At 37.8% G+C, this 42452-nt stretch carries 46 protein-coding genes and 1 tRNA gene; 31 read left to right on the top strand and 16 right to left on the bottom strand.

Going from position 1 to position 42452, the window contains the following annotated elements; genetic code table 11:
- The 7 genes from DKG80_RS20720 to DKG80_RS20685 form a co-directional block, all read left to right on the top strand.
- Window positions 1-1131: RHS repeat-associated core domain-containing protein (locus DKG80_RS20720; protein WP_162556039.1), on the top strand; the 1131-nt coding region annotated here is incomplete at its 5' end.
- Window positions 1128-1499: a hypothetical protein gene (locus DKG80_RS20715; RefSeq protein WP_109833304.1), complete on the top strand. Its 372-nt coding sequence runs from the start codon at window positions 1128-1130 to the stop codon at window positions 1497-1499. The genes DKG80_RS20720 and DKG80_RS20715, both read left to right, overlap by 4 nt.
- 229 nt (window positions 1500-1728) lie before the next feature.
- Window positions 1729-2100, top strand: a complete 372-nt coding sequence (locus tag DKG80_RS20710; RefSeq protein WP_109833303.1) for a hypothetical protein — start codon at window positions 1729-1731, stop codon at window positions 2098-2100.
- Window positions 2090-2779, top strand: a complete 690-nt coding sequence (locus DKG80_RS20705; protein ID WP_162556038.1) for a tetratricopeptide repeat protein — start codon at window positions 2090-2092, stop codon at window positions 2777-2779. The genes DKG80_RS20710 and DKG80_RS20705 overlap by 11 nt, the downstream gene beginning before the upstream one ends.
- Window positions 2780-3234: 455 nt before the next feature.
- Window positions 3235-3696, top strand: coding sequence for a hypothetical protein (locus DKG80_RS20695; RefSeq protein WP_109833300.1), 462 nt, complete (start codon window positions 3235-3237; stop codon window positions 3694-3696).
- A gap of 768 nt (window positions 3697-4464) precedes the next feature.
- On the top strand, window positions 4465-4686 hold the full coding sequence (locus tag DKG80_RS20690; protein WP_109833299.1) for a hypothetical protein: 222 nt from the start codon (window positions 4465-4467) through the stop codon (window positions 4684-4686).
- A gap of 210 nt (window positions 4687-4896) precedes the next feature.
- On the top strand, window positions 4897-5373 hold the full coding sequence (locus DKG80_RS20685) for a hypothetical protein (RefSeq protein WP_162556036.1): 477 nt from the start codon (window positions 4897-4899) through the stop codon (window positions 5371-5373).
- A 129-nt stretch (window positions 5374-5502) separates the two neighbouring features.
- On the opposite strand, the gene DKG80_RS20680 is transcribed toward DKG80_RS20685, so the two are convergent.
- From DKG80_RS20680 to radA, 4 genes are all read right to left on the bottom strand, one after another.
- A tRNA-Pro gene (locus DKG80_RS20680) sits at window positions 5503-5577 on the bottom strand.
- A gap of 123 nt (window positions 5578-5700) precedes the next feature.
- Entirely contained in the window at window positions 5701-6846 is a 1146-nt protein-coding gene (locus DKG80_RS20675) for a THUMP domain-containing class I SAM-dependent RNA methyltransferase (RefSeq protein WP_109833297.1), read from the bottom strand.
- A 131-nt stretch (window positions 6847-6977) separates the two neighbouring features.
- Entirely contained in the window at window positions 6978-8345 is a 1368-nt protein-coding gene (locus DKG80_RS20670; RefSeq protein WP_109833296.1) for a dipeptidase, read from the bottom strand.
- Between the two features lie 559 nt (window positions 8346-8904).
- Complete coding sequence (gene radA, locus DKG80_RS20665; protein WP_109833295.1) at window positions 8905-10284, bottom strand: DNA repair protein RadA; 1380 nt, start codon at window positions 10282-10284, stop codon at window positions 8905-8907.
- Window positions 10285-10455: 171 nt separating this feature from the next.
- Between radA and DKG80_RS20660 the strand changes: the two genes are divergently transcribed.
- The 15 genes from DKG80_RS20660 (at window position 10456) to DKG80_RS20590 (ending at window position 24729) form a co-directional block, all read left to right on the top strand.
- Window positions 10456-10680 (top strand): FeoA family protein, encoded by a 225-nt coding sequence (locus DKG80_RS20660; protein WP_109833294.1) that lies wholly within the window; start codon window positions 10456-10458, stop codon window positions 10678-10680.
- Window positions 10677-12788: a ferrous iron transport protein B gene (gene feoB / locus DKG80_RS20655; protein WP_109833293.1), complete on the top strand. Its 2112-nt coding sequence runs from the start codon at window positions 10677-10679 to the stop codon at window positions 12786-12788. Before DKG80_RS20660 ends, feoB begins: the two co-directional genes overlap by 4 nt.
- Before the next feature lie 139 nt (window positions 12789-12927).
- Window positions 12928-13506, top strand: coding sequence for a 30S ribosomal protein S16 (locus tag DKG80_RS20650; protein WP_109833292.1), 579 nt, complete (start codon window positions 12928-12930; stop codon window positions 13504-13506).
- 7 nt (window positions 13507-13513) lie between these two features.
- Window positions 13514-14047, top strand: a complete 534-nt coding sequence (gene rimM, locus DKG80_RS20645; protein WP_109833291.1) for a ribosome maturation factor RimM — start codon at window positions 13514-13516, stop codon at window positions 14045-14047.
- Window positions 14037-14717, top strand: a complete 681-nt coding sequence (gene trmD, locus DKG80_RS20640) for a tRNA (guanosine(37)-N1)-methyltransferase TrmD (protein ID WP_109833290.1) — start codon at window positions 14037-14039, stop codon at window positions 14715-14717. Before rimM ends, trmD begins: the two co-directional genes overlap by 11 nt.
- 9 nt (window positions 14718-14726) lie before the next feature.
- A complete protein-coding gene (locus DKG80_RS20635; RefSeq protein WP_109833289.1) occupies window positions 14727-15686 on the top strand; it encodes an L-threonylcarbamoyladenylate synthase in 960 nt (319 codons plus the stop codon).
- Between the two features lie 149 nt (window positions 15687-15835).
- On the top strand, window positions 15836-16189 hold the full coding sequence (gene rplS, locus DKG80_RS20630; protein ID WP_109833288.1) for a 50S ribosomal protein L19: 354 nt from the start codon (window positions 15836-15838) through the stop codon (window positions 16187-16189).
- Window positions 16190-16337: 148 nt separating this feature from the next.
- Window positions 16338-17108, top strand: coding sequence for a diaminopimelate epimerase (dapF, locus tag DKG80_RS20625; RefSeq protein WP_109833287.1), 771 nt, complete (start codon window positions 16338-16340; stop codon window positions 17106-17108).
- A 124-nt stretch (window positions 17109-17232) separates the two neighbouring features.
- The gene (locus DKG80_RS20620; RefSeq protein ID WP_109833286.1) at window positions 17233-17631 is read left to right on the top strand and encodes a hypothetical protein; all 399 of its coding nucleotides are present in this window, start codon (window positions 17233-17235) and stop codon (window positions 17629-17631) included.
- A 211-nt stretch (window positions 17632-17842) separates the two neighbouring features.
- Window positions 17843-21193, top strand: coding sequence for a preprotein translocase subunit SecA (gene secA / locus DKG80_RS20615; protein WP_109833285.1), 3351 nt, complete (start codon window positions 17843-17845; stop codon window positions 21191-21193).
- A 25-nt stretch (window positions 21194-21218) separates the two neighbouring features.
- A complete protein-coding gene (locus DKG80_RS20610) occupies window positions 21219-21773 on the top strand; it encodes an SPOR domain-containing protein (RefSeq protein ID WP_162556034.1) in 555 nt (184 codons plus the stop codon).
- Window positions 21774-21794: 21 nt separating this feature from the next.
- Window positions 21795-22988: a M20 metallopeptidase family protein gene (locus DKG80_RS20605; RefSeq protein ID WP_109833283.1), complete on the top strand. Its 1194-nt coding sequence runs from the start codon at window positions 21795-21797 to the stop codon at window positions 22986-22988.
- A 301-nt stretch (window positions 22989-23289) separates the two neighbouring features.
- Entirely contained in the window at window positions 23290-23649 is a 360-nt protein-coding gene (locus tag DKG80_RS20600; RefSeq protein ID WP_109833282.1) for a phage holin family protein, read from the top strand.
- Entirely contained in the window at window positions 23633-23974 is a 342-nt protein-coding gene (locus DKG80_RS20595; RefSeq protein WP_109833281.1) for a hypothetical protein, read from the top strand. The genes DKG80_RS20600 and DKG80_RS20595 overlap by 17 nt, the downstream gene beginning before the upstream one ends.
- Window positions 23971-24729: a geranylgeranylglyceryl/heptaprenylglyceryl phosphate synthase gene (locus DKG80_RS20590; RefSeq protein WP_109833280.1), complete on the top strand. Its 759-nt coding sequence runs from the start codon at window positions 23971-23973 to the stop codon at window positions 24727-24729. The genes DKG80_RS20595 and DKG80_RS20590 overlap by 4 nt, the downstream gene beginning before the upstream one ends.
- Here DKG80_RS20590 and DKG80_RS20585 read toward each other — a convergent pair.
- The 5 genes from DKG80_RS20585 to panC all read right to left on the bottom strand — a co-directional run bounded on the left by DKG80_RS20585 (window position 24715) and on the right by panC (window position 29578).
- A complete protein-coding gene (locus DKG80_RS20585) occupies window positions 24715-25635 on the bottom strand; it encodes a helix-turn-helix domain-containing protein (RefSeq protein WP_109833279.1) in 921 nt (306 codons plus the stop codon). The two genes, DKG80_RS20590 and DKG80_RS20585, sit on opposite strands and share 15 nt — an antisense overlap.
- Window positions 25636-25759: 124 nt before the next feature.
- On the bottom strand, window positions 25760-26899 hold the full coding sequence (locus DKG80_RS20580) for an acyl-CoA dehydrogenase (RefSeq protein ID WP_109833278.1): 1140 nt from the start codon (window positions 26897-26899) through the stop codon (window positions 25760-25762).
- Between the two features lie 99 nt (window positions 26900-26998).
- A complete protein-coding gene (locus DKG80_RS20575; protein WP_109833277.1) occupies window positions 26999-27688 on the bottom strand; it encodes a zinc metallopeptidase in 690 nt (229 codons plus the stop codon).
- Window positions 27689-27733: 45 nt separating this feature from the next.
- A complete protein-coding gene (locus DKG80_RS20570) occupies window positions 27734-28729 on the bottom strand; it encodes a lysylphosphatidylglycerol synthase transmembrane domain-containing protein (protein ID WP_109833276.1) in 996 nt (331 codons plus the stop codon).
- 3 nt (window positions 28730-28732) lie between these two features.
- Window positions 28733-29578: a pantoate--beta-alanine ligase gene (gene panC, locus DKG80_RS20565; protein WP_109833275.1), complete on the bottom strand. Its 846-nt coding sequence runs from the start codon at window positions 29576-29578 to the stop codon at window positions 28733-28735.
- A 120-nt stretch (window positions 29579-29698) separates the two neighbouring features.
- Between panC and DKG80_RS20560 the strand changes: the two genes are divergently transcribed.
- From DKG80_RS20560 to accD, 7 genes are all read left to right on the top strand, one after another.
- Window positions 29699-30511, top strand: a complete 813-nt coding sequence (locus DKG80_RS20560; RefSeq protein WP_109833274.1) for a glycogen/starch synthase — start codon at window positions 29699-29701, stop codon at window positions 30509-30511.
- Window positions 30495-31916, top strand: coding sequence for a DUF4270 family protein (locus DKG80_RS20555; RefSeq protein WP_109833273.1), 1422 nt, complete (start codon window positions 30495-30497; stop codon window positions 31914-31916). The genes DKG80_RS20560 and DKG80_RS20555 overlap by 17 nt, the downstream gene beginning before the upstream one ends.
- Before the next feature lie 11 nt (window positions 31917-31927).
- The gene (glmS, locus tag DKG80_RS20550) at window positions 31928-33763 is read left to right on the top strand and encodes a glutamine--fructose-6-phosphate transaminase (isomerizing) (protein WP_109833272.1); all 1836 of its coding nucleotides are present in this window, start codon (window positions 31928-31930) and stop codon (window positions 33761-33763) included.
- Window positions 33760-34140, top strand: a complete 381-nt coding sequence (locus DKG80_RS20545; protein ID WP_109833271.1) for a RidA family protein — start codon at window positions 33760-33762, stop codon at window positions 34138-34140. Before glmS ends, DKG80_RS20545 begins: the two co-directional genes overlap by 4 nt.
- A 159-nt stretch (window positions 34141-34299) precedes the next feature.
- Window positions 34300-35838 carry a glutamate--tRNA ligase gene (gltX, locus tag DKG80_RS20540; protein ID WP_109833270.1) on the top strand — a complete coding sequence of 513 codons (1539 nt, stop codon included), beginning with the start codon at window positions 34300-34302 and terminating at the stop codon, window positions 35836-35838.
- Complete coding sequence (locus DKG80_RS20535; protein WP_109833269.1) at window positions 35831-36016, top strand: hypothetical protein; 186 nt, start codon at window positions 35831-35833, stop codon at window positions 36014-36016. Before gltX ends, DKG80_RS20535 begins: the two co-directional genes overlap by 8 nt.
- Window positions 36017-36077: 61 nt before the next feature.
- Window positions 36078-36920 (top strand): acetyl-CoA carboxylase, carboxyltransferase subunit beta, encoded by an 843-nt coding sequence (gene accD, locus DKG80_RS20530; protein ID WP_109833268.1) that lies wholly within the window; start codon window positions 36078-36080, stop codon window positions 36918-36920.
- A 66-nt stretch (window positions 36921-36986) separates the two neighbouring features.
- Here accD and DKG80_RS20525 read toward each other — a convergent pair whose 3' ends face one another.
- Window positions 36987-37205, bottom strand: coding sequence for a hypothetical protein (locus DKG80_RS20525; protein WP_109833267.1), 219 nt, complete (start codon window positions 37203-37205; stop codon window positions 36987-36989).
- Window positions 37206-37470: 265 nt separating this feature from the next.
- Here DKG80_RS20525 and DKG80_RS21225 point away from each other — a divergent pair, with 265 nt between their 5' ends.
- Together DKG80_RS21225 and DKG80_RS20520 are read left to right on the top strand one after the other, a co-directional pair.
- A complete protein-coding gene (locus DKG80_RS21225; protein WP_162556032.1) occupies window positions 37471-37608 on the top strand; it encodes a hypothetical protein in 138 nt (45 codons plus the stop codon).
- A gap of 25 nt (window positions 37609-37633) precedes the next feature.
- Complete coding sequence (locus DKG80_RS20520) at window positions 37634-38074, top strand: hypothetical protein (protein WP_109833266.1); 441 nt, start codon at window positions 37634-37636, stop codon at window positions 38072-38074.
- Between the two features lie 193 nt (window positions 38075-38267).
- Here the strand turns inward: DKG80_RS20520 and DKG80_RS21385 are convergent, their stop codons facing one another.
- The 6 genes from DKG80_RS21385 to DKG80_RS20495 form a co-directional block, all read right to left on the bottom strand.
- Window positions 38268-38741 carry a group II intron maturase-specific domain-containing protein gene (locus DKG80_RS21385; RefSeq protein ID WP_245907055.1) on the bottom strand — a complete coding sequence of 158 codons (474 nt, stop codon included), beginning with the start codon at window positions 38739-38741 and terminating at the stop codon, window positions 38268-38270.
- Window positions 38738-39154 carry a reverse transcriptase domain-containing protein gene (locus DKG80_RS21380; RefSeq protein WP_245907054.1) on the bottom strand — a complete coding sequence of 139 codons (417 nt, stop codon included), beginning with the start codon at window positions 39152-39154 and terminating at the stop codon, window positions 38738-38740. Before DKG80_RS21380 ends, DKG80_RS21385 begins: the two co-directional genes overlap by 4 nt.
- A gap of 550 nt (window positions 39155-39704) precedes the next feature.
- The gene (locus DKG80_RS20510) at window positions 39705-40184 is read right to left on the bottom strand and encodes a hypothetical protein (RefSeq protein ID WP_109833265.1); all 480 of its coding nucleotides are present in this window, start codon (window positions 40182-40184) and stop codon (window positions 39705-39707) included.
- 12 nt (window positions 40185-40196) lie between these two features.
- Window positions 40197-40655 carry a hypothetical protein gene (locus tag DKG80_RS20505; protein WP_109833264.1) on the bottom strand — a complete coding sequence of 153 codons (459 nt, stop codon included), beginning with the start codon at window positions 40653-40655 and terminating at the stop codon, window positions 40197-40199.
- 338 nt (window positions 40656-40993) lie between these two features.
- Window positions 40994-41287 (bottom strand): hypothetical protein, encoded by a 294-nt coding sequence (locus tag DKG80_RS20500; RefSeq protein ID WP_109833263.1) that lies wholly within the window; start codon window positions 41285-41287, stop codon window positions 40994-40996.
- Between the two features lies 1 nt (window position 41288).
- On the bottom strand, window positions 41289-42452 hold a 1164-nt coding region (locus tag DKG80_RS20495; RefSeq protein ID WP_162556031.1), incomplete at its 5' end, for an RHS repeat-associated core domain-containing protein.

Genomic DNA, 42452 nt, shown 5'->3' with positions numbered 1-42452 from the left:
ATCATATCCTATGAAGAGTACCATCCTTTTGGTACAACATCGTACAGAGCTGGACGCAACGAAACCGAAACCTCACTCAAACGATATCGATATGTCGGTAAAGAAAGGGATGAGGAAACAGGACTCTATTATTATGGCGCAAGGATGTATATACCTTGGCTTGGTAGATTCTCGTCCGTAGATAGCTTAAAAGACGATTATCCTCATTTGTCTTCGTACAATTATGCGGATAATAATCCGATTAGTGATTTGGATATTGATGGAAGGCAGAATACAAGGACTCCTAAACGAAATCAAAGGAGGTTTGCTTCAAGACAAAGAGATCTTAATGGAAGTGCTCCAAACAAACTGAATCACCCTATAATAAAGGGGATTGATCAGGCAATGAGGGAAATTGGACAAGAGACTGAGCAGTTTTTCTTTGAAGATATTTTCAAGGCCGAAACGTATAAGACTCTTGGTAAAGTTGCTTATGAAGGCCTTATATCAAATGTCAATGTATTTGCTCTTCCTGGAAATGACATTGTAGAAACGCCAACTCTTAATGCTATTTCCGATTCTATAAATGAAACTATAGATAAGGATATTATTAATGGAGATACTCAATCAAGAACAAAAGCTATTACCAAATTAACAGTTGGTGCCGCTTCATCAATAGCAGGAGACAAAGGGCTATCTAAGATTAAAAGTGTTAGAAAATTATCAAAAATTGATGATGGTATTAAGATTAAGAATCCTGACATTAAGATTGGCAAGGATAATGTTACTGCAAAAACGGTATTCTCTATCAAAGATGTTACAGTAACAGAGAGAGGGATTGCCCAAGTAAAAAAACATTTATCACGACCTGAATTTGATTATGATGCTGGAAATGATGTCATGATTGCTAGATTAGAAAAAATATTAAGCGGAGATATAGAGGCAACTGATATAGATTTGAATTTTTATACTCATGAATTAAGAGAGTTAGAATTGATGTCAGAAGGTTTGCCATATAGACAAGCTCATATACAATCTTTAGAAGATTATGGCTTTGAATATAAGAGAGGGGTTGAAGAACAAAACTTGTATACTCCAGAGGCTAACAAAGCAAGTGTAGATTACCAGATAAGGGAAGCTAACAGAAGATGAAAAAAATAACTAAATATTGGAAATGGAATTCTGAAAAAGAAACCATTGATGGGATTAGTCTAGGAATGAATATCCAAGAGGCAATAGACTTGGGTCTTGTTAAATATATTGGAGATGGAAATTACGAAGTTAAAGGAGATAGAATTTATTCTATAGATGTAAATGATGATAAGATTACAAGTCTATATTTCACTTATCCATTTTTTGATTTCCTAAACAATGATGTTTGGGAAATGGAATTTGAGGAGTTCGATAAAAAAGTAACCTCAATCTTGAATCCTGCGAAAAAAGAAGACAAGGGTATCATTCTCTATGTGAACTTTAGAAACTATTTTGTCCATATAGTTGGATTACAACAAAATGAATAACTCTCTAGAATACTTTGGAGCTTAATGATAGTAATGCAGGGCTATCAATGGTGGGCTAGAAAAAATATCGGAGATGAAAAGTGGGAACTATACATATTGCTGAAGTTCTATCTCAGGCATTTCATTATAGGTTCTTCCCCCTGCTGGTGCGAGCGGAAAAGATAATCGCTAGTTCGAGCTTGTAGCTCGGACTTTACGATCTGCAAGACAACCGACTATCCTTTACTTCATGAATGACTATGATACGAGCTACAAGCTCGCACCAACAAGGGATGTAGTTAATGCGTCTCCATTAGGTCCAGTTGTTGAATATCAAGAGGCACAAACTAATGAAATCATGTTTGATGCTGCCTTCAATGAACTTCAAAGTATAATAGAACAAGGGCCTTTAGCTACCGAAGAGTTTTTACTAGATCATCCTGAATTGAACATGGAACTCATTTTCACCACAGCTGATGAAACTTCTAAGATCAATAGCGGAGATATTAACAATCTTAGTCAAATCAACGATCCGTTTAATCCAGAATTAGAAGACGCTCATATTATAACACGAAATGAAGACCGAACGTTTACCAAAAATTACAGTTTCAATGGAAATTAAATTATCCTTATTGGTGTTGAGTATTTTAACAATGAATATTCATGTTTGTTTTGGGCAGAAATATGGCGTTTCTTCATTTACACCAGATCAAAACAGGTTATACAGAAACGCTTATAGAACTTACAGCAAAAAGCAATACTCGAAAGCCATAACCTTATTTGATAGTCTATTGAAAGATCATCCTGACCATTGTGAGGTAATTTCATTAAAGAGTGCATCACTCAAAGGTTTAAAATCATTTGATGCCGCAATTAAGGGGTTTAATAATGCTTTATCATGTTACTATGACGACCCATTTTCACATGAGCAATTAGGTCATATTTATTCGGTACTAGAGAAATACGACAGTGCGGAACATTACTATAGCGAAGCATTAAAATCCGATAAAAGTAAGCTGCATTATGAGCATTTTGCCAATCTCGCAATAACTAAACGAGCCCAAAAAGATTACTCAGCTTCTATTGAATACTTGAATAAATGGATAACTGACTGTAAGCAAAGTACAACTCCTGAAAGCTCATGTGGAAATGCTTGGTATCTAAGGGCAGATTCCTATCATATTTTAGAAAAGTATAATCTAGCCCTCACAGACATCAATAAACATCTAGAAAATTACCCCGACGATACGTTGGCTCTCAAGCTCAAAAAAGAGGTCGAGATATGCCTAGCAGAAAAGTGATATGTTATGAAGCGAAAGCCTGCTTAGCCTTCACGTTTTGTAATAGACCATCGAGCGTATAAAGGATATGCTCTTTGTCCGCTGCAGGTAACTGGCTCAGCTCTTTGAGTCTCTGTAGCATGCCCTGATCTTTAAATAACTGATCATCTTCAGTCCCCCGTTGGTGCGAGCGGAAAAGATAATCGCTAGTTCGAGCTTGTAGCTCGGACTTTACGATCTGCAAGACAACCGACTATCCTTTACTTCATGAATGACTATGATACGAGCTAAAAGCTCGCACCAGCAAGGGGGATATTGCTGATTTAGCAGTTGGAACAGCAGCAATCGGTGTTACACTGGCAGGGTTAGCGGGAATAACAGTAGCCGCACCAGTTGCAATAGGCATAGGTATTGCTTCTGGGGTATATTTTGGAGCAAGATTGGGATATGATATTTACGACTCATATATTAAATAAATGAGTCTTTATTCAAAAATGTGGGCGCAAGCTTTAGGAACTAAAAATGCAGCTCCGGGGGGATATTCAAAAAAAGAAGCAGTTTTAGCTGTATATATTTATCTATCTGCCTTCATAGGTGGTAATATAATTTTACTATTTGGGTACATAAGATATTTTACTGGATTTAGCGTAAACGAAGCTTTAGGTGATTTACAATCGACTACAAAAAACATTATCATAGTGGCAATCACAATCGGATCAACTACCGTATTGAACTATTTTTATCTTATAAAAAACGACCGGTATTTGAAGATAATGGACGATTTTCACTACAAAGATTATGTCTCAGGCCCTAAAAGCTTCAGAGAAGTTATCGAAAGGCTGGGGCTAGTAATTTTTGTAATAGTATCAACATTAATTTCTGCATTTGTCACTGGCTGGCTTGGTAAAAAAGCCCCATTATTTGACCTATTTCCGTAGCCTACCCCCGCTAGTCCGAGGTGTGCCGAGAAGTGAAAGCTCGAAAAAATAATAATAACAGTTCTTTCACATGCTGTAATTGAGATGGAGGTATGGCCCTCCGAAGGCGGTTTTCAGGAACAGTCTTCAAACCACCCTACGGTGCTTGGTGAGTAATTGTCAGGTATTGAGCGGAATAGGGAAAAAGTATCTATAAAGTATCAGGTAGGTATAAAAGAGATGAACGCAAGTGAACCAACCGAAGACGTGTCGAGAAAGCGGAACTTATCGTCAAAACAAGACCCAGCTCCCCCGCTAGTCCAAACGTAGATAAAAAGTAATGGCTAGTTCGAGTTTGCAACTCGGACTTTACGTGCTGTAAGATGTGCGGTTAAGAAGAAATAAGACCAGTTTTCAGTCTGAGACTTGAATCCAACAACGATCAGTATTCTTTCTGACAAGACACTATTAATACTTACAACAAACACATATCAGTGAATCTCTCGTTGTTCACAAATGTGAAGAGGAGCCATAGAATATATGATAAGAAACATGTAAAAAGGGAGATTTAGCGATCAGAAAAAAGAAACATGATAGATTGTCTTATCGTTAGTTATTTCACAAAAAACCAGCCATATAAGACTTGATTCTAACCTATGAAATTGGTACTTTTGAACAAATTAGGCATATGAAACTTACAGGGTTAACAGTATTATTGGGCTATCAATGGCATGAATGTATTAATCATGTGGGGTTCTGTGCGGGAGATAAAGGGCAAAACCTATTTAAATGAAAAAAACAGAGCCATTATCACTGAGAGTAGCTAATGCTATGGTAGACATGCTAGACAATAGTACTTCTAGTATCAGTATAGATACGATCAGTCGCAGATTACACGCTTCATCAGATGACATACGCAGAGTAGTATATAGATTGTCTCACCTTGGAATGGCCAGAATAGACAAGGATCAGGTTTTTATTACTGAAGAAGGCCTTTCAGAAGTAGCCTAGTTTATTTGAATTATCTATTGATTTGACCACATCACTTTGGCGGATTACTTCCCCTTATTAATAGCTTGGGCATTTGCCTATTTGATATCCATGCTTGAATATGGATACAGGAAGTTTCGAAACAATTACTTTCTCCTTTTCCGCTTTTCTATACCCTTTCACGTTTTTGGATTCTTACACGGTGCATTGGCCGCTCTTATTTATTGGGCCATGAAAACCAATCATGTTCTTCCTACTGGACAAGTAGCTTCGGTACTGAGTCCCATCAGTATTGGCCTAGGTATCAAAGGACTTACCAACCTGAATTTTTACAGCATCAGTTCTAAACCATCTTCCAAAAGCTCAAGCAATGAAGATATTCAGTTTATACCGGTAGGTCCTAAGTTGATCATTGACGCGCTGGAGAGGTATTGCGAAACACTGATAGAAAATAGTCATGATCAGTACATCGATAAGCATGTCTATCGATCTATAGATATCATCAAGACAGTTGACAAAGGAATAATCTTACAGCATATGCAGCGATGCTTGCCACATAAGCTCAAGAAGATACAGCGGATGGCTTTTATGCAAGAAATCGAACAGACTTTGAAAGAGAATAATTTCGACCTTTATTATGGGATGAGATTATTTGTCAATCAATATGGTCTTCACCGTTACAAGAGACTAATCGATACACTCAGTTGATGAGTCTCTATTTTACTAACAGTTTCAAACTGCCATGAGGGAAATTGCTTCCTTGAAAAAGGTCTCAAACGAACTTTATATAAAAAAGAAAAGCCTAGCAACTGCTAAGCTTTTCTGTCTCTATCAGAGTCGGAGTGACTGGATTCGAACCAGCGACCCCCACGTCCCTAACGTGGTGCGCTAACCGGGCTGCGCTACACCCCGAAACCTTGAAGGTCTGCAAATGTAGAAAACCAGTTGAAATTATCAATGGTTGACTGACAATTGTCAAATATCTATATGCTTTGAAAAAGGTCTTTACTATTTGCTCAGACGATTATGGTAAGGCTATTTTTTTCTGCTTCCTTCGTACAGTTCGTATTCCAGTAGCCTACAGTCTATCTTGGCATTCATAAACTCAATTCTGCGCTTTGGACGTAAACCTATTTTCTTAGCTAGAGATAAGTTACCAGTGAAAATATAACCCACTTTCCCTTTGCAAGACTGCTTGAAAAAGTCACCAATCTCAGAATATACTTGCTGAAGGGGACCTTCATCCCCAAGACGTTCACCGTACTCAGGGTTTAGCATCACGACTCCCTTACCTGAGGGAACAAAAGTCTTTTCGAATGAGCATCGTTCAAAGTTGATGATATGATTTACACCAGCGAGCTTAGCATTTGCTTCTGCTGCTTTGAGTGCATCACCATTCCAATCACTAGCGATGATGGTGGATTTAATCTTTAGATTCGGTTCTACTTTAGCCACTTCTTCTTTCCAAAGCGATGGGTCGTAGCCATTGATATGCATGAAACCGAAGTTTTTACGCTTCCATCCTGGAGGAATACCAGCTGCCATAAGTGCGGCTTCGATCGCTAAAGTCCCACTACCACACATAGGATTGATGAAAGTTCCTTTCTGATCATTCCAGTCGGCGGCAGTCAGACAGGCTGAAGCTAGAGACTCTAGCATCGGAGCTTTAAAAGGAATCTTTCGGTAGCCGTGCTTAGAAATAGTTTCACCAGAAGTATCGAAATAGACATAGACTTTATTGAGATACCAATAGAGATATAATACCGTGCGATCGCGTTCCTTACCAGAGTCTGGACGAAAACCGTTCTCTTCTTGCATCTTATCTACAATCGCATCTTTCAATTTTAGATTAGCAAATCGCGTATCCAGAATATGGTCATTCTTTACGAAAGATTGAATAGAGATAAATCCATCTTTTGGGATAAGCTTATGCCAAGGAATTTTCTTTGCTTCTTTGTAGAGCGCATCTGGACTATTTGCTTCAAAAGATTTGATCAGCCAAAGTACTTTTGAGGCAGAGCGAAGGTTCATATTGAGGTGCATGACTTCCTTCCAGCCACCCTCTACAGTGAGACCTGTTCTATCCTTTCTCAATATTCTGTAACCCAAATCTTCCACTTCCTTTTGGAGGTGAGGGATGATTAAGGGTTGACAATTGACTACTAATTTACTTCTGCGCATTTTGTCTCCATTGAAGCTTTATAAAATCTAAAAAGAATATAAAGCATTGATTGATCTACTAATGAGTCTCATCGACTGAGCGATAGCTCATTGGGTTGAATTCCCCGACCGCTAAGTCGGGGGGCTTCGTCTTATTTTGTTTCTGCGAAATATTGGTGAAACCAAGATATCGTTTCGATACCCTTCATGTAGTTTTCTACACCATAGCTTTCGTTTGGGGAGTGAATAGCATCTTCGTCTAGTCCCATTCCAAGCAGTACGGAGTCAACTTTAAGTTCTTCGTTGAACAGTGCGACGATAGGAATACTTCCTCCATCTCTTGTAGGGATTGGCTTTTTGCCCCATGCTTTTTCCACCGCTTGGGCTGCTGCCAAGTATCCTTTGGAATCAGTAGGTGTGACAGCAGGATCACCACCGTGGTGAGGAGTGACTTTTACTTTCACGTAATCAGGAGCTATGTTTTCTATATGCTTTACCAATAGCTCCGTGATTTCGTCACTAGACTGGTTCGGTACGAGTCTAGTCGAAATCTTAGCGTATGCTTTTGATGGGAGTACAGTTTTGGCTCCCTCACCGATGTAGCCACCCCAGATACCATTGACGTCTAGAGTAGGTCTGATACCAACTCTTTCAAGAGTGGTATATCCATCTTCGCCTTTTACCGCAGCGATGTCAAGATCTTTTTTGTAATCTTCTTCGTCGAATGGAGCAGCGTTTAAGTCAGCTCTCTCTTGAGCAGTGAGCTCTACTACTTTGTCATAAAATCCAGGAATAGTCACACGGCCTTTGTCATCCATCAAGGATGAAATCATGTCGCATAGGGTGTTGATTGGATTAGCTACTCCACCACCATACACTCCAGAGTGAAGGTCACGATTCGGGCCAGTTACCTCTACTTCTAGATAGCTAAGCCCTTTAAGACCTACGGTGATTGAGGGACAGTCATTGCTAATCATACTGGTATCCGAGATCACGATGATATCAGACTTTAGTTTTTCCTTGTTGGCCTTCACAAAATCACCCAGGTTGTCCGATCCGACTTCCTCTTCACCTTCGATCATGAACTTTACATTACAAGTCAATTCGTCGTTGGCGACCATTGCTTCAAAGGCTTTTACGTGCATATAGAATTGACCTTTATCATCACAGGCTCCTCTTGCGTAAATTCTTCCGTCTTTGATTACAGGTTCGAATGGAGGTGAATCCCATAGATCCAATGGATCTGCTGGCTGAACATCATAGTGTCCGTAGACAAGAATGGTAGGTAGACTTTCGTCAATAATTTTTTCGCCATAGACGATAGGGTGTCCAGGAGTCTCACAGATTTCGGCTTTGTCACAGCCCGCCTCCTTAAGTTTGGCCTGTACAAAGTCAGCCGTCGCTCTTACTTCATCCTTATATTGTGAATCAGCACTGATTGATGGGATTCTAAGAAGTTTAAATAGTTCGTCTAAAAACTTCTCTTGATGATTTTTGATGTATTCTACACTTGCGTTCATATCTCTTTGTTTTATACTGGACAGGCGGAAAAACTCAATTGGCAGCAAAGATAAGAAGCTACACCATAGATGACATATTTTATTGAGCACACCTAGGTCATATGGTAAATGATAGTGTGACTATTCCAGACTAAATACCTATTGCAGTGATTCATAATCATGAAGCTTCTTAATATTATAGTCTCTGGTTCAATGGAGGCAAAAACTGAGTAGTGATACTTGAATTAGCTATTGCGGATGATAAGAGTCTAGTTATGGTATTAGAAAAGTAGATTATGATATCCAATCTATATGTTATGATATTTGATCAGGCTGTTATGGAAGTGTAGTTCTACGTTATGGGATATAATCTGTCTATTATTAAGATTAAGATATACATTATGATAGTTGAGAAGGATATTATGAATATCTGGGAGATAATTATGGCAATAGAGAAGTAGATTATGGCATCATAGTGATCAATTATGAAACAATAGTTGTGTAGCTAGGCTTTCATAATTGAACTCCGGTTGACTATATATGTCTACTGAAAATGTACAAAGCAAAGCTTCTTGATTCATCAAGAAGCCAGTTCTTTGAACACTTCAGCAATATTGCTGACAAATGTCACTTTGATATTACGATCCATTTTCTCCAGACCTTTTTGACTTGATGAAGAAACATAGATTTCTTCAAATCCGAGTTTTTCTGCCTCTAGGACTCTATTGTCTATCCTATTTACTGCTCTTACTTCTCCGCCAAGACCAACTTCTCCGACAAAGCAGATTTTAGAAGATATGGCACGATCCTCATATGAGGAGACGATCGACACGCATACACTTAAGTCCAACGCTGGGTCATCAATCTTCAATCCACCAGCTATATTCAGAAAGACATCTTGATTGCCAAGGCGTAATCCACCGCGTTTTTCCAAAACGGCAAGCATCATATTCAGGCGCTTGGCATCATAGCCCGTAGTACTTCTCTGAGGGGTACCATAGGCAGAGGCACTTACCAAAGCTTGCGTTTCGATCAACAATGGTCTATTGCCTTCAATAGTAGCACCGATTGTTACACCACTAAGTTCATCCGCTTTATCTGATATCAAGATTTCTGATGGATTAGAAACTTGTCGCATACCGTCGCCGAGCATTTCATATATGCCGATCTCTGATGTACTTCCAAATCTGTTTTTGACTGTTCTTAGAATACGATAGCTCAGATGCCTGTCTCCCTCAAACTGCAAAACAGTATCAACCATATGTTCTAAAACCTTTGGTCCGGCTATGGTACCTTCTTTCGTTATGTGTCCGATCAAGAAAACGGGGATATTAGATGTCTTGGCAAACTGAAGAAGTTCTGCAGTACACTCTCTGACTTGGCTGACACTACCTGCGCTACTTTCTACTTTAGGAGAATGCATCGTTTGGATAGAATCAATGATTAGAATGTCAGGGTCTAGCTGTTTGATTTGTTGGAAAATGTTAGTCAGTGAAGTCTCGGTCAGTAGGTAGCAATGCTCCCTTTCGCCTTTGTTCATCCTGTCCGCTCGCATTTTTATTTGCTGAGAGCTTTCCTCTCCAGATACATAGAGCACTTTCCTTGAAGATAAGCTTAATGCCAATTGCAAAAACAAGGTAGACTTACCGATTCCCGGTTCACCGCCTATCAAGACAAGAGACCCAGCAACAATTCCCCCACCTAACACTCTGTCAAGTTCCAAGTCACCAGTCAGCATTCGGTCACTTTCCTCTGCTTTGACTTCTGTTAGTTTTACAGGTTTATTGGGTAATCCAGAGGGCTTTTCTTCGCTACTCCATATTCGAGTATTCTTATCTTCCTTAGAAACTACCTCTTCCACATAAGTATTCCACTCTCCACATGAGCTACACTTACCCGTCCACTTCGGAGACTGAGCACCACAGTTTTGACAGATATAAATGGTTTTTGCTTTTGCCATGCCCAAAATGAATGATTCTATCCCAAGAATAGAAAAAAAGGATACTGAAAAGTTTCTCAATATTTAATGAGTGACTGTAATCATGTCATCTATTATGCATTAGATCATTATTATCTATTCATTATTAAATGAATATCCTATGTTTGCGCTTATTTTTATCAAATCTAAATAATGGTTTCTGTAGCTGATCTCAAGCCTGGTCAAAAAGGCATCGTGAAGGATTTCAATGATGAATACATCTCACTCAAGCTTCTTGAGATGGGAGTTCTTCCAGGAACGGAAATCGAAATGAAGTTTGCTGCTCCTCTCGGTGATCCTATTTGTATTCGAGTGACAGGATACGATTTGTCCTTGAGATTAGAAGAAGCACGCACCATCAGTTTGTCCGAAGCATGAGTCAAGACACCATCAATATAGCACTAGTCGGTAATCCTAATGCCGGCAAAACGTCCATGTTTAATCAACTGACTGGGTTGAACCAAAAGGTAGGGAACTTCCCTGGTGTCACGATGGACAAAGTTTCAGGAGCATTTACCTACAAAGGCAAAGAAATCAATGTCGTTGATTTACCAGGTACCTACAGTATTTATCCACGTACGATGGATGAGCGTGTAGTATTTGATGTCTTAAGTGATCCAGAAGCTTCTGATTTTCCAGATGTGATAGTGGCTATATTAGATGCTTCTAACCTTGAAAGAAACCTTTTGCTTTTCTCTCAAGTCAAAGACCTTGGAATCCCGACTATTCTAGCCTTAAATATGTTGGATGCCGCCAATAAGGCTGGTTTAAACATAGATATATCAGCCCTTGAAAAGGAATTTGACACTAAAGTCGTGACCATCAACGGACGTACAGGTGAAGGCTTAGATCGATTAAAAAAACAGATTGTATCTGTTAAAAAACAAAAATCCGAGTGCTTCTATGATATCAACTCTTTTTGTCCCGGTCTGATTCCAATCATTAAGGATAGGTTCAATATTGACAATGATTACGTAGCCTACCAATATGCTCAGCAGACAGAAAGTAAATCATATCTTTCTGTAGAAGAAATGCAGTTCATAGCAGATGCTAAAGTGGAGCACAACTTCTGTGATAGACAATATCAAACCAAAGAGACAGTTGATAGATACAATCTGATCAGAGAGAAATTAGCGAAAGTTGTCACTAAATCAGATGAGGAGCTAGGCAGGAGTTTTGCTAATAAACTGGACAAAGTACTTACTCATAAGGTCTATGGTTATGCTATTTTCCTTTTGGTTTTGTTTCTGCTGTTTCAGGCCATCTTCAGCTGGGCAGAACCTTTTATGGATTTGATTGATACTACTTTCGCTAAGTTGAGCTCTGGCGTGAGTCAGTTCTTACCAGAAGGAATCTTAACTAATCTTATTGTCGAAGGTATTATTCCTGGTTTGGGAGGCGTAGTGATTTTTATCCCACAGATCGCTTTGCTATTCTGTTTTATCGCGATTTTGGAAGAGTCTGGATATATGGCTCGTGCCGTATTTCTGACCGACAAAATAATGCGCAAGTTCGGCCTGAATGGTAAGTCCATAGTTCCGTTGATATCAGGAGTCGCCTGTGCTATACCTGCCGTGATGGCTACCAGAAACATTGAAAGTTGGAAAGATCGAATCATAACCATATTTGTGACACCATTTATGAGTTGCTCGGCAAGACTACCTGTCTATGCTATTTTAATTGCCCTAGTTGTTCCAAATGAATATGTGTTTGGGTTCTTGCACCTTCAAGGTCTAGCCCTCATGGCTCTATACTTGGTTGGGTTCTTAGGAGCTATACTATCGGCATTAGCCATGCAAAAGATTTTGAAAGTAAATGAAAGAAGTTACTTCATCATGGAGCTTCCTGTCTACCGATGGCCAAAGTGGAATAATGTAGGAACTACTATCTATTCAAAAAGTAAGACATTCGTTTTTGAGGCTGGTAAAGTAATTCTTGGGATTAGCGTTATTCTTTGGTTTTTGGCTTCTTATGGAGTTGGCGATGAGTTCAACAATCCCGATAAATACGTACAGCAAGAAAATCCAGAGTTGGTAGTAGGGTCTAAGGAGTATGAAGACGTATTAGTCTCCTATAAATTGGAGCATTCTTTTGCAGGAGTCATGGGAAAAGCTATCGAACCAGCCATTAGGCCTTTAGGCTATGATTGGAAAATTGGTATTGCCTTGATCACTTCATTCGCAGCACGTGAAGTTTTCGTAGGAACAATTGCTACCATATATAGTGTAGGAGCGGATGCGGAGGATGAAGCTACGATTAAGGAAAAACTTAGAGCTGAAATCAATCCATACACAGGTCAACCGATGTATTCATTGGCTCTTGGAGTATCACTTATGATCTTTTATGCTTTTGCGATGCAGTGTATGAGTACATTGGCAGTGGTCAAGCGAGAGACCAAGTCTTGGAAATGGCCAATATTACAACTGTTCTATATGTCTGGAGCAGCATATGTCTTTGCCTTTATTTCTTATCAGTTGTTGAAGTGATGTTATCTGCAGTGAATCAAATAAAACAATGTTTATTGACTCATAGCTAATCATTTCACTTTCAATAATTTTCTATTTACATTTGCGCTCATTTTACTAAAACTGCGGACGTGTTCCGCGACTTTAATTTAAAAGCTAAATGGCAGTTAAAATTAGATTGGCTCGTAGAGGCCGAAAAAAGAGAGCGATTTACGATGTAGTCGTAGCAGACGCTCGAGCACCACGTGATGGTAAATTTATCGAGAAGTTAGGTTCGTTCAATCCAAACCATGATCCAGCGATCATCAACATCGATGTTGATAAAGCTTTCAAATGGGTAATGGATGGTGCACAACCAACTGAGACAGCAAAAAAACTTCTTTCTACTAAGGGAGTTTTATTGAAGAAACACCTGCAAGTAGGTGTGAATAAAGGAGCAATCACTCAGGAAGATGCTGATAAGAAGTACGAAGCATGGATTGCTGAGAAAGAAGGATTGATCCAAAAGGAGGTTGATTCTGTAAATGCAGCTAAAGAAGCTGATAAGAAAGCTAAACTAGATGCAGAAGCAAAAGTGAATGCAGCTAGAGCTGAAGAGTTAGCTAAAAAGCAAAATGAGTTGATCGCAGCCGAAGAGGCAGCTAAGGCAGAAGCCGAAGCAACAGCAGAAAGTGCTGAAGAGCCTGCAGCGGAAGCAAGTGAAGAAACTCCAGCAGAAGAAGAAAAAGCTGCTGAATAATTAGATTATGAAGGTTGAAGATTGCTACCAACTCGGTTATGTGATCAAAACCCATGGTTTGAAGGGTGAGGTTCAGCTAATGTTGGACGTTGATGACCCATCAGCATATCAAGAATTGGAATCAGTACTCATCCTTCAGGGTGGAGCGCTGGTTCCATTTTTTTTAGAGTATATTCAGGTCAGTGGGAAGAAAGCACTAGCTAAATTCGAGGAAACCGAAAGTATCGAAGAAGCATCACCCATGGTTTCTTGTGAATTGTTTCTTCCTTTGGAAATATTACCTGAGTTGCCTGCTGGTGATTACTACTACCATCAATTAATAGGTTTGGATTTATATAATGACGACCAACTCTTAGGTAAGGTCGATCAAGTGTATGAAATTCCACCACAAAATTTGATTTCATTGATATATAATGGTGTCGAAGTCATGATTCCAATCAATGATGAAATTATCAAAAGGGTAGATATCAAAGAAGGAAAGATAGAGGCACAACTGCCGGAAGGTCTCTTAGAGGTGTATTTGGAAGACAATGAGAATTGATATCGTCACATGCTTGCCTACAATGTTCAATGGTTTTATAGACCAAAGCATTCTTAAACGAGCCAATGATAAAGGCATCGCGGAAATTCATGTTCATAATCTCCGAGATTATTCCACCAGTAAACAAAAGAATGTAGATGATTATGCTTTTGGTGGTGGCGCTGGTATGGTTCTGATGATAGAGCCAATAGATCGATGCATTGAACATTTAAAATCTCAAAGAAGTTACGACGAAGTTCTTTATATGAGTCCTGATGGGGAGCGTTTAAGTCAAACTATTTCTAATGGTCTTAGTCTTTGTGAAAACATAATTATTCTTTGCGGTCATTATAAAGGTGTTGATGAACGGGTACGAGAGCATTTAATTACTCGTGAGATTAGCATTGGAGACTATGTTTTATCAGGGGGAGAATTAGCGGCGGCCGTAGTTTCGGATTCAATTATTAGATTGATTCCAGGAGTGTTGTCTGATGAGACATCAGCATTAACAGACTCTTTTCAGGATGATTTAGTAGCTCCGCCAGTATACACAAGACCAGCCGAATATAAAGGATGGAAAGCACCAGAGATTCTACTATCAGGTCATAATGCTAAAATTGAAGAGTGGAGATTTGATCAAGCTGTGAAACGAACTCAGCAAAAACGACCTGATCTGCTGAAAGAAGAATAATATTCTGCAATGAGCATCATTTCCAGTGATATTGATATGGCCGTTTCCATTTTGAATAGAAACGAATTAGTAGGCATTCCCACAGAGACTGTTTATGGATTAGCTGGAAATATTTTTAGCGAAAGCGCCATTCATAAAATATTTGAAACCAAACAGCGACCTCTTTTTAATCCACTCATCGTTCACGTTCATTCCTTAGATCAACTGCTGGGTTTAACAGAGGAATTGCCTGACAAAGCCAAACAGCTTGCGGATCATTTTTGGCCCGGCTCTTTGACATTGATTCTTAAAAAGAAAGCCATCATACCGGACTTGATTAGTGCAGGAAAAGATACAGTAGCAGTTCGAATGCCTAATCATCCGGTGACCATTCAATTATTAAAGAGATTGGACTTTCCTTTAGCAGCACCAAGTGCAAATCCATTTGGGTGTATTAGCCCTACTTCAGCTTCACATGTGGATGGTTATTTCAAAGACAGCATTGAAATGGTACTTGAAGGAGGAGATTGTCAAAATGGAATCGAATCAACTATTATAGGTTTTGAACAAGGTGAACCGATCTTATATAGATTAGGTGCCATTTCGCGAGAGGAAATAGAAAATGTTGTTGGGTCCATTCAGTTGAAAAATAAAGATGACAAGGCACCTGAGGCTCCAGGTATGCTTTCAAGACATTATGCTCCAAGGACAAAAACTTATTTAGTACGAGACGTTTCAAAGGCTCTTGAAGAGTTTTCTGACAAAAAGGTAGGTGTCATTTTATTCAAAAGAGTTTCTAATATAAATGCAGATAAGGTTATTATTCTTTCTCCGAATGGAAATTTGAAAGAAGCCGCTTCAAAACTCTACAATACTATGCATTATTTAGATACGTTAGAATTAGATGCTATAGTAGCAGAAGAATTTCCCAATGAAGGTTTAGGGCTTTCTATTAATGATAGACTTAGGAGAGCAACAAAAGATGCTTGATACTAATAATAGAGAAAGCTAAGTCTGTGACTTACAATGTATTTATCGGCAAGAAAAATATTTGATATTTGTAATAATCATTAGTTTAAAACAATTAATCCTCTATATTTGCACTCCAATTTTCAGAAGAGGGCATAAAAGCTAATAAGATGAGCGAGCTAATAAAATTAATAGAAGACGAAAGCAAAGAGAGAAGAGCAGAGCTTCCTTCTTTCGCAGCTGGCGATACAGTTAACATCCACGTTAAGATCAAAGAGGGTAACAAGGAGAGAATCCAGCAGTTCCAAGGAACTGTTATGCAAATAAAAAACCCTAACTCAAACGGTGAAACTTTCACTGTAAGAAAGATTTCAAGTGGTATCGCTGTTGAGAGAATTTTCCCTCTACTTTCTCCAAACATCGAGAAAATCGAAGTATTGAGAAAAGGTAAAGTGAGAAGAGCAAGACTTTATTACTTGAGAGGTAGAAAAGGTAAAGCGGCTAGAATTAAAGAGAAACTTTAATATTAAGCTTTTGAAAAAATTTAAGCCACTTCGCTATTGCGAGTGGCTTTTTTTTCGCCCATTCATATATTTGCCTTGTATCAATTCACAATTCTTCAATCCTTTTTGGCATCAGAATTGATACACCGTAGCCACCTAATATATTAATATGACTATTGAATTTTACAAATATCAAGGTACTGGGAACGACTTCGTAATGATTGATAACCGAAGCGAAGCCTTTCCTCATGACGAGAAGCTTGTACAAAAACTCTGTGATCGTAGATATGGAATTGGAGGTGATGGTTTGATTTTAATTCAAAACTTCGATGGTGTAGATTTTGAAATGGTTTATTTCAACGCTGACGGTAGTCAAAGCCTTTGTGGAAATGGTAGCCGATGTGCAGTTAGTTTCAGTAAGTTCCTAGGAATTATTGATTCAGAAACGAGATTCCAAACTATAGATGGGCCACTAGAAGCCAAGATTAATGGAGATATAGTAGAATTGAAACTTAATGATCAAGAATACCCTGTAAAAAATGAAGACCATTATTTTCTAAACAATGGTTCACCACATCACATCATTTTTGTTGAAAGAGCAGAAGAGGCTCCTGTCGTAAAACAAGGAAGGACAATTCGTAATTCAGTTAAGTATAGCCCAGAAGGCACGAATGTCAATTTTGTTGAAGTAAAGGATCAACATTCTGTGTATGTTCGTACTTATGAAAGAGGAGTTGAAGACGAAACATTATCCTGTGGCACAGGAATTACGGCTTCTTGTCTTGCAGCAGCGGACAAAGGGCTAATGAGTCCCATCAAAGTGACTGCTCCTGGAGGTGATTTAGAGGTAAAATTTAAAAATACACAGAATGGTTCATTCACTGATATTTGGTTGATTGGACCAGCACTACAGGTTTTTGAAGGTAGAGTAGTACTATAAGTCAGACTGAAAAAACGTATCTTACCGATTAATTGGCGGAAAAGAAGAGCCAATTAAGACATAATCCACCCCCGTCATGAGGAAAGTGCTACTCGCTCGCCCTAGCCATTTGATTATTTCTGATATGAAGAAACTCATATCCAGTGCAAATTGTGATCCAATTCCTTTAAGCTCAATAAATCAATTATCTGAATTTGAAACGGAGAGTATTGCTGGAATTGTTATTTCTACGGCTTTATCATCTCCAGTAAAAAACAAGTACTGGGAAGTATTACAAAACTCTATTGAACAATTTCCAGGCAAACCTATTTTCCTTGCCTCTTTTGCTTCGGTTAGAAGCTCCAAGGTTACAATTTCTGCAGCATTAAAAAAGAACAATATAGATTTTGATGTTTTGTCCTGTGAAGAAGTATCACATGGATTTGATACCAATAAAGAGATAGTATTGCTTACTCAAGGGGAAATCTCAGACGCCGAAAAGTTTCATCGCGTATCAGAACTAGTGAAAGCGGTTCTTAGATGAATAGTAATAGAATCGAAATAACTTTCTACAAGCCTTCAAATCATAATCCTTTCTATAATCTAGCCTAATACCAAAAAGCCACTAAATTTACCGTCCATTTTGGCGGGGCATGCGTAGTATGTTTCGGACTTATTTTTAAGTTATTATAGTTTTAGATATACCAGTAGCATTCCGACCGCACATGCGAGATCGGAAATAATCATAGACGAATATGTTAGATTTCATAGCCAAGGGTGCCGCGAAATTGTTCGGAACGAAGGCAGACAGAGACTTGAAGGAGTTGACACCTTATGTAGGCTTGATCAATGCAGAATATGCAAAGTTATCTTCTCTTTCCGATGATCAATTGAGAGCAAAAACTCAAGAATTAAAAGATACTATTGCTGAGCGGTTAAAGTCAATAGATGACGAAATGGCTAAGCATCACCAATATATCGAGGACAATCCAAATATTGATATTGCCGAAAAAGAGCAAGTGTTTGGGCAAATTGATCAATTGGAGAAGAATCGAGATGAAAAGCTAGAAGAGGTTTTATTGGATATACTTCCAGTTGCTTTTGCTGTAGTCAAAGAAACTGCTAGACGCTTGACAGAAAATGAGAAGTTGACAGTTCAAGCCACTATGATGGACAAGATGTTGGCAGCTAAGAAGTCAAATGTTGAGATTCAAGGAGAGACAGCGATTTGGCACAACAAGTGGACAGCTTCTGGAGTTGAGGTAGAATGGAAGATGATTCATTATGACGTACAGCTGATTGGAGGGGTCGTTCTTCATCAAGGAAAGATCGCTGAAATGATGACTGGTGAAGGTAAAACGTTGGTAGCTACACTTCCTGCCTATTTGAATGGGCTATCTGGCAGAGGTGTTCATGTTATTACAGTGAACGACTACCTTGCGAAAAGAGATAGTGAATGGAATGCTCCAATCTTCGAATTCCATGGTTTAAAGGTAGACTGTATCGACAAACATAGACCAAACTCGGCTGAGCGAAGAGAAGCATATGCTTGTGATATTATTTACGGAACGAATAATGAATTTGGTTTCGATTATTTGAGAGATAATATGGCGCGTGAGCCAGAGGAGTTGGTACAGAAAAAGCACCACTTCGCTATGGTCGATGAGGTTGATTCAGTGTTGATTGATGACGCTCGTACACCACTCATTATTTCGGGACCAATTCCCAAGGGAGATGAACATGAATTTTATGAGCTGAAACCAAGAATTGGTAAGCTGGTAGATGCGCAACGAAAATTAGTTACCTCTTATCTAACTGAAGCTAAGAAGAAAATTGCAGCTGGTGACGAAAATGAAGGAGGTTTAGCACTTTTTAGAGCTTTCAGAGGTCTTCCTAAAAATAAACCTTTGATCAAATATCTATCTGAAATGGGTATTCGTCAAGTTCTTCAAAAGACAGAGAATTTTTATCTTCAAGACAATCAAAAAGAAATGCCTAAGGCGGATGAGCCGCTTTATTTCACTATTGATGAAAAGTCTAATTCTATTGAACTTACAGATAAGGGTATTGATTTGATTACTGGTGAGGGTGAAGACCCTAACTTCTTTATCATGCCTGATATTGGAACAGAGATAGCGAAACTGGAAGCGAATACTTCTTTAGATAGCACAGAGATGCTTCACCAAAAAGAAGAATTGATCAGAGACTATTCTGTAAAAGCTCAAAGAATTCACTCAGTAAACCAACTACTAAAGGCCTATGCTTTATTTGAAAAAGATACAGAGTATATTGTCGTAGATGGTAAAGTTAAGATAGTAGACGAACAGACAGGTCGTGTAATGGATGGTAGACGTTATTCTGATGGTCTTCATCAAGCGATAGAGGCGAAAGAAAATGTTACTGTAGAGGATGCGACGCAGACCTATGCAACGATCACTTTACAGAACTATTTCCGTATGTATCACAAGTTGGCAGGTATGACGGGTACTGCAGAAACAGAAGCTGGTGAACTTTGGGAAATCTACGAACTTGACGTAATTGTTATTCCGACTAATAGGTCAATCCAACGACAGGACATGGAAGATAAGGTCTACAAAACCATGCGTGAAAAATTCAATGCTGTGGCGGATGAGATTGTCGAGTTGACACAAGCCGGTAGACCTGTATTGGTGGGTACCACTTCCGTAGAAATTTCTGAGGTAGTCAGTAGAATGCTGAAGATGAAAGGTATAAATCACCAAGTTTTAAATGCAAAACAACATGCTAAAGAGGCAGATATTGTAGCTGAAGCTGGTAAACCAGGTACTGTAACGATAGCTACTAACATGGCTGGTCGTGGTACGGATATTAAATTGACTGAAGAGTCTAGGGCTGCCGGTGGTTTGGCGATTATCGGAACTGAACGTCATGAATCTCGTCGAGTTGACAGACAGCTAAGAGGTAGATCAGGTCGTCAAGGTGATGTGGGTTCCTCTCAATTCTTTGTTTCTCTAGAAGACAATTTAATGCGTCTATTTGGTTCGGATAGAATCGCTAAAGTAATGGACAGACTTGGTCTAGAAGAGGGAGAAGTGATACAGCATAGTATGATCACAAAGTCTATTGAAAGAGCTCAGAAAAAGGTAGAAGAGAACAACTTTGCTACTCGTAAACATCTATTAGAATATGATGATGTGATGAATTCTCAGCGTGAGGTGATTTACAAACGAAGAAGAAATGCGTTATTCGGAGAGCGTTTGGATTTAGATATCCTAAACATGCTTTACGATACGGCTGAGAATATTGCTAATAATTCTAAGGACTCGATGGATTTCCAAGGTTTCAAACTTAGTGCATTAAGTGCATTAGGGTTGGATACTAAGATTTCAGAAGATAATTTCAATTCAATGTCGAATGAGGATCTTGGATATTCCCTGTATGAGGAAACTTTGAAAAATTATCAAGCCAAAAATGATATGGTGAGAGATCGATCATTACCTGTACTGAAAAATATCCATAGGGAGCGTGGAGCTACTTTTACAAATGTGCAAGTACCTTTTACAGATGGTCAAAAAGGAGTCGGAGTAGTAGCTAACCTTGAGAAGACTATAGAAACAGAAGGACGTGAGATGATCAAGGAGATGGAGAAAATAATAGCTCTATCTACGATTGACCAAAACTGGAAAGAACATTTGCGCGAAATGGACGATTTGAAACAGTCGGTAAGAATGGCAGTCCACGAACAGAAAGATCCATTATTGATCTATAAGTTTGAATCTTTCAATATGTTCAAAGGTTTTGTTAACAAGGTCAATGAAGAAACGGTTAGCTTTTTGACTAAGGCTGAGATTGCTAGTCAGGATCCTGATCAGGTACAAGAAGCTAGAGCACAGAAGGCTAAACAGAACTATGAAGAATCGAAGGAAGAATCTGGTTCTGTATTGTCAGCGAATTCAAATAGAACAGCTCCAGTAGAAAAAACAGCTCCGATTAAATCAGATAAAGTTTATGGAAGGAACGATAGAGTGACAGTACAGTACACTGACGGATCTGTGAAAGAAGATGTCAAATTCAAAAGTGTTGAAAATGATGTCAAGGAAGGAAAGTGTGTGGTGATAGAAAAATAACTCTTGAATCCCTAAATGCATACAATTGAAAAAGCTTAGAATCAATATTGCTCCGATGTATCCAATCATTACAATAGCTGCATTGTTACAGTTTTGCGCTCCAAAAGCAAGTAATACTGTAGCTACAGCTAGTTATGAAGAGGACCTGTCAATATATCGTAAGGAATATGCTGTAAAAGATGACAATTCAAATACAAAACCTGTAAAGCAGGAAGAAGAATTTGTAAAACCTGACATCGAGCCGACCAATCATATTCGCGAAGAATTGGATAGTATTAGACAGATTATTATTGCCCAGAGTAAGGACACTAGATATGTGGAGGGTTGGACTATTCAGCTTTATTCAGGAAACAATAGAGACAAGGCCAATGAATATAAACGCAGGGCTTATGAATTGGTGGAAGGAGTACGACCTAGGGTATCTTATGAACAGCCTAATTACAAAGTGAGAATGGGTCAATACTTCGATAGGTTGGAAGCGAATGCGGATTACACACTTGTAAAATCTAACTTCGGAAGAGCGGTATTGGTGCCTTTCAAAATAAATATTGAAGATTATCTAGAGACTTTAGATAATTAACCTGTCTCAAAAAAAGCTAGAATGGGTTTGTTAGAAAAAATAAAAATGCGTTCAGCAGAACTTCATGCTGAGACCGTGAACAATAGACATCACTTGCATGCTAATCCGGAGCTTTCTTTCAAAGAAGTAGAAACGGCTAAGTATGTAAAAAACTTCCTTGAAAGTAAAGGCTTGAAAGTTAGGTCAGGAATTGCTGGTAATGGACTTGAAGTACTGATACAAGGAAAAAACCCATCAAAAAAAACTGTAGCGCTTCGTGCAGATATGGATGCACTTCCCATCGTGGAAGAAAATAATGTCCGATATAAATCAAAGAATCATGGTGTAATGCATGCGTGTGGTCACGATGTTCACACATCATCACTTCTGACTAGTGCGGTTATTCTACATGAAATCAAAGATGAATTTGAAGGTACAATTAAACTTATCTTTCAGCCTGGAGAGGAGTTACTACCAGGGGGGGCGTCTTTAATGATCAAAGAAGGCATTCTTGAAAACCCTAAGCCTGAAAGTATATTTGGCCAACATGTAATGCCATGGATACCTGCGGGTAAAGTAGGGTTTAGAAAAGGAATGTATATGGCTAGTGCAGATGAACTTCATGTCACTGTAAAAGGAAAAGGGGGCCATGCTGCATTACCAGACCAAGTCATAGATCCTGTATTAATTGCATCACATATAATCGTCGCACTTCAGCAGATCGTAAGCCGTAGAAATGACCCTAAAATACCGTCTGTCGTTTCTTTTGGATTTGTTGAAGCAAAAGGAGCTACTAATGTCATTCCAAACGAGGTAAAAATTAAAGGAACATTTCGAACTTTGAATGAAGACTGGAGGTTTGAAGCTCACAAGAAAATGAAAAGACTTGCAGAAGGTCTTGCAGAATCCATGGGAGGGTCATGTGATTTTGATATTCATGTAGGTTATCCATATTTAGAAAATAATCCGGAGGTAACCAGTAGAGCCATTCAAGCTGCAGAAGAATTTTTAGGCAAAGAAAATGTTATTGACCTAGATGTATGGATGGCGGCAGAGGACTTTGCGTACTATTCACAAGTATCGGATGCATGCTTCTACAGACTGGGTACTAGGAATGAAGAAAGGAACATTGTTTCAGGTGTGCACACTCCCACTTTTGATATCGATGAAGATGCATTGAGTTATGCACCAGGATTGATGGCTTGGTTGGCTATCAATGAACTTACAAACCAATAAGAGGTAATTCTTTTAATATTAAAAAAAGGCATTTCCTTAACATTGCGATATCTATAAACTTGTTTCTGCTAATCTAGAATTACATTATTCCAACCATCAATAATTTATTTCCATGATAAGAGGTTCAATATTATATGTCTCTTTGGAAAGTGTAATATTGAGTGTTTTTTGCTTTAAGCATAGGTTGGTTTCATAACTGACACTAGATGTATTCTTGGTAGACGTGTCTAAATAAACATTACATGTTGAGATAGAAAAAGACTACTGCTATATTTAAACCTTCAACACAAAGCAGAATACATTGGCTGACTTATTCAATTTCGAAAAAATCAAGAAAAGCATATCCGACTACGTTCAAATAAAGTTTGAACTATTTAAGCTCGAGATTACCGAACATGTAGCCAATATATTGGCACAGGTGATTGCATATATTGTAATTCTTCTATTGTTATCATTTGTGCTTTCGTTAGTGTCAATGGGACTCTCATTCTACCTAAATTATTTGTTAGATAGCGATTTTATTGGGTTCTTTATTACCGCTGGCATTTATGTATTAGGCTTGATTATAGTGCTTCTGTTCCTTAGGTCTGGAAAACTCAAGTCTTTTTTTGAAGTAATGATTTTAGAGACTCAAAAAGAACCCGATGAGAAAAACGAGTAAAAAATTATTAGATAAACGTGCCATATTGAAGGCTAAAGAGTCTGAATTACTCAAAGAACTTGATAATACTTCTGAGCAGATTGAGAAACAATTAACGGTCAATTTGAAGAAAGCAGGTATTGTGGCAGGAAGTGCTATGGCGGGATTTATACTATTCAAGGCAGTGTCTGGTGGTTTTTCAAATAAGGAAAATGATACTGATAAAGGCAAAAAGACGAGAAAAAGTAAGGCCACACCAAAGTTCGTATATAGTGCCTTGTATAGGCTTTTGCCTATAATTATTGAAAAATTCAATTCTGAAAAAGCTCAGAAAGAAGAGAAATGATTCTACACGAACTTATAGAAAAGAAGAAAGCTAACAGAAAAAGTCTGGCTGTACTTATTGATCCAGATAAAGTGGATGAGATACATGACATTACAAGATTGGTTCATGCCTGTATAGAAAACTGTGTGGATTACATTTTAGTAGGTGGAAGTCTTATTACAACGGATAATTTTTCCACTGTGATTTCAACAGTCAAGTCTATATGTAATATCCCTGTTATTATTTTCCCTGGTTATCACTTGCAGATTGACACAAAAGCGGATGGTATCCTATTACTTTCTTTAATATCTGGTCGAAACCCGGAATTCCTGATCGGTCAGCATGTTCATGCCGCCCCAGTACTTAAAAAAAGTAAGTTAGAAATTGTTCCAGTTGGATATATGTTAATCAATAATGGTCCACAAACATCAGCGAGTTACATGAGCAACACGACTCCTATACCATCTGATAAGCCTACTATCGCCGCATGTACTGCTATGGCTGGTGAAATGCTTGGACTGAAAGCTTTATATCTTGAGGCAGGAAGCGGTGCACAGCATCCTGTACCTCAAAAAATTATTACAAAAGTGAGTCGATCTGTAGACATTCCAGTGATTGTTGGAGGAGGACTAAATTCAATCGAAAGAGTTACTCTGGCACTCGAAGCGGGAGCTGATATGTTAGTTATTGGAAATGCTCTTGAGAAAAGCTATGATCTGCTTCCTCAAGTAGCTGATAAAATCCAATCTCTTAATAAAACATTAGACGTTAATTAAAGTCTCTCTTCTTCTCATTTTTCCTGCAGGTATGCCAAACATCATTTTGAATCTACGGCAAAAATATGCTGTATCATTATAGCCAACCTCTTTACCTATATCTCGAATACTCTTTTTAGTAGTTCTGAGAAGAGCTACTGCAGCTTCCATGCGTTGGTATTCAATGTAGTCTTGGGGGTTAATACCGGTAAGCATTTTGAAGTACTGACCTACATAATCTTCTGAAACATTAGCTACCCCTGCAAGTGATTTATTGGATAGATCACTTCCTAAATTGTCCTTGATATATGAGAATATATCAATCAATCTTGGATCCTTAAAATATGTAACATTAGTAGCCAGCTGCTCTACGAATAGCCCTTTGTCTAAGACGTGTCTTATTAGCTCAATGACCAAATGTTCGGTTTCTAGTTTAATGACACGATTTTGTCCAGGTGAGCTAATATATGTTTCTTGTATAATCTGCTTGATAAGAGAAATTAAAACATGGTTGTTTTTAATTGAGAATGCAGGAATATCAAGTGATGCAAAGAAATTAACTGTCTCAAATACTTTAGCTTCGAAGTTGATCAATGTGACATTATCAACTTCTGGTCTTGGACTGAAATCTTCGTTATTGTGAAGAAATTTCTCTTTGTTATTGAGGAAATCATCATTGGAAAGATTGATAGGGTTGCCGCTACCATATGTTAGAGAAACCATTTTCCCACCAGGTACGAACAGAATTTCATTCTCTTTAACTACTTCTTTATCCTTACCAAATTTAACTTCTCCTTTATGAACGAAGATGAAAACATTTTCTACATCATAGTAGTTTTCTATCGTTAAAGGCTGTAAAATATTAATATTCTTAGCGCTGATATATCGAACTCCAAGAGATTCTATGATCTTATTATAATCTTCCATTTGAACTTTTCTGTACTCTGCGTATGGTTAAATACCTTTCAACCCTCGTAATATTGTATAAATCTAATATAATTCAGATTAAACGCAAAGATTACAATTTTCGTGAACTATGATAGTATTATTACTATTTTAATAATTGTCTAGCTATCACAATGTTTTGTATCTCAGACGTGCCTTCATAAATCTGTGTAATCTTAGCGTCACGCATTAGTCTTTCTACATGGAACTCCTTAACGTAACCGTAGCCCCCATGAATTTGTACCGCTTCAACAGATGCGTGCATAGCTACCTCAGATGCAAATAGTTTGGCCATAGCTGCCTCCTTTATAAAGTTTTCGCCTTTATCTTTTTTATAAGCGGCCTGTAAGCAAAGAAGTCTGGCAGCTTCTATTTCAGTGGCCATTTTCGATAACTTAAACTGAATAGCTTGATGATTCGAGATTGGCTCACCAAAAGTCTTTCTTTCTTTAGCATATTTAATAGATAATTCCATTGATCCTGAGGCAATACCTAATGCTTGCGAAGCAATACCAATACGACCTCCATTCAATATTTCCATAGCTAACTTGAATCCAAAGCCATCTTCACCAATTCGATTTTCTTTAGGAGCTTTTACATCTGTAAACATTAAGGAATGCGTGTCAGAAGAGCGTATACCTAGTTTATTTTCCTTAGGACCTACTGAGAAGCCTTCAGATTCTTTTTCTACTATTATAGCGTTTATTCCTTTATGACCTTTGGCAATATCTGTTTGAGCGATTACGATACTTACAGAAGAGGTTCCTCCGTTAGTAATCCAATTTTTAGTGCCATTTATAAGGTAGTAATCACCTTCGTCTTTGGCTGTAGTTTTTTGACTAGTGGCATCAGACCCAGCTTCTGGTTCTGATAAACAAAATGAGCCAATAATTTCCCCTGTTGCTAAACGAGTTAAGTATTTATTTTTCTGCTTTTCAGTCCCATATTTATCTATTGCCCAACAAACCAAGGAGTTATTGACAGACATGATCACCGCTGTAGAGGCATCGATTTTAGCGATTTCTTCCATTGCTAATACGTATGAAATAGTATCCATTCCTCCGCCATTGTATTTGGGGTCTACCATCATCCCCATAAAACCAAGCTCTCCCATTTTTCGGATTTGTTCAGTTGGAAAAGATTGTTTTTCATCACGTTCGATGACTCCTGGTAGTAATTCGTTTAAGGCAAAATCTCGAGCGGCTTCCTGCACAGCCATTTGCTCTTCTGTCAAGCTAAAAATCATAGTTCGTAATTTTATTATGCATGCATAATATATAGAAAAATCACAAAAAAAGGACTAAGCCAACGACCTAGTCCTTTGAATGTCTTTGGATTACAATATTTAATCCCTACTGCCTCCAGTCAAAATCATTACCCAATAAAGCAACTGCGTAATAGCTGAAATCGCAGCCACTACATATGTCATTGCTGCCCAATTTAGAGCATCTTTAGCCATAGTGTGCTCTTGATTTGTAACGATTCCTCTTTGATCAATCCATGCTAAGGCACGTTTACTAGCGTCAAACTCTACTGGTAGTGTTACTACTGAAAATAAAGTGATTACAAACTGGGCTATTACCACAATTAATAAAATTGATTCAACATTCATCATTTGCGCACCAAATCCCAAAAACATCAATCCAAGCATCATAAAGTTTAAAATCTTAGCACTTAAGTTTTGAATCGGAACCATTGCGGATCTAAACTCCAAGAAGCTATATGCGGTAGCGTGTTGTACTGCGTGACCACATTCGTGAGCAGCTACTGCTGCTGCTGCGGCACTTCTTCCCTGATAGACTTCTGGGCTTAAGTTTACTGTTTTATTTGCAGGATTATAGTGATCTGTTAAGTGTCCAGGTACAGACAATACTTGAACATCATATATGCCATTGTCTCTGAGCATCATTTCAGCAATCTCTCTACCAGATAAGCCTGATCTTAAACTTATTTGAGAATATTTATTGAATTTATTTTTAAGCTTATTACTCACAATAAATCCGATAATCATAAATGCTATAAGAATAATTATCATATCATTATGTATTTCATTAAACAATTACCCAAAACAATGGGTGACCTATTGTATTGGCCTTTTCTTGCTAATGAAAGATGCAATAATCATGCAAACTCCTCCTACTGACAGAATGAACACTACCTGAGATGTGTGAAGTAAAAACGCAAAGAATTTTGAAACTTCAACTCCAATTCCATATAAGATCAAAACTTGGCTTACTAAAAAGTGGTATGCTCCAATGCCTCCTTGAACAGGTGTAGCCATTGCTATGCCAGCTGCTGCCAATATGGATAAACCTGCACCAATACTAAGCCCTGATGTTTCTTTTACAGAGAAGAATATAACATAGCTCATAAGAAAGTAGCAAACCCATATCCCTAAGGATGTTAATATGAATAGACCAGGGTTTTGAACAGTTCTTATAGAAAGAAGTCCATTCATTAAATCTTTGACTTTGAGACTAATTTTGATCATTAGAGCGTTTGAAAACTCCCTTTTAAGTAATCTTCTGATACTATAAACACTTAATATTCCAAGGCTTATAACCGCAGCAACAACTATGAAAACATGAATTATATCAAAGCCTCTCTGCTCCCATCTGACAGCTTCTTTGAAAAACTCAAAAACCTTATCAAATTCAAGGATTAAATCCAGAATGACCATTGAAAGTAGTATTACCAAATCCAATAGGCGTTCAATTACTACTGTACCGAAAGACATACTGATCGGAACATTATTAGTTTTTTTTAGTACTCCACATCTAGTTACTTCACCGAGCCGTGGAAAAACTAGATTAGCTAAGTATCCTGACATTAGTGCATAAAAAAGTCTACGAAGACTGACATTATGTCCTAAAGGTTTTAGCATTAATCTCCAACGAAAAGCTCTGAGTATATGACTAAGCGTGGCTATTATTATCGATAGAAGCACCCACCAATAATTAACGTGCTCCAATTGTTCCACAAATTCAGCCCACTTAACATTCTTAAATACGAAATAGAAAATAATTCCTGCTAGCGATAGCGATAAAAGGAATTTGAGGGCTGTAGACAACTTCATTCTTTACTTAATATACAGATTGTCTATCAATCTCACCTTTTCAAGATGAGCTGCTATGCAAATGGACACTTTTTCATGGTTGGCTGTATTTTCTACACTCTCTAGCGTATCTGAGTCTACGACTTCTAAGTATTCTAATTCAATAGCAGAAACTTTGTTGAAACTATTAATGATTTTTTCTCTTGAAGTTGAAATAGCTTCACCATTGAGTATCATTTGTTTTAAATCGGTCAATAACTTATATATTTCGGAAGCAATCGCCAGTCCTCGCTCAGACAGTCGTAGATTTCTAGAAGACATAGCTAACCCGTTTTCCTCCCTCATAGTCTCCACTACAGAAATATCTAAAGGAAAATTTAAATCCTTTGTCAGTTTTTTAATTACCGCCACCTGTTGAAGATCTTTTTGTCCAAAGAAAGCTACATTAGGCCTTATCAAATTGAAAAATTTAGACACGATAATACCAACACCTGAAAAATGCCCAGGTCTAAATTTTCCTTCCATAATTCTTTCAAGAGACCCAAAGTCTATCTTTAAGTAATCGTCATTTGGATACATTTCTTCTACTGACGGAAGGAAAACAGCATTACACCCAGCGGATTTGAGCATTTCTAGATCAGAATCTGTTTGCCGAGGATATTTTTCTAGATCTTCTTGATTATTGAATTGTGCCGGATTGACAAAGATACTTGCAATGGTGTATTCACACTGTCTAACGGATTCTTTTACCAGAGACAAATGGCCTTGGTGAATTGCTCCCATTGTCGGAACAAAACCTAGTCTCTTTTGCTGCCAAACTTGATTCTTTAGGAGAGTTACTAATTCCTGTACGGTACTTAAAATATGCATAAAATGTTAAGACACAGTACTGCCTAAATTCACAAAAAAGGCAATGGTATTGAAAATGCAGTCAATATTATGTAATTTTGTGCTCAATTTTAACAATCATCATTAGAAAAATTCAGGTTTATGTCAAAGTACAAAATTCTTTATGTAGCAAGTGAAATAAACCCATTTTTACAGACTACCGAAGTAGCTGATTTCGTAAGAGCCCTTCCTCAAGCTATGCAGGAAAGAGGGATGGAGATCAGGATTTTAGTTCCAAGATTCGGATTAATCAATGAAAGAAAAAATAGACTTCATGAGGTAGTAAGATTGTCAGGAATCAATATTGCAGTAGGTGATGAAGAGAAACCTTTGATTATAAAGGTAGCTTCTATTCCTCAAGCAAAACTTCAAGTTTACTTTATTGATAACGAAGATTATTTTCATAGAAAATCTGTCTTCTTTGATAAAGAAGAAAACTTCCATAATGACAATGATGAAAGAGCTATCTTTTTCTGTAAAGGTGTACTTGAAACCGTTAAAAAATTGGGATGGGCACCAGATATTGTTCATTGTAACGACTGGATGACTAGCTTTATTCCTCTTTATCTAAAAACGACCTACAAAAACGATCCAATATTTAAATCATCAAAATCAGTTTTCACTTTGTATGACAATCCTTTCGAGCATAAATTCGAGGGCGATTTGATAAGTAAGGCAAAAATGATGGATATCGATGAAGATCAGCTACAGCATCTGAATTCAGGAGATATCGAAGGTTTTGTCAAGCTAGGCATCGAATATGCAGATGCAGTCATTAAGACTAAAGAAGACACTAGTGCGGTGGTCGATGGTTTAATTTCAGAAACTTCAAATACAAAAAAGGTAGATACGATACAAAAAGACGATAACTTCTTAGACTCGTACTACAATCTTTATAATGAACTTGTTGGTTAAAAAATGGCGAAATCTACTGGTGATTTCGTCAGTGGTTTTCGCTTTTTTTTCTTGTTCCGAACAATCAGAGATTGGATTGGAACTGAATCCTGGTGCTATCTCAGCAGATGTAAAATATACAGAGATAGCTCTTTCTTCCACGAATATTAAATATGATAGTTTGCTATCCAGCAATGCTTCCAGAATGCTGGTAGGTCGCAAGGTCTCTCCAGTTTTTGGAGACTCACGAGCTAACGCAATTGTCAATTTTATTACCTCTGATACACTTATTGAGAAGGCGGATGATCAGGTATACTCTTATTTGAAATGTAGAGTAGTTCTAGATGTTGATGTCTTGAATACGACTGATATTGCTTCTGAACAAGAAATATTCATTCATAAGTTGAACGAAGACTTAGAGAATGTAAATTCTGTTTATTATTTATCCGATTTTCAAATAGGGATGAATGAAGCTTACACTCCTTCTAGTAAATTTTCCATTGATTCTATCAAATACAAGGATTACTTAGCCTATCTAGAGACTGGAGAATCTAACGGAGCTGATTCTACTTATCAAATTGAATTCGAAGCTTCTAACTTGTTTGGCGATGAAATTTGGCAGATATTCTTGAACAACTCAGAGTCTGAAGTATCTGGAAAAATTAATGATGCCTTTAAAGGAATTGCATTCGTTTCTGCAGAATCCAATACTATAATGACAGAAGCTAATGTTTCCGCAGAATCTAAAATTGAGATACTCTATGAAGTTCAGGATGATGAAGGAAAGCAAGTAATTCAAGATACTTTAACAATGACTTTTTCTGGCAATAGATATAATCAGGTTTCAGTTGAACATGGATCTTCTTCTTTTGCAGGTATTAGCAATCTTGACGAACAGGATATTGATAGTGATATTGTATACTTGAGCTCTGCTGATGGTATTTATCCAGTCATAGATTTAAGTAATATTTCCAGTACACTAGATGAGTTAGAGGCTGAATCTGGACAATTTATATTAATTAATAGAGCTGAGTTGTACTTGGAGATTGATAATAATTCACAATATGTACAGGAGGTTAGCGATATCCAGTTTTATTACCAAGGGAAAGATTTGAAAATCAAAGGTTCAGATATTTGGCAACAAATTCGTTCAAGTCCTGCTAATTATATTGAATCTGCAGTCCTAGATGATGCTAGTTTTTTATCTGGAAGTGGATTACCGCTCACTATTTCTAATTCTGATAATAGCTTTACCGCTCCTATGAGTAATTTTATTCAGCTATTAGAAAGTGGAGACTTGCAAGAGAGAGGATTACTAGAAAATAGTAAATTAGTATTAATGCCTTCAAATAGAGTTACTTTCGATGAGGGTCGTTTTTTAAAAAACAGTATCAAACTTAAGGTTTGGTATACGATAACCAGATAACCAATAGAAGTATGTGTGGAATAGTAGCCTATTTGGGGAATAAACCTGCAGCACCAATTATTATTAATGGTCTAAAACGTTTGGAATACAGAGGGTATGATAGCACTGGTATATCAATATTTGAAAACTCTCTCCAGGTATATAAAAAGGCAGGGAAAGTCGTCGAACTTGATAACCTAATTGGCTCAAAGGAATTTACTAGTACCATAGGTATGGGGCATACTAGATGGGCTACACATGGAGAGCCTAATGATACAAATGCTCACCCACATTATTCATTCAATCAATCTCTATCTATTATTCATAATGGCATCATTGAGAATTATAATATCTTAAAAAAAGAGTTATTAAATAAAGGTTACGAATTCTCAACGGATACCGATACAGAGGTACTTATTACATTTATCGAGTACATCAAGTCGGAGGCAAATTGTTCGCTAGAAGAGGCAGTTAGACAAGCACTTACATCTATAGATGGTGCCTATGCCATTGTTATCATGAATACTAACAACCCTGATCAACTGATAGCTGCGCGTAAGGGTAGCCCAATGGTATTGGGAGTAGGTGATGGGGAGTATTTCGTGGCATCTGATGCCACTCCCCTAATAGAACATACAAATGAGGTAGTTTATCTTAAGGATCAAGAGATAGCTGTAATTGATCGTGATAAATTCAGGATTATAAACATAGAGGATGAAGAACAGACTCCAGTAATTCAACAAGTTGAACTTGAGCTGGATGCTCTAGAGAAAGGTGGATATGACCATTTCATGCTTAAGGAAATATTTGAGCAACCAAATTCTATAGCAGATAGCATGCGTGGAAGAGTAGATGCCGCAAATGGTAATTTGACTTTAGGAGGTATTAGAGAATATTCTAAAGCTTTGGCTAACTCTAAACGAATTATCATAGTTGCATGTGGTACGTCGTGGCACTCTGGATTGGTTGCAGAGTATATGTTTGAGGAGTATTGTCGCATTCCAGTCGAAGTCGAATACGCTTCAGAATTTAGATATAGAAATCCAGTTATCAATGAAGGGGATATCGTAATAGCTATCTCTCAGTCTGGTGAGACTGCTGATACTATGGCAGCTATTGAATTAGCTAAATCTAAAGGAGCAATCATTCTGGGAGTAGTTAATGTGGTAGGTTCTTCAATAAGTCGCGTAACTCATGAAGGAGCTTATTTACATACAGGGCCTGAAATTGGAGTTGCTAGTACTAAAGCTTTTACAGGACAGCTATCTGTATTAATTCAAATAGTACTGAATGTAGCTAGGATAAAAGGAACAATCACTGAAAGTAAATTCAAGGAACTTCTAACGGAATTATCAACTATTCCTGTTAAAATCAAAGAAGTATTAGAGTCAAATGCACAGATTGAGTATATCTCAGATTTGTTTAAAGATGCTCATAATTTCCTTTACCTAGGAAGAGGGTATAATTTCCCAGTGGCTCTGGAAGGTGCTTTAAAGCTCAAAGAGATATCATACATTCACGCTGAAGGATATCCGGCAGCGGAAATGAAACATGGCCCTATTGCTTTAATAGATGAAAAAATGCCTGTGGTATTTATTGCTACTAAAGACAGTTCGTACGAAAAAGTAGTATCTAATATTCAAGAAGTCAAAGCTCGCAAAGGAGTAGTAATTGCTATTGTAACCAAAGGAGATCAATTGATTCCTGCCATGGCAGACCATGTGATCGAAGTACCTGAATGTCATGAAGCGTTGATGCCTTTAGTCTCTGTCATCCCACTTCAACTTTTGTCTTATCATATTGCAATCATGAGAGGGTGTAATGTTGATCAACCCCGTAACTTAGCTAAATCTGTAACTGTAGAATAATGAAAGAAATAATCTATTCTGATCAAGCCCCTTCTCCTATAGGGCCTTACAGTCAAGCTGTAAAAGCAGGGAATACACTTTATGTATCAGGGCAAATTGCCATAGTTCCTAATACTGGAGAACTTTTATCTGGATCGATCCAAGAAGAAACAGCTCAGGTCATGAAAAACCTAGAGGCAATTTTAAAAGAGGCTGGCGGAGATTTTTCTAATGTAGTCAAGTGTGGAATTTTTATCAAAAATATGGATGACTTCACTTTGATCAATGAAGAATATGGAAAGTCATTTAGTGAAAACCCTCCAGCAAGAGAAACAGTAGAAGTGAGTAGACTTCCGAAAGATGTCAATGTAGAAATATCGTGCATCGCGGTTTTCTAAAATCAAAACAAAATATTTATAAATAATTGTATGCTCCATTCGGAGCATATTTTTTTGCAGCATGAAACGACCATGTAAGTTCAATCTTATTTTATGCTCGAAAGATGATTGAATTTCTTGTAAGTTCCATTTGATCGCTGAATGGGAAATTGTAAACACATGAAAGAAGTAAGAGTAAGATTTGCGCCTAGCCCTACAGGAGTACTGCACATAGGTGGTGTTCGTACGGCATTGTACAATTATCTGTATGCTAGACAAAATGCTGGTAAGTTCATCCTTAGAATCGAGGATACTGATCAGACACGATTTGTAGAAGGAGCCGAGGAATACATCATGGACTCGCTTAAATGGTGCGGAGTAACTTGGGATGAAGGTGTCGACGTAGGAGGTGAATACGGACCTTACAGGCAGTCTGATAGAAAAGATATTTACAAGCAGTATGCGATGCAGATGGTCGAAGAAGGTACTGCATATTACGCCTTTGATACTGCAGAAGAGCTTGACGCTATGAGAGAGAGGTTGAAAGAAGCTAAAGCTAATTCTCTCAACTACAATTCGATCAGTCGAAACACAATGAAAAATTCTTTAACCTTATCCGAGGAAGAGGTTAAACAAAGAATCGATTCAGGCGAGTCTTATGTGATTCGCTTCAAAATGCCTGCTAAAGAAGATGTGCGCTTCAAAGACATGGTTAGAGATTGGATCAACGTTCATACTTCTACATTAGATGATAAAGTACTGATGAAATCAGATGGAATGCCTACTTATCATCTAGCTAACGTAGTAGATGATCATCTCATGAAAATTACACATGTAATTCGTGGAGAGGAGTGGTTACCATCAGCCCCACTTCATATTATGCTTTACAGAGCTTTGGGCTGGGAAGATTCTATGCCAGAGTTTGCACATTTGCCTTTGTTATTAAAACCTGATGGAAATGGCAAATTAAGTAAGAGAGACGCTGCTAAACATGGCTTTCCCATATTCCCATTGAAATGGCAGGGACAAGGTGAAGATGCAGAGTTCAAGGGCTTCAAAGAAGAAGGGTTCATGAGCGCAAGTTTTGTAAACTTCTTGGCCTTCTTAGGTTGGAACCCAGGAACAGAAAATGAATTGTTCACTTTGCAAGACTTAGTCAAAGAATTCTCAGTAGAAAGAATAAATAAATCCGGTGCTAAATTTGATTATCAAAAAGCAATATGGTTCAACCAACAGTATTTAAAAGAAGCACCTTCAGAAGAATTGGTTTCAGCACTTATAAAGGAGGCGACTGCTCAAGGTGTTGAATGTGATGAAGCAAAAGCTGAGATTATTTGTGAATTGATGAAAGAACGAATAGAAGTACTTCCTCAATTATTAAATAATGCGAAGTATTTCTTTGAGGCACCTGCCCAATATGTAGAAAAGGTGGTTCGAAAAAAGTGGAAAGAACCTGCAAAAAGTACTTTCTCTGATTTAGTGAGTGAATTAGCCACTATGGAGTCGATTAAAGCAGAGGGTTTTCAAACTCTATTCAATGAAGTATTGGAACGTAATGAAACACATGCTGGTGCTGTGATGCAGGTCTTTAGGGTAGCGGTGACTGGAGAGGCTGGAGGCCCAGATTTAATGAAGATTGTGGAGGTATTGGGAACTAAAGAGGTAAAACAGCGTATTGAAAATGCAGTAGTGGCATTCAATCAAATCGCAAATGACTAAGAAAAAAACAGCTAAAGTAAATCCTGAGTTAGAAGGCTTTGACGTTAATGTAGATAGTTTTGGTGAGATCAAAACTTCTATTGACATAGATAAAATCAATGACTTTCTTAATAAAAACGTTGAAGATAAGAAATTAAAAGATCGCGAGGATCTTGATTTAGGAAATCAGTCAAAATAGGTCTAAAACATTGATTCTTCCTTCAAAATCTTATCTTTGCAGACCTTTCAAAATATAAGTTATGGCTTGGTTTAAAAGAACTGACAAGGGTATTCAGACCCCAACTGAAGCGAAGAAAGAAGCACCCGATGGGTTATGGTACAAAACACCGAAAGGGAAGATTGTACACATGAGAGAGTTGAGAAACAACTCGTACGTCAGCCCTGAAGACGATTATCATGTTCGAATTGGTTCTAAGGAATATTTCGAAATACTTTTCGATGGTAACAAATTTGAAGAGCTTGATGCTGATTTAAGTTCTGGTGACCCACTTGGATTCGTTGATACAAAAGAGTATCCAAAAAGAATCGTAGCTACTCAGAAAAAATCAGGTTTGAAAGATGCCTGTAGAACAGCAGTAGGGAAAATGAATGGTCAATCTGTTGTTATATCCTGTATGGATTTCGGTTTCATAGGAGGCTCTATGGGATCTGTAGTTGGAGAAAAGATTGCGAGAGGTGTAAATCATGCATTGGAAAATAAAATTCCATTTTTAATGATCTCTAAGTCAGGTGGTGCGAGAATGATGGAGGCAGGATTTTCGTTGATGCAAATGGCCAAGACTTCTGCAAGATTAGCGCTACTTGGCGAAGCAGGTATACCATATATCTCACTATTAACAGATCCAACTACTGGTGGAGTAACAGCATCTTACGCGATGCTGGGAGACTTTAATATTGCAGAACCAGGAGCACTTATCGGGTTTGCTGGACCAAGAGTCATACGTGAAACTATAGGAAAGGATCTTCCTAAAGGTTTCCAAAGCTCAGAATTCGTATTGGATCACGGATTTTTAGACTTTATCGTAGACAGAAGAAGTTTAAAACAAAAATTAACCACTCTGTTTAAACTTTTGGCGAATTAAGATTTGATACTATCATAAAAAAACGCTTCAAAATGTATTTTGACGCGTTTTTTTATAGCCAATATTTTAACCACCTATAATGTAATAAACTACTCTTAGGTTCATGTAATTGATATCGTTCAAAACTTGATAATCTAGGTTGACATCTATTTTTCCTAAACTAGCACCAACTTCTGGAAGTAAAATCAACTCACTGTCAGATTGATCGTCATCAGTAAATAAATAGCCCAATCTAGCACCTACATAAACTGGTCCTGGAATACCAAACCTAGCACAGGCTGTCATACTCCTCACTCGGTCGCAAATGTTCCGTAAATCAGCATGTTATTATTATATATAACTAGTGGAAATTTTTAGTTTGAAATGTAGGATTGATATTTTGTAATAATTTCTAGAATTGAGCCATTATGTTTAAAAAGAAATAGCCGAAAGTAGAAGAGAATGGATGTTGAAGAAGTTTTCATATGAAGTAGCTAGAGTGCAGCGTGGTAAAGAGTATATCCTTTGGAAACAAGGTTATCATACCAAGTAAATAGAAACTAATGATTTCTTGGATCAGAAGCTTGAATATCTTCACCAAAACCCTGTAGAAGCAGGTTTTGTTAATAGCCCACAAGAGTACCTATATAGTAGTGCAAGAAATTACGCAGGCCTTGATGGAGTCATCAAAGTAAAAATTTTGGAATAGGTTGACTTGGGATAACGCATCGAAGATGCTATATAAAGATACAATCGCAATGCAATTGCGATCGAGCGGGGATAATCGTTTTTTCATACCAGTGTTTTTTGCTGGCTACTCAGCTATCGCAACGTTGGCTTCAAAGTTTGATAAGATCGTAGATTATCCGATGTCTATTATCGTTATTGTCCTTTCTGGTTTTATAGGTATAATTTGTTTGATATGGCGCGGAAAGAACAACTACTTAAATCATAGATTAAATGCAGTTCAAAAAATCGTATCTAGAAAGGATGGTTTGTTTAAGGACTTGATCCGATTAGAAAAAAGCATGCACAAAGATGGTAAGCTTTTCTTGAAAAGTATTTCCAACCTTGAGCCAACTCATTTCGACAATCGACTACCTATTGTAATGTTTTTTATCTCTTGTATAATCTCAGCAATTGCTTTTACTGATTGGGTTGTTGAGATCATATAAAATAAAAACCCCTGATCAATCAGAGGTTTCTTTTCTTTATCACCGCACATCTTCCATGACGCAAAGTCCGAGTTACAAGCTCGAACTAGCCATTACTTTTTATTCATGGTCAAGTAGGTAAGGGGAATCTCACCCCAAACCTCTCACAGAACCGTACGTGATAGTCTCCCATCATACGGCTCTTGTTATACAATCACATCGTCTTGTATCCTAATGTCCAATGGTAAAACAAGTTAGGAAAGCTCTGTCTCACTTGCCTCAACCATTCATAACCTCGCTTGTAACTACTTTTGAAGCGCTTGTACTTGTTCACTATCCATTTCACTAGACGAAAATGAAAATTGAGAAACACGGACTCAAGTTCCCAGCGTTTGTAGCTGCCGTAATATTGGCAAACACCTCGCATAATAGGGTTGATGATATGAGCTATCTCTGCTATCGTAGCTCCTGTCCACTTATGTAGCTTCATCTCTTTCCATTTGGTTGAGATGCGCTTCTTGGAAGTAATGCTGATACCACAATCAAACCCCAAGAACATCCCTACCTTCCCAGAGGCTGTTGATCTTGGTTGAAAACTGAATCCTAAGAAGTCAAACTTCTTCTTATAGTGTTTCTTCTCTCGTCTATAATCCTGACAATAAACAATCTTGGTCTTAGACTCATTCAAGCATGAGATCGTACATTCAAACGTACTTGCTCTACTGCTTGATGGGCACTTTTCAAAGGTCGGTAACCATAGGAATTTTCATGAAAGGCTGATTCTAACCGTGGTTCCAGATAGTTCTTCAACACTTGTTGAGCTATCCTGTCGCTTACTGTTGGAATGCCTAGCTTCCGCCGTTTACCATTTGATTTGGGTATACTCACCGCTCGTACTGATGGTGGAAAATAGCTGCCCGATGTCAATCGATTCCAAAGCTTGTACAGGTTATTCGATAGGTCTTGCTGGTATTCCTCCAGACTCACTTGATCGACACCTGCACTCCCTTTATTCGACTTGACATTACGGTACGCATCCTTCACCATCCGCTGAGTGATGGGTAATGATTTTGTTTCTAATCCACTAATCCTTCTCTTCATGAGTTGTTAATGCATTTAAACTGTATAACTGAAGTCCTTCGCTCCACTCTCATTACAAAAGTTTCACCACTAATATGACTTCATCCGACTTCCATTAGAGATTAGCTATTCGCCTTGTGAGGTCTTCACTTGTACTTTCACTTTTTTTTCTCTCTAATGGATCTCCCGAGTTCCATAATTGAGCCTGTATAAAATTCATGCCACCTCAATGACGATCGCCATATAGCCAGTAATCAGGTAACCGCTATATTCTATCCAAGTCCCTCGCGAGCTGGGTCTTGTTTTGACAATAAGTTCCGCTTTCTCGACACGTCTTCGGTTGGTTCACTTGCGTTCATCTCTTTTATACCTACCTGATATTTTATAGATACCTTTTCCCTATTCCGCTCAATACCTGACAATTACTCACCAAGCACCGTAGGGTGGTTTGAAGGCTGTTCCTGAAAACCGCCTTCGGAGGGCCATACCTCCATCTCAATTACAGCATGTGAAAGAACTATTATTATTTCGAGCTTTTACTTCTCGGCACACCTCGCACCAGCGGGGAAAATTATTCATCTCTTTCGTAGACATTATTTGGCAAAAATATTATCACGACTAATACTAAGCTGAAAAATAGAAATACGTAGAGCATGAATTCATATCTATTATCTATTTCGTCAGGATGCAATAATTGTAAATGATGCGTCTTGGAACCTTTAGTCAATAAAACTTTAGTTGTGTATGGAGCCTTATTTATGATAACACCTTTACAAAATTTATTTTTATCATAGTCATTTTTTGAAAGTATTGGATAAATCTCTCTGGAACAATTAGTGCTAAAGGCACTGTAATAACCTCTGTCTCCTGGTCTAGGATTAAGATGTTTTACCTTGTTAACTTCACAATTAACTAATTCTACTTTATACAACCCGGTCAAATTAAGTTTAATATGATCAAATTCTGCTTTAGTATATATAAAAATCATACCGACCACCATGATCAGAAAGATATGAACGATATTCTTCCTTTTTTTATGGTTCAATTTCATACTTCTTTTGGATTAAAGTTTCCCTACAACTCCATAGTTCGCACCACCTGAAGGTCCTACAGAACTAGGTCCTACACCTATCTCAACTGCCGAACCTATTACTTTTTTACCATTAAACGAACCAAATGTAATAGCTCCACCACCCGAAACTATACCAGCTCCTCCAGCAACTCGAATTTTTGTTCTTTCTCCAAAAAGGGAATCAGACTTAAAATCATCTGGATTTCCTTCTATATCAACCCGTCCTATTTCTATCCCACCTCCAGAATCAGTAGCAAGTCCTACTGCTAATTCACCAAAAGGAATTATTGCTCCTTTGTCTTCTCCTGATAGCACAAAAAAAGCTCCGATATCACTTTCGGAACCAAAAAATGAGGCACCAGCATCTATAAATATAGCTTCAGCTTCAAAAAAAGGATTTGGAGCTAATGTAGGAAGACCTCCGCTCGCACCAGCGGGGGTTAGAATCAAGTCTTATATGGCTGGTTTTTTGTGAAATAACTAACGATAAGACAATCTATCATGTTTCTTTTTTCTGATCGCCAAATCTCCCTTTTTACATGTTTCTTATCATATATTCTATGGCTCCTCTTCACATTTGTGAACAACGAGAGATTCACTGATATGTGTTTGTTGTACGTGTTATCAGTGTCTTGTCAGAAAGAATACTGATCGTTGTTGGATTCAAGTCACAGACTGAAAACTGGTCTTACTTCTTCCTTGACCGCACATCTTACATCACGTAAAGTCCGAGTTGCAAACTCGAACTAGCCACCTACTTCTTATACATGCTCGGACTAACGAGACCATTATCTTTTCATATGGCCTTGTTTTATTAAAGATTTTTTTAATTGAAAGTAAAGGTCATTTATATCTTCCCATTCAGTACCTCCAAAAGTATATTCCAAATATACTCCGGCAGTAAACCAAGCTCTCTCTGATTCTTTAATTTGACGATTATCTATAGCAGAAAATTCGGCAAGACACAATGCTATTTCAACAGCATTAACATGTATACTAGCTTTTTTACTTTTTGTATGAATTCTGTATTCCGTTAATCTATCTCGAAGATTATTAATTATTTTATCTAATTCTAAATCCATATTATTGTTGATTAGGAGGGTAGTTAGTTACTTCAACATTTTTCTTCAATTCTCTACTAAAAAGCTGTATACCACCGCCCTCTGTTGTTCTTGAAGGATCTGCATAAAATGGTGCGTTGCTCTTATGGGTAGTTTCCAATACTTCGGTTGCCCTAGTAACTTTTACATGAAGTGTTTGAACAACTAAGTCTGGGTCTAAACCAATTTGTCCAGGTGTTGTTCCCTTTGGTGCAAAAAAACTCCCTACAGTACCCCTTTGGCTTATACCACCATCTAAACCTTCCATTCTAAACTGAATAAGCTCATCCCCTTCTTTTAAAGTTTTAACTAGTACAGCTTTATTAAAATCTACAAACTCTAATTGTGCCTCTCTAAGAAATTGTCCTGCTAAAGCTCTTTTATTAGTCAACTGCGTAACGTGTAAATCATCAAGCTTTGTTGGAGCACCGACTTTTGGTTTCTTAAATAGAAATTTCATTCCAAAAGCTGCTTCACCAATTGTCGCAGCTCCTTGACCAAACTGACGCCCATCACCAGTCTGAATTCCTTCAACTACGTTTTGACCCGCTTCAATTAAAGCTTCACCTGTTCGACCAACAATCTTAGCAGGATTCACAAGATCTATGCCTTGTTGATTATATTCTTCAAACTCTCTTACTGTTTGTTCTAATGGTTGCTGAGAGCGCGCTATCTCATATCCTCTAACACGAGGGTTTTGCATTGCCCTATCAAATCCAAACTCTAAAACATTAACAGCACCTTTAACTAATGTTTCAACCGCTCCAATAATTGCATCTTCAACAAAACTCGATCCTTGAGGTGCTTTTGAGGTTCTATTAGCTAATTCCCTCTGTCGCACTTGTCCTCTTACAGAACGCTTAGGTGTTCTTGTATTTTGCTGCCCGTCTATATCTAGATCAGTGACTGGACTATTATCAGCATAATTGTACGGGTTAAGCTGAGGATACTCATCTTTGAGTGGGTCGGTACTTATAAACCGCTGCAGCCACGGCGCATAATACCTAGCACCGTAATAGTAAAGCCCAGTTTCCTCATCCCTTTCTTTACCGACATATCGATATCGTTTGAGTGAGGTTTCGGTTTCGTTGCGTCCAGCTCTGTACGATGTTGTACCAAAAGGATGGTACTCTTCATAGGATATGAT

It is taken from the genome of Reichenbachiella versicolor (assembly GCF_003171675.1).
In the GTDB taxonomy this organism is placed as follows: domain Bacteria; phylum Bacteroidota; class Bacteroidia; order Cytophagales; family Cyclobacteriaceae; genus Reichenbachiella; species Reichenbachiella versicolor.
This window is presented reverse-complemented; position numbering and strand designations above follow the sequence as displayed.

What these genes read in the sequence shown, in the direction of transcription:
- DKG80_RS20580 (WP_109833278.1), bottom strand. Translation starts at nt 26,899, where the DNA reads ATGATTTTTAGCTTGACAGAAGAGCAAATGGCTGTGCAGGAAGCCGCT.
- DKG80_RS20715 (WP_109833304.1), top strand. Translation starts at nt 1,128, where the DNA reads ATGAAAAAAATAACTAAATATTGGAAATGGAATTCTGAAAAAGAAACC.
- DKG80_RS20535 (WP_109833269.1), top strand. Translation starts at nt 35,831, where the DNA reads ATGACTAAGAAAAAAACAGCTAAAGTAAATCCTGAGTTAGAAGGCTTT.
- DKG80_RS20575 (WP_109833277.1), bottom strand. Translation starts at nt 27,688, where the DNA reads ATGATAATTATTCTTATAGCATTTATGATTATCGGATTTATTGTGAGT.
- DKG80_RS20650 (WP_109833292.1), top strand. Translation starts at nt 12,928, where the DNA reads ATGGCAGTTAAAATTAGATTGGCTCGTAGAGGCCGAAAAAAGAGAGCG.
- DKG80_RS20585 (WP_109833279.1), bottom strand. Translation starts at nt 25,635, where the DNA reads ATGGAAGATTATAATAAGATCATAGAATCTCTTGGAGTTCGATATATC.
- DKG80_RS20570 (WP_109833276.1), bottom strand. Translation starts at nt 28,729, where the DNA reads ATGAAGTTGTCTACAGCCCTCAAATTCCTTTTATCGCTATCGCTAGCA.
- radA (WP_109833295.1), bottom strand. Translation starts at nt 10,284, where the DNA reads ATGGCAAAAGCAAAAACCATTTATATCTGTCAAAACTGTGGTGCTCAG.
- DKG80_RS20590 (WP_109833280.1), top strand. Translation starts at nt 23,971, where the DNA reads ATGATTCTACACGAACTTATAGAAAAGAAGAAAGCTAACAGAAAAAGT.
- dapF (WP_109833287.1), top strand. Translation starts at nt 16,338, where the DNA reads ATGACTATTGAATTTTACAAATATCAAGGTACTGGGAACGACTTCGTA.
- DKG80_RS20510 (WP_109833265.1), bottom strand. Translation starts at nt 40,184, where the DNA reads ATGAAATTGAACCATAAAAAAAGGAAGAATATCGTTCATATCTTTCTG.
- DKG80_RS20500 (WP_109833263.1), bottom strand. Translation starts at nt 41,287, where the DNA reads ATGGATTTAGAATTAGATAAAATAATTAATAATCTTCGAGATAGATTA.
- DKG80_RS20670 (WP_109833296.1), bottom strand. Translation starts at nt 8,345, where the DNA reads ATGAACGCAAGTGTAGAATACATCAAAAATCATCAAGAGAAGTTTTTA.
- DKG80_RS21380 (WP_245907054.1), bottom strand. Translation starts at nt 39,154, where the DNA reads ATGAAGAGAAGGATTAGTGGATTAGAAACAAAATCATTACCCATCACT.
- DKG80_RS20620 (WP_109833286.1), top strand. Translation starts at nt 17,233, where the DNA reads ATGAAGAAACTCATATCCAGTGCAAATTGTGATCCAATTCCTTTAAGC.
- DKG80_RS20705 (WP_162556038.1), top strand. Translation starts at nt 2,090, where the DNA reads ATGGAAATTAAATTATCCTTATTGGTGTTGAGTATTTTAACAATGAAT.
- gltX (WP_109833270.1), top strand. Translation starts at nt 34,300, where the DNA reads ATGAAAGAAGTAAGAGTAAGATTTGCGCCTAGCCCTACAGGAGTACTG.
- DKG80_RS20690 (WP_109833299.1), top strand. Translation starts at nt 4,465, where the DNA reads ATGAAAAAAACAGAGCCATTATCACTGAGAGTAGCTAATGCTATGGTA.
- DKG80_RS20595 (WP_109833281.1), top strand. Translation starts at nt 23,633, where the DNA reads ATGAGAAAAACGAGTAAAAAATTATTAGATAAACGTGCCATATTGAAG.
- accD (WP_109833268.1), top strand. Translation starts at nt 36,078, where the DNA reads ATGGCTTGGTTTAAAAGAACTGACAAGGGTATTCAGACCCCAACTGAA.
- feoB (WP_109833293.1), top strand. Translation starts at nt 10,677, where the DNA reads ATGAGTCAAGACACCATCAATATAGCACTAGTCGGTAATCCTAATGCC.
- DKG80_RS20525 (WP_109833267.1), bottom strand. Translation starts at nt 37,205, where the DNA reads ATGACAGCCTGTGCTAGGTTTGGTATTCCAGGACCAGTTTATGTAGGT.
- DKG80_RS20710 (WP_109833303.1), top strand. Translation starts at nt 1,729, where the DNA reads ATGAATGACTATGATACGAGCTACAAGCTCGCACCAACAAGGGATGTA.
- panC (WP_109833275.1), bottom strand. Translation starts at nt 29,578, where the DNA reads ATGCATATTTTAAGTACCGTACAGGAATTAGTAACTCTCCTAAAGAAT.
- DKG80_RS20605 (WP_109833283.1), top strand. Translation starts at nt 21,795, where the DNA reads ATGGGTTTGTTAGAAAAAATAAAAATGCGTTCAGCAGAACTTCATGCT.
- DKG80_RS20520 (WP_109833266.1), top strand. Translation starts at nt 37,634, where the DNA reads ATGCTATATAAAGATACAATCGCAATGCAATTGCGATCGAGCGGGGAT.
- glmS (WP_109833272.1), top strand. Translation starts at nt 31,928, where the DNA reads ATGTGTGGAATAGTAGCCTATTTGGGGAATAAACCTGCAGCACCAATT.
- secA (WP_109833285.1), top strand. Translation starts at nt 17,843, where the DNA reads ATGTTAGATTTCATAGCCAAGGGTGCCGCGAAATTGTTCGGAACGAAG.
- DKG80_RS20685 (WP_162556036.1), top strand. Translation starts at nt 4,897, where the DNA reads ATGAAAACCAATCATGTTCTTCCTACTGGACAAGTAGCTTCGGTACTG.
- DKG80_RS20560 (WP_109833274.1), top strand. Translation starts at nt 29,699, where the DNA reads ATGTCAAAGTACAAAATTCTTTATGTAGCAAGTGAAATAAACCCATTT.
- DKG80_RS20660 (WP_109833294.1), top strand. Translation starts at nt 10,456, where the DNA reads ATGGTTTCTGTAGCTGATCTCAAGCCTGGTCAAAAAGGCATCGTGAAG.
- rimM (WP_109833291.1), top strand. Translation starts at nt 13,514, where the DNA reads ATGAAGGTTGAAGATTGCTACCAACTCGGTTATGTGATCAAAACCCAT.
- DKG80_RS20675 (WP_109833297.1), bottom strand. Translation starts at nt 6,846, where the DNA reads ATGCGCAGAAGTAAATTAGTAGTCAATTGTCAACCCTTAATCATCCCT.
- rplS (WP_109833288.1), top strand. Translation starts at nt 15,836, where the DNA reads ATGAGCGAGCTAATAAAATTAATAGAAGACGAAAGCAAAGAGAGAAGA.
- DKG80_RS20555 (WP_109833273.1), top strand. Translation starts at nt 30,495, where the DNA reads ATGAACTTGTTGGTTAAAAAATGGCGAAATCTACTGGTGATTTCGTCA.
- DKG80_RS20635 (WP_109833289.1), top strand. Translation starts at nt 14,727, where the DNA reads ATGAGCATCATTTCCAGTGATATTGATATGGCCGTTTCCATTTTGAAT.
- DKG80_RS20695 (WP_109833300.1), top strand. Translation starts at nt 3,235, where the DNA reads ATGAGTCTTTATTCAAAAATGTGGGCGCAAGCTTTAGGAACTAAAAAT.
- trmD (WP_109833290.1), top strand. Translation starts at nt 14,037, where the DNA reads ATGAGAATTGATATCGTCACATGCTTGCCTACAATGTTCAATGGTTTT.